Origin of the sequence: Oceanicaulis sp. MMSF_3324 (assembly GCF_030733545.1) — a bacterium.
Taxonomy (GTDB): domain Bacteria; phylum Pseudomonadota; class Alphaproteobacteria; order Caulobacterales; family Maricaulaceae; genus Oceanicaulis.
On the sequence record NZ_JASHIU010000011.1, the window covers coordinates 55,339 to 102,300 of the forward strand.

The window sequence follows — 46,962 nt, forward strand, 5'->3', positions numbered from 1 at the left end:
CCTTCAACTACATCAGCTACAATGTCACCGGTTCTCAGCTGTGCCGCGGCGAGATCGTGCGTGTGATCGACCGGAACACCAACTCGACTGTGGGCAGCTGCGGCATTGGCGAGTTTGAGGAATTGACCCCGTCGCCGACAGACGCCAGCTAAAGTCAACACACGGTTAACGCTCATCCGGCATCCTGCCCTTTCGTGAAACACGTTAGGGCAGGGTGCATGCGCCCCACACTGCGCACAATTTTGCTGGGACTAAGCGTCGCGGCGGCGGTGTCCGCTTGTGCTGCGCCTGTGCGCGCACCCGCGCCTATAGAGCGTGGCGCGTCGGGCTCTTCTCACAATCCGGCCAGCTGCGGCCGCACCGTCACGGTGCAATCAGGCGATACGCTTTATGCGATCGCCCAACGATGCGGCGTGGCGCTGTCGGAGATCGCTGCCGAAAACAGCCTTCAACAGCCCTACACCCTTCGCCGGGGACAAACCCTGCGACTGCCGGGGCCGTCCACATACACGGTGCGACGGGGCGACAATCTGTACCGCATTGCGCTTGCACACGGGATGAGCACGCATGAGCTCGCCCAGCTCAACGGTTTGCGCCAGCCCTACACCATCTACCCCGGACAGGATCTGTCCGTGCGCGGCACGGCTCGGACTGCGGTGCTTCAGGCGCAGCCGCAACAGACCAGCGCAAGCGCACAGCCCTCAGCGCCGGCACGGCGCGCCAGCCCCCCGCCCCGGGCGTCGGCTGCGAATGCGCCCAGCTTTCAATGGCCGCTTCAGGGGCAGATCATCACCGCTTATGGCGGAGCGGAGGGCGCGCGCATTGACGGCATCCGCATCGCCGCCCGTCTGGGCGATCCGGTTCGCGCTGCTGCGGATGGCGAGGTCGTTTATGCCGGGAATGAGCTTCAGGGCTATGGCGAGCTGGTGCTGGTTCGTCACGAGAACAACTGGGTCACGGCGTATGGCCTCAATTCGGTTTTGCGCGTGAATGTGGGCGATCGCGTTACGGCGGGACAACATATCGCTGACGCCGGAGCTTCTGGCTCTGAAACCCGCACAGCGCTTCATTTTGAGGTGCGGCGCGGCGTCAGCCCGGTCGATCCCATGCAGGTTCTGCCGTCCCGTTAAGGGGCTTTCTGAGCAAATCCGGTGAGCACGTACCGTCGGGCCTTGTTGCATGCGGCGCGCACCCCGATATATTCCGGCAACCCTAATCGCTCGTTCTTATCGGAGCCGCCATGTTTTCTGCGACCGACTCTGTCTTCCTCGCCACCGCCGCCGCTTCTGGCAGCCAGGGCGGGCTGGGCTACATGATCATGCAGTTCGCCCCGTTCATCCTGATCTTCGTGGTCTTTTACTTCCTGCTGATCCGGCCGCAGCAGCAAAAAGCCAAGGCCCATCGTGAAATGGTGGAAGGCCTGCGCAAGGGCGACGAAGTCGTCACCTCTGGCGGCATGCTGGGCAAGGTGACCCGCGTGGCTGACAATGAAGCCACCGTGGAACTGGCCGAAGGCGTCCGGGTGAAAGTGCTCAAGCACACCATCATGGAAGTGCGCACCCGCACCGAGCCGGCCAATGACGCTGCCGACGCCAAGTCTGCTGACTAAGGCCTGACTGACATTCCGGCGTCGGGTTACGGGCCCGGCGCCGCCGGACGCTTGAGTGCCCCATGCTGTATTTCGCTCCCTGGAAGACGACGGTTGTCACCCTCGTCATCCTGATTGGCCTGCTTTTCACACTGCCGAACTTCGTGCCCGAAAGCGTTCGACTGGACGCCAATGGGCAACCGAAAGGCGTGTTCACGGTCCTGCCGCACCAGACGATCAATCTGGGTCTGGACCTGCGAGGCGGGTCTCATCTGGTGTTCCAGGTGGATATGGACGAGGTGCGCCAGGAGCGTCTGGAAAACCTGCAGGATGACGCCCGCAGCGCGCTGCGTGAAAACCCGCCCATCCTGATTTCAGGCTCTCCGGCGGTTGTCGAAGGACAGGTCATTGTCCGCCTGTCTCGGCCGGAAGACATGGACCAGGCGATGGAGCGCCTTGAGGAGCTCAATGAGCCGATCACGACCGCGACCGGCCAGCAGGGCATGAACCAGACGCTGTCGATCACTCAGGGTGACGATGATCGCACCATCCGCCTGGGCATTACCGATGCAGCGCTTGATTCCATTCGCCAACGCACGGTGACGCAATCCATCGAGGTGATCCGTCGCCGGGTCGACGCCACCGGCACCACCGAGCCCAATATCGCCCGTCAGGGCGATGACCGCGTTCTGGTTCAGGTGCCCGGTGAAAACAATCCGCAACGGATCATCGACCTTGTCGGCACCACGGCCCGCCTGACCTTCCACATGGTGGAAGAAGGCGTGAACGTGAATCCGGACGGCACCGGCCGTACCCCGCCGGGTGTGATGATCCTGCCTTCGGAGCGTTCGAACGAACCCTATCTGGCCGTTCAGCGCCGGCCGCTGGTGACAGGCGAGCAACTGGTCAATGCGGGTCAGGCCTTTGACCAGAATGGTCAGCCCGCCGTCAGCTTCCGGTTCAATACGACCGGCGCGCGGGCTTTCGCGGACGCCACCACTCAGAACCGTGGACGTCGTTTCGCCATCGTGCTCGATGACACCATCATCTCCGCGCCCGTGATCCGGAGCCCCATCACCGGCGGTTCCGGCATCATTGAAGGCGGTTTCACCATCGAGACCGCGACCGATCTGTCCAACATGCTCAACGCCGGCGCTCTGCCGGCGCGGCTGACGCCAGTCGAGCAACGCACGGTGACGGCCTCCCTGGGCGCAGACTCTGTCGCGCGGGGCGAGACCGCGGTTCTGATCGGCTTTGGCCTTGTCATCGTTTTCATGGCGTTGGCCTACGGCTTCTTCGGCATTGTTTCGACTCTGGCCCTGCTGGCGAACATCCTGCTTTTGCTGGGCGCGCTTTCGGGGCTTCAGGCCACGCTGACACTGCCGGGCATTGCGGGCATCGTGCTCACCATCGGCATGGCGGTGGACGCCAACGTGCTCATCTTTGAAAGGGTGAGGGAGGAATACAGGCTAGGACGAACGGTCACCACCGCTTTCGAGGCGGGGTATTCGCGGGCGTTGTCCGCCATTCTCGACGCCAATATCACCACATTGATCGCCGCCTCCGTGCTGTACATGCTGGGCGCCGGACCGGTGCGGGGCTTCGCCGTGACCCTTGGACTGGGCATCATGACATCGGTGTTCACCGCTTTTGTGTTTTCACGTCTTCTGATTTCGATCTGGCTCCGCACGAGCCGGCCGAAAAAGCTGGCAATGTAAGGGGAGGCGATCATGGCGCTTGCACTCGTCCGTCTCATTCCGACCGACACCAATGTCCCCTTCATCAAGGCTCGCCTTGCGGCTTTCTTCGTCTCGGTCGCCTTGATCCTGGGATCCGTCACGGCGTTCTTCACGCTGGGCCTCAATTTCGGCATCGACTTCCGCGGCGGCACCGCGATTGAAGTTCAGACCGAAGGCCCAGCCGATCTGGGCGCGCTCCGCACTGTGCTGGAGGGGCTCGATCTGGGGGATGTCCAGGTCCAGGGCTTTGGCGCAGACAATGAAGCGCTGGTTCGTGTCGGACAGGTGTCTGCCGAACGGGCCAATGAGATCGAGGGGTACTCCGTCGAGAATGACGCGGAAGCGCAACAGGCGGTCCGTCAGTACGTCTCCGATACGCTGGAGCGTGAGTTTCCCGGGATCGTGTTCCAGAAAATCGAATCCCTGAGCCCGCAGGTGTCCGGTGAGCTGGTGGTTGCCGGCGCCACCTCGATCGGCGTCGCCTTGTTCCTGATGCTGGTCTACATCTGGTTCCGGTTCGAGTGGCAGTACTCGGTCGGCGCGGTTCTGGCGCTGATCCATGACGTGATCGCCACCATCGGCTTCTTCGCCGTCACCCAGCTGGAGTTCAACCTGTCGACCATCGCCGCGATCCTGACGATTGTGGGGTATTCGATGAACGATACCGTGATCGTCTATGACCGGATCCGCGAGGATTTCCGCAAGTTCAAGACACGCCCGACCACCGAAGTGCTGAATGGCGCCATCAACTCGACCCTGTCGCGCACCATCCTGACCTCGGGCACCACCCTGGTCGCGATTGTCGCCATGGCGGTCATCGGCGGCCCTGCACTCGAAGGATTCGCGCTGGCTCTGATCTGGGGCGTGGGCGTGGGGACCTATTCGTCCATCTTTGTCGCGGCCCCGCTTCTGACCCTCACAGGTGTCAAGCGCACGTCAGACGATGACGACGAAGGCCATGCTGTTGCCCCGTAACGCAACAGGATCCTCCCTGCCGCCGATCGACGCCTTTGGCGATGGCGGCTTCCGCATCGCCGGCGTGCGAAAGGAAGGCCCGACCCTGATCGTGGACGGGGCTGCACGTCCCTGGTCGTTGAAGGGTGAAGCGCTGGATCTTGGTGATCTGAAGCTGTTTATCGACCGGCCGGACCGGCCCGACATGCTGGTGCTGGGTATGGGGGAGCGGTTGATCCATCCTCCCGCCAGCATCCGTCAGGCCTTCCGACAGGCCGGGATCGGTCTTGAAGTCATGGATACGGCAACGGCCTGCCGGACCTACAATCTGCTTGCGGGCGAGGGGCGGAACATCGCCGCAGCCCTGCTGCCCGTTTAGAGTCTTTTAATGGCGGCAGGTGTTATCTTTCGCTCAGATTAAGTCATTGCTGTCTGGGGCTTTTTCACTATCCATTGAGCGAGTTGAAAATGCCGATGCCGGGCGAGACACTACAGATCATCGAAAAGACCCTGGACGGAGGCATCAGCTATACCGCGATCATCGGGTATACGATGAAGCCCATCCTGGAGACGGCCGTCGAAGGCTATTCGCGCAAGATCCGGGATCATGACGTCCTGATCGTGGACTACCGCAAGGGCGGCCCGATCCTGGAGCCTCAGGATTATCCCGAGTTTTTTCAACGAGTCGGCGATGTCTGGGACAAGCCCGATCACTTCATCTATCTCTACAATGACGCCAACCGCATGCGGACAGCGCATCTGAGCAAGATGATCCTGATGCGCGGCGGCAAGGCGATCGCCCTGCCCAGCTGGGAGGCTGCCGCCGAGCATCTTGGACGAGAACTCGGCGACGATCCGCTGGAAGGCCTTTAGGCCGGCTTTCAGCTTTCCCGCGTCAGGGCGTCATAGACCAGTCCATCAAACACGGCGCGCGCGCCGATTGTGTCTGATGTGGTGGGGCCGGGCTGTTCCTGGCTCATGATGACGGCGACCACGCCGGTGGACGGGCTGACGAAGAATTCGGTGTCGAAATAACCCGACCATCCGAAATCACCGATATTGCGAACCGGGTGCGCACCCGGCCCGTCATAGACGACGCCCACGCCATAGCCATACCCAAGATCGATGGCGTCCATCCGGTCGGGCATGCGGTCCGCTTGAACATGAGCGGTCACCATTTCGGCGACCATCTCGCGCGACAGCAGTCTGACGCCTTCAAACTCGCCACCATTGGCGAGCATCTGGCCGAAGCGGATGTAATCATTAGCGGTGGACAGAAGGCCGGCGCCCCCCGCTTCGATCGGGCTGCGGGGGATGGTGTCCTGGGCGTCCGGTATGCGCGTCAGCGCGCCATCCTCATCATGGGTATAGAGTGCCGCCAGCCGGTTGCGCTGGTCGTCACGCAGGAAGAAGGTCGTGTCTGACATGCCGAGCGGGCGAAAAATCCGCTGCTGGGCGAAGTCTTCCAGGCTCTGTCCTGACGCCACGCTGACCAGATGCCCCAGCACATCGCTGGCATAGGAGTAGAACCAGGCCGAACCGGGCTGGAAATAGAGCGGCAGCCCCGCCAGGCTTTCCATGCGGGCATTCATGTCGCCCTCGGCGGAATAGATGTCGCCATCGATATAGAGCGCGCCCAGATTGCTCTGATAGTCGAACACATAGCCGAGCCCGGATGTATGGGTCAGAAGGTCCTCGACCGTGACGGGGCGCTCCGGCGCCGTTGTGGGGATCTCATAGTTGTCATCACGTTGCAGGGAAGTGGCCACCCGCACTTCGGCAAAGGCGGGGATGTAATCACTGACAGGATCATTCAGCGCAATCACGCCGTCCTCCACCAGCATCAGCGCCGCCACAGCCGTAACCGGTTTGGTCATCGAGGCGATGCGCACCACCGTGTCAGCCGTCATGGGGCGCTCGGCTTCCAGGTCGGCATAACCGGCGGTGGCTGTATGAAGCACCTCGCCATTCCGCGCCAGAATGGCGACATAGCCGGCGCGTTGCTGCGCAGCGGCGAGCTCCACAAGACGGCTGTCGAGCTGGGCGAGGCCGGCTTCAGTGAAGCCCTGAGGCGCGGAAACCGTCCGGGTTTCTTCCTGGGGCGTCGCATCGGGCGCAGGCGCGGTTGGCTCACTGCACGCTGACAGGATCAGGCCAAGCGCGAGAACCGCCAGCGAGACGCGGGTGCGCCAGTGAGTGAAATCGATCTGCATGATGGCCCCCGGACATAAAAAAACGGCTGCGGTGAAGGTCACCGCAGCCGCTCTTTTCGTCAACGCTTAAAGAAATTAGGCGCTGGCCAGGTTCTGATTGACGAAGTCCCAGTTCACCAGCTCGTCCAGGAAGGTGGAGATATAGTCCGGACGACGGTTCTGGTAGTCGAGATAATAGGCGTGTTCCCAGACATCCATGGTCAGGAGCGGGGTGGCGCCGTCGGTGATCGGGTTCTCGGCGTTCAGCGTCTTGCGGACTTCGAGCTTGTCGCCGTTCTTGACGAGCCAAGCCCAGCCTGAGCCGAACTGGCCCGCGCCGGCGGCTTTGAATTCCTCGACGAACTTGTCATAGGAGCCGAAAGACGCGTCGATGGCTTCGGCGATGGCGCCGGAAGGCTTGCCGCCGCCATTGGGGGCCATGGAGTGCCAGTAGAAGGTGTGGTTCCAGATCTGGGCGGCGTTGTTGAACACGCCCATGTTTTTCTCGGACCAGCTCTTCTTGATGACCTCTTCCAGGCTCAGGCCTTCATAATCAGTGCCTTCGATGGCGGCGTTGGCCTTGTCGACATAGGCTTTATGGTGCTTGCCATGGTGGAAGCTCAGGGTTTCGCCGGAAATATGCGGCGCCAGAGCGTCTTGGGCATAGGGCAGGTCGGGAAGAGTGAACGCCATGTCGGCCTCCTTTGGGAGTGTGAGCGAGAGGGTGCTCAAAGGGTGCGGCGGCCTGTTGGAAGACCGCCATACTCAGGTATTACGCACGAGCTAGATATGGGTTCCAACCCGTATGTGTCTACTGGCGAGAGAGAAAAGCGTGACCAATTTCGACAGCTTGCTGGCCGCAAATGATCCCGAACGACGCATGGCGGCGCTGTTTGCGCCAGCTGATCTGCGCGCTCGTCTCTATGCGCTCTACGCATTTTACCACGAGATCGCCCAGATCCCGGACAAGGTGTCCGAGCCCGTGATCGGGGAGATGCGTTTGGCCTGGGCGCGTGAAGCGACGGCGGATCTGTTTGCAGACCCGCCCAAGGTGCGCCGCCATGACGTGTATGAAGCCCTGTCTGAATTGCGCGAGGCGCCGGGGGCGCCCGACGAGGCGGCGCTGATCGGACTGGTCGAGGCGCGCTCTGCGGATCTGGGCGAGGGGCCGTTCCCGACCCGCGAGGATCGCCGCGATTATGTGGACCGCACCTCCGCTGCACTGATGCGCGCCGCTGCGAAGCTGCTCAAGCCCGATCTCGACCTTGGGGGCGAGGCGGGCGCGGCGATCCAGGCGGCGGGGCGCCTATGGGGCTTTATGGGGCTTTTGCGCGCATTTGCGCCGCTGGTGCAGGCGGGGCGTCCGCCCTTCAGCGCAGACGAGCTGGCCGGCGCCGATCTGAGCGAAGCGGACCTGATGGCGGGGCGCAAGCCTGACGCCGCCAAGGCGGCGCTTGCCGGGCTGTTGGGCGAGGCGAAGGAAGCGGCGGGCATGCTGACCCGGACCCGCACCGCCTTGCCCGCCGAGGTGTTCCCTGCGATCGGTTATGTCTCGCTGGCGCGCGGTTATCTCAAGAGCGCCCAAGGGCTGGAAGACCCCTATCGCGAACAGATCACGCGCGCGCCGCTTGGGCAAAACGCGCGCCTGACCTGGGCGTCGCTGACGGGACGGATCTAAGCCTTCAGCCAGGCGTCTATATCGCTCAGGGCCCGCGCGCTCATGGCGCGTTTCTTGGCGACGGACTTTTCCTTGCCCTTGATCCGCTTGCCGTCGGCGTCCTTGGTGGGCGCCTCGATCTCGGGGAAGAGTCCGAAATTGACGTTCATCGGCTGGAAGGCGCCTTTCTTGCCCGGCACATGACCTGTGGTGATGTGGGTGAGCAAAGCGCCTAGCGCCGTGGTCGCAGGCGGCGGAGTGATTTCCCGGCCCATCTTCTCGGCGGCGGCGAACCGGCCCGCCAGAAGCCCCATGGAGGCGCTCTCCACATAGCCTTCGACGCCCGTGATCTGACCGGCGAAGCGCAGGGCGGGGCGCGCCTTGAGGCGCATCGCGCCATCCAGCAGCTTGGGCGAATGCAGGAAGGTGTTGCGGTGAATGCCGCCGAGGCGGGCGAAGCTGGCGTTCTCCAGCCCCGGGATCATCTTGAAGACATCCGTCTGCGCGCCGTATTTCATCTTGGTCTGGAAGCCGACCATGTTGAACAGCGTGCCCAGCGCATTGTCCTGACGCAGCTGAACCACGGCATAGGGTTTGGTGTCCGGGTCATGGGCGTTGGTCAGGCCGCGCGGTTTCATCGGACCGTGACGCAGCGTTTCGCGCCCGCGCTCGGCCATCACCTCGATGGGCAGGCACGCGTCGAAATAGGGCGTGTCCTTTTCCCATTCCTTGAACTCGGTCTTGTCCGCCGCCAGCAGGGCGTCCACGAACGCCTCGTACTGGTCCTTGTCCATGGGGCAGTTGATATAGGCGGCGCGGTCTTCCTCGGTGTCGCCCTTGTCATAGCGCGATTGCTTCCAGGCGACGTCCATATTGATGGACTCTGCATAGAGGATGGGCGCGATGGCGTCGAAGAAGGCCAGCTCGCCTTCACCGCTCAGCTCATGAACCGCTTCGGCCAGGGCCGGCGAGGTGAGGGGGCCGGTGGCCACGATCACGCTGTCCCAGTCCTCGGGCGGCAGGCCGGCGATTTCCTCGCGGACGATTTCGATATTGGGATGGTTTTCGATCGCGGCGGTCACGTCCGCCGAGAACGCCTCTCGATCCACCGCCAGCGCGCCGCCGGCGGGCACCTGGTGCTTGTCCCCCATCGCCATGATCAGCGAACCGGCGCGGCGCATCTCTTCATGCAGAAGGCCGACCGCATTGGTTTCCGCATCGTCAGAGCGGAAGGAGTTCGAGCAGACGAGCTCGGCCAGACCTTCGGTCTGGTGCGCAAAGGTCGGTCGCACCGGGCGCATTTCGTGAAGCACCACGCGGGCGCCCGCGTTCGCGGCTTGCCAGGCGGCTTCAGAGCCCGCCATGCCGCCGCCAATGATGTGGATCGGGGTCATATCTGTCATGGAGCGTGCATATAGTCGTGAAGCGGGCGCGGCTCAATCGCTGCGGGCTGCAGCGTACTTGACGAATAGGTGGACACCTTTCACCTTGTGCGCGAATTGGGGGGTGAAGATGAGCATAATCAGTACATTGATTGTTTCTTTCCTGTGGACCGCCACGGCCTTTGCGCAGGACGAGGCGCTGCCTGAGAGCGTGACCGCGCCTTATTTGGCGTTTCAGGCCGCAGAAGAGGCAGGGGATGTGCAAGCGGCGGCGACGGCCGCCGAGCAGGCTTGGCGAGCAGGCTTGGAGGCATCGATCAGTCCGGCAGTGCTGGGCGTGCTCGCGGAAAACGCCGGTTACTATGCGCACCATACCGGGGCGTATGATCTCGCCGAGGACGCCTTTCTGAGCGCGGTCGAGATGAACGAACAGAACAATGGCGATCCGGTGGTGCGCGCCCGCGCTCTGCGTTACGTGAGTGACGCTCAGTATCGCAAAGAAGAGTATCGCAGGGCGTTCATCACGTCTGAACGCGCTGTGGAATTGCTGGAGCCCTTGTCGCCCGCCCCTGCGGTTGATGCAGAGATGGCTCTGCTTCATGCCCTCATGTCGAGTTCGCGCTGGGTGCGAGGACAATATCGCAATGCAGGCTATCACGGAGAACGCGCTTTGCTGGCGGCTCGCCGGGCGGGTATCCAGAATGCTGCGGTCTTCGGGGTCGCGGCGTTTCAGGCCGGCGCGTATTATTCGTATGAAGATCAGCCTTTTGAATCCGCCTATTGGATGACGGTGGCGCGCACCTTGTTGTCAGAGGAGGGCTCGGGCAATGATCTGAGATTCGCTGCCGGCGCCTGGGGGGATTTGGAGCGCGCCAGACTGGACGCGGAAGAACGCGCCCGCTTGATCGAACGCTTGCGCGAAGACGACGTGTATCAACCTGAATACGAAGCTGAACAGGCTGAACAGGTATACGATCCGGAGGAGGGGCGCGTTGACGCAGTCCCGCTTGAACGTCGTCCTCCCCAGTATCCGCCCGAAGCGGCGTACGCCGGTATCGAGGGGTTTGCGCTGATGCGTTTTGATATCGATGAGGAAGGCCGCCCCATGAATGTCGAAGTGGTCTACTCCATTCCCTTTCGGGAATTCGGCGAAGAAGGCGTACGCACGGTTCGGCGGTGGACATATCAACCGGCTACTGAGAACGGTGTGCCCGTGGTCCGGCGCGGAGTGATGACGCGCCTCGATTATCAGCTTGCTGATTAAGAGGCGTCAGGATGTGGCTACTTGGCGTTTTATTGTTTGCAGTTGCGCAGGCGGCGGATGAAGCGCCGTTGGACCCCGCCCAGGAAGCCGAACTCGCTTCTGCTTGGGCGAGCGGGGATGCGCGCGTCGCTGCGCCGGTGTTCCTCAACGCCTTTGATCAGGTTTCACGCGGTGCGTGCGCAATGAGCCCGTATGCGGCTCAGCTCGCCTATAGGGCCGGGCTGCTGGATAGGTCCGGCTACCATTTCAACATGGCTATGCTGATAGATGAGCGGGTTGGCGGGCTGACGGAAAACCAACGCGCCGTTGCCGATGAAAAGCGCTCAAGCCCCGGGGATTATCAAGCCGAAGACCGTTTATACCTGTTCTCACCTTATCTCGAGGCTGATCGCGATCCCGGCGAATGCCCTGAGGTTCACATGCCTGAGCTGCCGGTCGCGCAAGCCGGTCAAGGCGATAGGGCTATCGTCATTACACGCGGCTTCTGGCAAGGCCACAGGGCCAGTCGCGAGTTGACCGAAGTGATTGTGTTGGATGGGTATCCGGCCTCTGAAGCCGCGCAACTCGCATCCAGACTGACAGGTGTGAGAGAATCCTACAGAGAGGATGAGGGGTGGAGCGTTCAGAGCTACACGTTTGCACCTTGCTATCAGTATTCGCACCGTAGACTCGTGCAAACGATCTGCCGGCCGGGGTTCGAGCGCGAAACCCCAGGCGAAGACTGATTATTCTGTGGGCCATTCTTGGCCTGATCCTCATTTCGGGCTAACTGGCGCGTTATGAAAGTGATCAGTCCCAGCGCGCTTGGCGCCGCATACCGCTTTGTCCTGGAAAACCCGATGCCGGTGCTCGCCGCAGCCGGTCTTTATGGCGTTGTCTTTGCCGTGCAATCGCTGCTGACTGCCTATGCTGGAGCCTATGCGCCCGGCGCGGCGCCGGCGGCGATCTTCTTTACGGTCCTGGCGTTCGGCGCCTTCGTGCTCGGCTGGGCCAGCCTGGGGCGGCAGGCGCTCGGCCAGCCGCAAAAGGGCTTTTACGGGCTGAGCCTGGGCGCCGATGAAGGACGTCTGGCCTGGTCGCTCTTCCTGGTCCTGGTTCTGTTGACGATCATCCTGATGACGGCGGGCGTGGCGCTGGCCTTCATGATCGCCGGGCTGGCCTTCACGGACATGGATCCGGGCATGGAACAGCCCGAAGGCTATGTGAACCTGTTTGACCTGATGGACCCGCTGGCCATGGCCGTCTCGATCGTTCTGGTCGCCGTGTTTCTGGTGTTCAGCCTCTGGCTCATTACCCGCTTGGCGCTGACCGCGCCGGCGACCCTGAAAGAGCGTGCGGTGCGTGTCCTGTCGATCTGGCCGTTGTCGCGCAGCCGCAGCGTGGAGATCGCGCTGACCAGCCTTCTGGCGCTGGCGCCGGGGGTCATTATCCTCGTCGCTTACAACGCCGTGTGCCTCTCACTCTTTGGCGCCGGGCCGGCCATCGCCCAGTCGGCGGCGGGCGAGGCGGGCGCCCTGACGGTCCATCCGGTTATGGTCCTGCTGATGAGCCTGATCTACGGCTTTGGGAAAATGGCGCTTTTGGGCGCGCCTCTGATCGCGGCCTTGTGTGCGCTCTATCAGGCTTACGACGCGGAAGGCGAAATTTCGCCGGAATAGGGCAAGACCTTTTCGCCCCTCTGAGGTATCGTGTCAGGCGAAAGTTCACCGGGACACGTGGGGGGAGCCATGTCAAAGCCCAGCTATAATTTCGTCGACGGCACCTTCTATTTCTTCAAGGTGTTCGGCCAGCGCCCCATGAGCGTGGCCTGGATCGGGCTCTGGCAGATTCTGCTGTATGCAGGATTCAGCGCGCTGATCCTCTACGGTTTCTGGCCGCTGTTCGAGCTGTTCCTCAATTATGGCGGCAAAGGCGAACCCTCTGACGCCGAGGCTTTGAGTGCGGCCTTGCAGGGCGTGGGCTTCTACTTGATTGGCATCACAGGGATGTTGATCTCGGCGTTGATGCTGCAAGGCGCCTGGCTCAGGCTGCTCACCCGCAATGAGGTGGCGGGCGGTCTGCCCTTGCGCTTCGGCGCCGACGAGCTGCGTCTCCTGCTGGTGAACATCGTGATCGGGCTGCTCTTCTTTGCGGCCTATGCGGTGACAGTCTTGCTCTACATCGTCGTGAACGCCGGTCTGATGGTCGGCGCCGAGGTGCCCAATGTGGCGCTGCAGGCGCTCGCCAACACGGTGCTGACCATTGTGGTCGTGGTGGGCTGGATCCTCTTCCTGCTGGGGCTGGCGCCGGCGCCCGGACTGACGGTTCGTCAGCGCGGCATCAAGATCTTCGAGGGCTTTTCCGCGGCAGGCGGCGTGATGGGCTGGATGTTCCTGTCCTATCTGGTGCTGATTGTGGTCAGCATCATCGCCTATGTGGTGCTCAGCGTGCTGCAGCAGGGCTTCATCATGGTGGGCAGCGCGGAGTTGATCGGCACGCTGATGCAGATCGAGCAAGGCGCTGATCCGGACGACCTGCTCAACGCCTTCACGCAAGCTTTGCAGAACCCGCTTTTCTGGGTGATGGCGGGAATCGCGATCGTCATGCAGCTGGTGTTCGACATCTTCGTTTATGGCAGCTGGCATGGCGTCGGCGCCTATGTGGCGGTGCGCCATGATGGCGGTCTGCCGCCGGAAACCCCGGTCCAGGCGCCCGCGGAATCCGTGGGACAGGCGCCGGACGAGGGCTGACCATGACGGACATCGAGACGACGCCCGCTCACCGGTTCACGGTGGGCGGAGCGCTGGGCTTCGGCTTTGAAGTGCTGAAGGCCCGCCCCCAATCGGTTCTGATCCTGCTGATCGGGCAGGCGCTGATCTATGTCGTGATGACGCTGGGGCAGCTCATCCTCATGGGCGATCTGGCGCGTCAGGGCATTCAGGCCGTCGAAATGGGCAATGCCGCGGACGCCTATGCCGTGAGCATGCAGTTCTCCTCCGCCAGCTCACTCTTCAGCCTGCTGGGGCTGCCGCTCTGGCTGTGGCTGGAGGCGGTCTGGCTGACCCTGTTCATGACAGGTCGGTTCACGCTCTGGCCCGGCTGGGCGGGGCTGGGACGCTTGACCCTGGCCGGTCTCATCCTGTTTGGCGTCTATATCGTCTCCCTGTTCGTTCTGGTCTTTGTGGTGATGATCGGCGTCGTGGTCGCCATGCTGATTGCAGAAAGCGGGACCGGAGACAGCTCCGTCGCGGCGCTTCTGACCGTGTTGGCGCTGGCGGTATTGGCGGTGTTCGCGATGATCGCGGTCCTGTCGCTGTTCTCCGCGCTTCCGGCGCACGCCCTGTCCGGACGCCCCTTCGAGATTGGGGCCGCCATCCGCACGGGGCGGCGCCATCTGATCGGCGCAACCATGTCGTGGATCGTCTTCCTGGTCCTGTACATGCTGGCGATGATCCTCAGTTATGGCGCGATCGCACTGATGGTCGGCGACCATGTGGTGAACACACTCAACACGGTGATTGAGACCCCTCAGGATCCGCTGATGTCGATGCGCCTGTACGCCCAGCTCGCGCCGGGCGCGGATCAGGCGCTCATGAGCGCACTTTTCCTGATGCCTGTCATGCTTGTGATGGGCGTCATCATGCTGATCGGACGCGGGATCAGCGCCAAGCTGGCCTTGTCCATGCCCCCTGCCGACGAGAAAGCGGACTGACATGACCCAAGCCCTTTATGCGCCCTGGCCGGAAACCGCGCGTCGCACCTGGGGGTGGGGCGCGCTGGGACTGATGGTGGCGGGCTATCTCGTCTCGTCCGTGCCGGTCGTGATCGGAACGGTGATCTACACCATCGCCCTGACGGCAGCGTCGGGCGCCGCGGATCCGATGGCGGCGCAATCGGCGCTCAGCGCCAATACGCTCACCGTGCTTCTGCCCCTGATGCTGCTGCAGTTCATCGCCTGGGGGGTGATGACGCTGCTGTGGGTGAAGCTGTTCGAGAAGCGTCCGCTGTCCACAATCGGCCTGTCCGGCCGGGATTTCGCCGGGCGCTATGCGCTGGGGCTGCCCCTGGGCCTACTCTTGGTGGTTCTGGTGTCTGTGGCTGCAGCGTTGTTGAACATGGGCGCCCCGTCCGCCGCAGACAGTCTGGGCGAGATGGATCCCGCCCGCGCGATCAGCCAGGCGGCGCTGATCGGCTATGCAGGCCTGTTCGTGGGCTTTCTCATTCAGGGGGGTGTGGAAGAGCTGGTCTTCCGTGGCTGGCTGATGAGTGCGCTGACGGCGCGCTGGGGCAAGATGCTGGGCGTCATCGTGGCGAGCTTCGCCTTTGCCGTCCTGCATCTGCACGTCTTCATTTCGGGGCTGATGTATGGCGTGCTCGCGCTTACGGGCATCGGGCTCACAGGGCTGGTCTTTTCGCTAACGGCGCTCTGGCGCCGCTCGATGATCGAAGCCGCCGCCGCCCATGGCGCCTTCAACGCCGCCGCCGTCATCGCGCCGACCTTCGCCCTGATGGCATCCGACCCGAACCAGACCATCCACACGGCGGTCGCGGAGGTGTTCAGCTCCGCCACCGGCATGGCCGGAGTGGAGAATGTCAGTCTCGGCCCGGAAACCTACGCCCAGCTCATCGCCATGGGCGGGCTGAGCGTGGTGATGATCATCGGCCTGATTATGCGGGGGCGGAAGGGGTAGACACTACCCCGCCAGCTTCGCCTGACGCGCCCGGTCCCGCTCCAGAAGCGGTTTGAGATAGCGGCCGGTCCAGCTCGCCTCCACCTCGGCCACCTCTTCGGGGGTGCCGCAGGCGACGATCTCGCCGCCGCCCGAGCCGCCTTCCGGGCCCAGATCCAGCAGCCAGTCCGCCGTCTTGATGACATCGAGATTGTGCTCGATGACGATGACGGTATTACCCTGATCGACAAGCTCGTGGAGCACTTCCAAGAGCTTGCGCACGTCCTCGAAATGAAGACCGGTGGTCGGCTCATCCAGAATGTAGAGCGTCTTGCCGGTCGAGCGCTTGGCGAGTTCCTTGGACAGCTTCACCCGCTGCGCCTCACCGCCTGACAGCTGGGTGGCGGGCTGACCCACCTTCACATAACTGAGGCCCACCTGTTTAAGGGTTTCCATCTTGTCGCGCACGGACGGGACGGCCTTGAAGAATTCGGCGGCCTCCTCGACGGTCATGTCCAGCACATCTGCGATGGACTTGCCCTTGAAGGTGACTTCCAGCGTCTCGCGGTTGAAGCGGGCGCCATGGCACACATCGCACTCCACATAGACGTCAGGCAGGAAGTGCATCTCGATCTTCACCACGCCATCGCCCTGGCACGCTTCACAGCGCCCGCCCTTCACGTTGAAGGAGAAGCGTCCCGGCTTGTAGCCGCGCGTCTGCGCTTCGGGCAGGGAGGCGAACCATTCGCGGATGGGGGTGAAGGCGCCGGTATAGGTGGCCGGGTTTGACCGCGGGGTCCGGCCGATCGGGCTCTGGTCGATATCGATGATCTTGTCGACCTGATCGAGCCCTTCCACCGTGTCATGGGGCAGGGGCACCTGGGAGGCGTTGTTGAGCCGCCGCGCCGCCGCCTTGTACAGCGTCTCGATGGTCAGGGTGGACTTGCCCCCGCCCGACACGCCGGTCACACAGGTCAGAACGCCCAGCGGATAGGCCGCATCCACATTCTGCAGATTGTTGCCCGTGGCGCCTTTGACCGTGACCGCCCGCTTGAGGTCGACCTCGCGGCGCTGTTCGGGCACGGGGATCATGCGTTTGCCGGACATGTACTGACCGGTCAGCGATTTGGGATTGGCGGCGATTTCGGCCGGCGTGCCCGCCGCGATCACCTCGCCGCCATGAACGCCGGCGGCAGGGCCCAGATCGACCACGTAATCGGCGGTCTCGATGGCCTCTTCGTCGTGTTCGACGACGAGCACGGTATTGCCAAGATCGCGCAAACCGCGCAGGGAATCGAGCAGCCGGGTATTGTCGCGCTGGTGCAGGCCGATGGAGGGCTCGTCCAGCACATAAAGAACGCCCGTCAGGCCCGAGCCGATCTGGCTGGCCAGTCGAATGCGCTGGCTTTCCCCGCCCGACAGCGTGCCCGAGGCCCGGCTGAGCGTGAGATAGTCCAGACCCACATCGACCAGGAATTTCAGACGGTCGCGGATCTCTTTGAGGATCCGGCGCGCGATCTCCTGGTCCTTGGGCGAGAGCGTGTCTTCAATGGTGGCGAACCAGTCGCGCGCCTCGCGGATGGATTTCTCGCCCGCGTCGGAGATGTCGTGTTCGGCGACCTTCACCGCCAGCGCTTCGGGCTTCAGGCGCTTGCCGTCGCACACATCACACGGCTGGCTGGATTGAAAGCGCGCCATGTCCTCGCGCACCCAGGTGGAGTCCGTTTCGCGCCAGCGTCGCTGCAGGTTGGGCATCACCCCTTCAAACGCCTTGGAGGTGGTGAACTGGCGCAGCCCGTCCTCATAGGTGAACTTGATCTTGTCCTTGGTGCCGTGAAGCACGGTCTTACGGAAGGCTTTGTCCAGATCGCGCCAAGGCGTGTACATGCTGGCGCCGTAATGGGCCGCGAGCGCCTGCAAGGTCTGCTGGTACAGCTTGGAGGTGGCCCGGCTCCACGGCGCGATGGCGCCGTCATACAGCGACTTGTCGCGATCGGGGACCACCAGATCCTCATCAAATTCGAGGCTCTGGCCCAGCCCGTCACAGGCCGGGCAGGCGCCGAAGGGATTGTTGAACGAGAACAGGCGCGGCTCGATTTCCTCAATGGTGAAGCCGCTGACCGGGCAGGCGAACTTTTCGGAAAACACGATCCGTTCGCCAGTGGCGTGCTCGCCATGATCCGAGGCGAATTCGGCCATGGCGATGCCGTCCGCCAGCCGCAGCGCGGTCTCAAGGCTGTCCGCCAGGCGCTGTTCCAGCCCCTCCTTGGTGACGACCCGGTCCACCACGACATCGATGTCGTGCTTGAATTTCTTGTCGAGCTCGGGCGCCTCTTCGAGCGGATAGAACTGGCCATCCACCTTCACCCGCTGGAAGCCCTGCTTGAGCAGCTCGGCGAACTCCTTGCGGTATTCGCCTTTCCGGCCGCGCACGATGGGCGCCAGCAGATACAGGCGCGCGCCTTCTCCGAGGGCGGTGATGCGGTCGACCATCTGCGACACGGTCTGCGCCGAGATCGGCTCGCCGGTCGCCGGGGAATAGGGCACGCCCACCCGCGCCCACAGAAGGCGCATATAGTCATAGATCTCGGTGACGGTGCCCACGGTCGAGCGTGGGTTCTTCGACGTGGTCTTTTGCTCGATGGAGATGGCGGGCGAGAGCCCCTCGATGGAATCCACATCGGGCTTGCTCATCAGCTCCAGGAACTGGCGCGCATAAGCGGACAGGCTCTCCACATAGCGGCGCTGCCCCTCGGCGTAGATGGTGTCAAAGGCGAGCGAGGACTTGCCCGAGCCCGACAGCCCCGTGAACACGATCAGCTCGTCCCGCGGCAGGTCCACGGATACGCCCTTGAGATTGTGCTCGCGCGCGCCGCGGACGGAAATGGTTTTGAGCTTGTCAGACATGAATGCGCAAAGTCCTTTGATCACGGGCCGGCGGGGCAGGCATATCGGGCGTTACTTAGGTCTCCTGAGCGCCTCTATCCACCGTATAGGCGCCGACAGCGGCGCCCGGCGATGGACTCGGGCGCCTGAATGAGCTTCGTTAACATCCGACTCGCGCCTCAATTGACGCGCGGAACAGAATGTGAACAAATACCACGCGAAAGACAAGCGGGAGACGCGGTATGGCGGGCAGTGTGAACAAGGTGATCCTGGTGGGCAATCTGGGTGCGGACCCCGAAGTGCGCCGCCTGAACTCGGGCGACCCGGTCGTCAATCTGCGGATCGCCACCTCGGAAAACTGGCGCGACAAGTCTACGGGCGAACGCCGTGAGAAAACCGAATGGCACAACGTCGTCATCTTCAACGACAATCTCGCCAAGGTCGCCGAGAACTATCTCAAGAAGGGCTCCAAGGTGTATGTCGAGGGCCAGCTGCAGACTCGCAAATGGCAGGATCGTGACGGCAATGACAAATACACCACCGAAGTGGTGCTGCAGCGCTATCGCGGCGAGCTGACCATGCTCGATGGCCGCGGTGATAGCGGCGGCGGTGATCGCATGGGCGGCGGCTATAACAACAACCAGATGGATGACCGGTCCGGCGGCGGCTATGGCGGCGGTCAGGGCGGCGGCCAACGCAACAACGCCCCGCGTGAGGATTTCACCTCCGACACGCTGGACGATGACATCCCGTTCTAGGGTCTGTCTCATCGACGACATTGAAAAGCCCGGCGCGCTGCGCCGGGCTTTTTGCGTTTCAGGGCCTGAGTTCAGATCAGGGCGTGAACCAGTCGAGCTTGGCGGTGGTCTGGCTGCCGCTGGGCTGGGCGGCGCCGCCGATCGTGGCGATCACATTACGGACCGCCACGGCGCCCAGGCCATGGCGCGGCGTCGGCATGCGGCCCATCTCGCTCCAGGCATCGGTTTGCGGATCATAGCGCCAGACCTGGGTGTAAACACCGCCGCCGGAATTATCGAACCACTCACCACCGAACACATAGAGCGCGCCTTCCACGCTGGCGCAGGCGAGCCCACCGGCGCCGCGCGGCCCGTTTTCAGGCTCGGGCAGGGGCGCGCGGATCTCCCAGCTGTCGCTTTGGGGGTCATAGGCTTCATGGGCCGGCGTGTTGCCGCCTGACACCGTGCGCCCGCCCACCACGTGCAAGCGACCGTTCAGTTCGGCGCCTGCGGCGGAATTGCGCGCCGTGGGCGCCGGGGCGGCCGTGGTCCAGATCTGCGCGGCGGGATCGAGGATGAGGTGGGCGTTGGTGTCGGCATGGTCCGACCAGGCCTTGTTCGTCAGGCCGGCAGGGCGTCGACCGGTCACCACATGCAGACGGCCATTGAGCGCCACACACACCGTTTCAGCGAACGGTTGGGGCATTTCCGGGCCGTTGCGCCAGCGATTGCGCTGGGGATCAAACACGCGCACCCCGTCGCTCATGGCCCACATCCCGCCGGTCTGGGCGGTGAAGCCGCCGACGGCGTAGACCAGCCCTTCCAGCCCGACCATATTGGGATGGTGCAGCGGCACCGGCAGGCGCGGGCGCTCACGCCAGCGCTCTGCATCGGGGCCCAGCGAGAAGACGCGGTCAGAGACGCCGATGCGGCCCCGCCCGGCGTCCGGGCTCAAACCGCCCGCCACATAGATCACTTCATCCAGTACGGCGGGATAGATCTCCTGAACCCGGATGGGCAGGTCAGGGCCGGCGCGCCAGTGCGCGTCCGCCCCGTCCTGCGCCAGCGCGCGGCCATCCAGTGACAGGGCGGCGCCGGCCGCGCCCAGCCCCGCCAGCGTCTGCCGTCGCGACAGCATTATTGCGCCGCCTCGATCACGCCGCACACATGGCGGGCGCCAGCGCCGCCAATGGGCTGGCTGGAATGGTCGTCCTGATTGTCGTGAATGACGAGCGCCGAGCCGTTCTCATCGAGAAGCGCGGGGGCGTCGTTTTCACCATGCAGGCTCACGCGGTCGGTGAAGATCTGGGCGCGCAGGGCGCCGTCCTCGTGCACATAGATATTGGGCAGGTCCGCATTGTCCGGGCCTTCGGGGTTCAGAAGGCCATGGCTGCGCTCTGACGGGTTGATGTGACCGCCCGAGCTGGTGAAGTCGTCATTGGAGCAATCGCCGATCTGGTGCAGGTGAACGCCATGCCAGCCCGTCGCGCCCTCATTGGTGGTGTCGAGCTGGATGGTGATCAGGACGCCGGTCGGGCCCTGCTGGAAGCGGGCATGGCCGATTTCATTGCGCTCGCGATCGATCAGGGCGGCGTAGGCCTCGTCAGGCTGATGGCTTTGATGGCCGTGATGGTCCGCGGCGAAGGCCGGGACGCCAAGCGAGGTCGCGCCCAGGGCGGCGGCGCAGGTCAGGGTGCGAAGGGGGCGTTTCATGATCGTCTCCTTGTTAACTCCATGACTAACGTAATCGACGCGGGAAAGGATGCGAGCCCGGGATGAGAAAAGAGCGCGAATTTTCAGCCCGATCCGGTCCTAAACGTAAAACCGCACGCAAACCGTGGATACAGCCGCCTGCGCCGTTTGCCGCATCCCGCCAGCCTTGCTAGACATTTCCTCTAACCGTGCGCAGGTGATTCACGGCGATCTTCGCCTGTCTGCGAGCGACCAACGTCTTTTTTCGCGCGCCGCATGCTTCGGCATGAGGGGCGCGCGCCAGCCAGGACGAAACGACTTTGAGCGATTTGCCCCCTGAAACGCCCATGGATGAAGACCTTCCCGCCGCGCCCAGCGGCCCGATGGTGGCCATCGAAGACGAGATGAAGCGCAGCTATCTCGATTACGCCATGAGCGTGATCGTCAGCCGCGCCATCCCTGATGCGCGAGACGGCTTGAAGCCGGTGCACCGCCGCATCCTGTGGGCCATGCATGAGGGCGGCTACACCAAGGACAAGGCGTACAAGAAGTCCGCCAACGTGGTCGGCGATGTGATGGGTCGCTATCACCCGCACGGCGATAGCGCGATCTATGATGCGCTGGCGCGTCTGGCGCAGCCTTTCTCCATGGGCCTGCCGCTTCTGGATGGCCAGGGCAATTTCGGCTCCATGGACGGCGATCCGCCCGCCGCCATGCGTTACACCGAGATCCGCATGGATCATCCGGCCGAGGCGCTGCTCGCGGACATCGATAAGGATACGGTCGAGTTCCAGGACAACTATGACGGCTCCAAACAAGAGCCGATCGTCCTGCCTGCGCGCTTCCCGAACCTTCTGGTCAACGGCGCCGGCGGCATCGCGGTGGGCATGGCCACCAACATCCCGCCCCATAACCTCAACGAGGTGGTGGACGCGACCCTGGCGCTGCTGGACCAGCCCGACATCACTGACGCCGAGCTTCTTGAGTTCGTGCCGGCGCCGGACTTCCCCACGGGCGGCGAGATCATTGGCCGGTCCGGCGCTCGCAAGGCGCTGATGGAAGGCCGCGGCTCGGTCATCCTGCGCGGCAAGACCTCCATCGAGGACATCCGCCAGGGCCGGGAAGCGATCATCGTTCACGAGATTCCCTATCAGGTGAACAAGGCCACCATGGTCGAGAAGATCGCCGAACTGGTGCGCGAGAAGCGCGTCGAGGGCATTTCCGATCTGCGCGACGAATCCGACCGCTCGGGCGTGCGCGTCGTGATCGAGCTCAAGAAGGACGCCAACGCCGAGGTGATCCTCAACCAGCTTTACCGCTGGAGCCCGCTTCAGACCTCGTTCGGCGTGAACATGCTGGCGCTGATCGGCGGTCGCCCGCAGCAGGCGGGCCTGCGCACCTTCCTGGAAACCTTCATCCATCACCGCAAGGAGGTGGTGGTCCGCCGCACCAAGTTCGATCTGCGCAAGGCGCGTGACCGCGCCCACGTCTTGATCGGTCTGGCCGTCGCGGTGGCCAATATTGATGAAATCATCGCCCTCATCCGCAAGGCGCCCGATCCGCAGACCGCGCGCCAGCAATTGCGCGACAAGGCCTGGCCCGCCAAGGACGTGTCGTCCCTGGTGGAGCTGGTCGCCGATCCGCGCTCACAGATCAAGGATGGGGAGATCCGTCTGACCGAGGAGCAGGCGAAAGCCATTCTCGACCTGCGCCTGCACCGCCTGACGGCGCTGGGCCGCGACGAGATCGGCGATGAGGCCAACAAGCTGGCCGAGACCATCGCCGACCTGCTGGACATCCTGCGCAGCCCGACCCGCATCCGCGACATCATCCGCAACGAGCTTCTGGACTCCAAGGCCAAGTTCGGCGTCGAGCGTCGCTCCGCGATCATCGAGGGTGATCTGGGCATTGAGGATGAAGATCTGATCCCGCGCGAGGACATGGTCGTCACCCTGACCCATGGCGGCTATGTGAAGCGGACCCCGCTGTCGACCTATCGCGCCCAGAACCGCGGCGGCAAGGGCCGTGCGGGCATGGCGATGAAGGACGAGGATTTCGTGGCGACGCTGTTCGTGGCCTCGACCCACGCGCCGCTGCTGTTCTTCAGCTCGGACGGCATGGTCTACAAGACCAAGACCTGGCGCCTGCCGCTGGGCGCGCCCAACACCAAGGGCAAGTATCTGACGAACCTTCTGCCCAGTCTCAATGACGGCGCCTGGATCACATCCGTGATGGCGCTGCCCGAGGATGAGGATCAGTGGAGCGAGTACGATGTCATGTTCGCCACCACGGCGGGCACGGTGCGTCGCAACAAGCTGTCTGATTTCGTTCAGGTGAACCGCAACGGCAAGATCGCCATGAAGCTGGACGAGGAGGGGTCGAAGATCCTCGATGTGCGGCTGTGCAATGAAGATCAGGACGTGCTGCTGGTTTCCGCCGGCGGTCGGGCGATCCGCTTCCCGGTGGGCGATGTGCGCGTCTTCGCGTCGCGCAATTCCACGGGCGTGCGCGGCATTCGCCTGAAGGAGAACGACCGTCTGATCTCCATGGCCATCCTCAACCATGTGGATGTCACCACGGATCAGGCCCGCGCCTACATGAAACAGGCGAACGCCATGCGCCGCGCCGCCGGGCTGGACGCCGAGGATGGCGCGCCCGAGGCCGCTGAAGAGGCCGTGTCCGAAACCGCGCTCGATGAAGAGCTCTACGCCAAGCTGGGCGCCGCCGAAGAGTTTGTGCTGACCGTGGCCCAGGATGGTCTCGGCAAGCGCTCGAGCGCTTACGATTATCGCGTCATGGGGCGCGGCAATCAGGGTGTGGCTGCGCACGATATGAGCAAGGTCAACGAGCTGGCCGCGTGCTTCCCGGTCATCGACGGCGACACCGTCATGGCGGTCACCGATGGCGGTCAGCTGATCCGCTTCCCGGTGGATACGGTGCGGATCGCAGCGCGCGCGACCAAGGGCGTGCGGTTGATCCGGCTGGCCGAGGGCGAAAAAGTCGTGTCTGTTGTCCGCATCGCGGAAAGCGAGGACGACGCCAGTGCGGAAGACGGCGGTGATGAGGGCGACGCCCCGACCCCGGACGCGCCGGAAGACGAGAACTAGACCGGGTCTTCACCACCAGGCCTGGCTTTGGGGAGTAAAGCCATGAAACGCCGCGTCGCGCTGTATCCGGGGACTTTCGACCCGGTGACCAACGGCCATCTGGATATCATCGGCCGGGCCGTGAAGCTCTATGACAAGCTGGTCATCGGCGTGGCGCGCAATGACGCCAAGGGGCCGTTGTTCAGCTTTGACGAGCGTGTGGACATGGCCCGCGAGCTGGCGGAATCCGTCGCCGGCGATACCGAGATCGAGGTGCTGCCCTTTGAAGGCCTGTTGATGCATTTCGCCGAAAAGGTGGGCGCCAGCTCCATCATTCGCGGCCTGCGCGCCGTGTCGGACTTCGAGTACGAGTTTCAGATGGTGGGCATGAACCAGCGCCTTAATGCGGACATTGAAACCGTGTTCTTGATGGCGGACCCGCGCCATCAGGCGATCGCCTCGCGTCTCGTCAAGGAAATCGCCAAGCTGGGCGGGGATATCGACCCGTTTGTGCCGCAGCTTGTCAAAGAGCGCCTGCTGGAGAAATTCGTCTGATGCGCATGACCGCCCGACTGTTCGCCACCGCCTGCCTGTCCGCCTTCATGCTGACGGCGTGCGCCGAAGCCGAAACCGACACGAGCGCGCAAGACGCCGCGCCGGCTGCCGAGGCCGAGGCGCCGGCGGACTCCGTGGCTCCGGGTGCGGACATCATTGCGGATGCGCCTGACAGCGCCTGGCGCACGGTGGACCCCGAAGACCTTATCCATCTGGTCACGGGCAAGGGTGAGGTCTGGATCGAAATCCAGGACGAATTCACGCCGATTCACGCCGCCCGCATTCGCGAGTTGGCGGAAACGGACTGGCTGGACTGGAAAGTCTTCCACCGCGTCATCGATGGCTTCATGGCCCAGGGCGGGGGCGCCGTGGACAATCCCAGCATCGAAGCGCCGTTTGACCCGATCCAGGCCGAGTTCGGCATTCGCCGCGACCCCAACGCGATTCCGGTCAACGAGATCCAGGAGCGCCGCGCCACGCCGCGCGGCGCCATGGCCCAGGCTGGCTTCTGGAACGGTTTTCCCGTTGGTACTCAACCCTCTGCACTGGCCGGCATTGTCGCCGACGGCCGTGTGGACAGCTGGCTGCTTCATTGTAATGGCGCAGCCGCAATGGCCCGCACCAATGATCCCAACTCGGCGGTGGCGCAGTTCTACATTGTGCGCGGCGATGCCGAGCATCTGAACACCCAGTACACGGTCTGGGGCATGGTGCGCGAAGGTCAGGATGTGGTCGAAAGCCTGACTGTGGGCACGCAAGGCCAGACCCTGGGCTTCCGTCCGGACATCATTGAAGAGTTCGAGCTGGCGACCCAGATGGACGATGCGCCCACCGTCCAGGTGATGGACACCAGCTCACCGAGCTTCAGCGCCTACCTTGAAGCCCTGGCTGCGAGCCGTGATAACGGCCGCCTGCCCGATATCTGCTCAATCGACGTGCCTGTGCGCGTCCTCGACTAAGAACAAATCCCCAAAGGAGGCCGTCGTGTCCGACGCCAACCAAGAACTGGTTTTCACCCTTGAAGGCGGCGATGTCGTCATTCGTCTGCGCCCTGACCTGGCGCCCAAGCACGTCGCCCGCATTTCCGAGCTGGCGGCGGACGGCTTTTATGACGGCCTGACCTTCCACCGCGTGATCGACGGTTTCGTGGCCCAGGGCGGTTGTCCGAACGGCAACGGCATGGGCGGTTCCGGGCAGAATATCGAGGCCGAGTTCAACGATGAGCCGCATGTGCGCGGCACCATGTCGATGGCCCGCGCCATGGACCCGAACTCCGCCGACAGCCAGTTCTTCATCTGCCTGGACGCCGTGCCGTATCTGGATGGTCAGTACACCGTCTGGGGCGAAGTGATTTCCGGCATGGAGCATGTGGACGCGCTGCCCAAGGGCGAGCCGCCGGCTAATCCGGGCAAGATCGTCAAGGCGTCCCTGCGCTAGGCATCTGAACCATACGATTGAAACGGGCGGTCCATCGGACCGCCCGTTTTGTTTGGGGCTTCACGCGCCGCAGCGCTGAACCAGGGTGATGACCGGGCGATGATCGGACCCGGCGTCTGGCGCGGCGCCGGTATGGGACGCGCACAAGCCGTCGCTGACCCAGATATGGTCAATGCCGATGACCGGCATCGGGGCCAGACGCTCTGACGGCCAGGTGCGCAAGCCGTGGGTGATGCGCTGAAGCGGGGCCAGCGCCGCCGCGAGGCGCCGCATCTGATGGCCGTGTTCGGCCGTGTTGAAATCGCCCGCCACAATCTGGGACTGATGCGTCTGCGCCTGGATCAACAGGCTCAACCGTTCGCGATGATAGGCATAAAGATCCGGGCGCGTCGGACGGGCAAAATGGGTGCTGGTCAGCCGCAGGGGCGCGCCCTGAAACTCGATCTGCATGAAGGCGACGGGCACGGTCTGGTACGGGTCGCAGCCTTGCTCGGTCACGGGTATGCGTGAGATCAGGGAGGCGCCCCAAGGGCAATTGACCTGATATGGGTAGAGGTCCTGAACCGTGCCCAGAACACGACGAAGCGGTCCGCCAGTCTCCTGCAGGAAAACCAGATCGAAATCGCCTTCGCGCAGGAAAGCGATGGCGGCGTCCGGGTCGCGATTGAGGTTCCACATATTGAAACTGGCCAGACGCAGGGCCTCGCCGGTCTCGCTGCGGGGCGGCAGCGCGTCGGGGCGCGGGACCAGCTGGGCGTAAGGCAGATTAACCAGTATCAGAAGAGCGCTGAGCCCTATGCCCGGCCAGCGCAGCCAGGCCCATCCCCGGGGCCGGAACAGCCAGAGCGTGATCAGCGCGCCCGCGCCGGCAATGACCGGGAGGGGCCAGACCATGTTGAACACATCGGCCTTGGAATGACCCCATCCGTAAAGGCTCAAGCCGATAACCAGAACAAGGCCGAGACTGGCCCCCAGGCACGCCAGCCGGGACAGAATTGTGTAGGCCGCCATGAGACGGTTGGGCGTGGAGGTCATGAAGCGGTCTGTCCGGATGGCTGGCGGGCGGTCGATCTGGTGCGTATATCATCGCCAGCTTGAAGGAAGGTTATGACCCAAATGCGACTGGCCGATTTTGATTTCCATCTGCCCGAAGACCGGATCGCCTTGCGGCCGGCGCGGCCGCGTGACAGCGCGCGCCTGTTGCAGGTGAAGGATGGCGGTCTGTCTGATCTGGGCGTGCTTGATCTACCGAAGCTGCTCGAACCGGGTGACCTTCTGGTGTTCAACGACACTCGCGTCATACCCGCTGCATTGACCGGTGTGCGCCCGGCGCGCGCCCATGGCGGGGGGGGTGATGTGGAGATCGAGATCAATCTTCACAAGCGCGATGATGAAGCGGTCTGGCGCGCTTTCGTGCGCCCGGCCAAGCGCTTGAAGGAAGACGATACCCTGCAGTTCAAGGGCGGGCTGACCGCAAGCGTGTCCGAAAAGCTTGAAGGCGGCGAAGTGGTTCTGACCTTTGATCGCGCGGGCGTCGAACTGGACAAGGCGATCGTGGAGGCCGGGGCGCCGCCCCTGCCGCCCTATATCGCCTCCAAGCGTGCGGCCGATGCGGCTGATCTGGAAGACTATCAGACAGTCTATGCGGCGCCGGACAAGGCGGGATCGGTCGCCGCGCCCACGGCGGGGCTGCACTTCACCGATCGCCTGTTTGAGGCCCTTGATGCGCGCGGGATCAAACGCACGCACGTCACCCTGCATGTGGGGGCGGGCACCTTCCTGCCGGTGAAGACCGAAGACCTGTCAGAGCATCAGATGCATGCTGAATGGTATTCGGTCAGCGAAGAGGCGGCGAGGATCATCAATGACACGCGCCAGGCCGGCGGGCGCATCATTGCGGTCGGCACCACCTCGATCCGGACGCTGGAAAGCGCGGCGGAAGAGGATGGCACGGTTCGCGCTGAAGCGCGGGACACCGCGATCTTCATCACGCCGGGCTATCGCTTCAAGGTGATCGACGCGCTGATGACCAATTTCCACCTGCCCAAATCCACGCTCTTCATGCTGGTGAGCGCGCTGGCGGGCTTTGAGGAAATGCACGCGGCTTATGCCCACGCCATTCGGGAGCATTACCGCTTCTTCTCCTATGGCGATTCCAGCCTGCTCTGGCGCAAGGACTAGGCGTTCAGCGCCAGCCAGCCGATATAGCCGGCGTAGGCCAGGAGAAAGACGCCGCCTTCGATACGGCTGATGCGCCAGCGGGTGATCGAGAACACCAGTAACAATGCGGTGGCGGCGCTCATCACCCAGACGTCCAGGGTCTGGATGCTGCGCGGGATTTCGATGGGGGTCACGAGCGCTGTCGCCCCCAGAATGAACAGCACGTTGAAAATGTTGCTGCCGACGATATTGCCAAAAGCGATATCGGCCTGCTTGCGCCGCGCCGCGGCCAGCGTGGTCACAAGCTCGGGCAGGGAGGTGCCCACGGCCACGACCGTCAGCCCGATCACGGCTTCGGAAACGCCCAGGAACTCCGCCACACTGATCGCGCCTGTCACGAAGAAACGGGCGCCCAGAATGGTCAGCGCTAGACCGCCGATAAAGAAGACGATGTCGCGCCAGACCGGGATGCGGGCGGTATCCTGTACGGCGTCTTCCAGCGCATCACTGGCCGCTTGCGGCGCTTTCAGTCCGCTCCAGACCGTAAAGGCGAGATAGGCCAGCAGGGCGAGAATGAAGACGGCGCCGAAGAGGGGCGTCAGCTGGCCGTAGAGGATCATCACCGCGCACAGAATTGTTGACAGGGCCAGCACCAGCCCGTCTCGGCGGAAGGCGGTTTTGTCGATCATAGTCGGCGCCAAAACCGCCGCTGCGCCGAGGATCAACAGGATGTTGGCGATATTGCTGCCAACCACATTGCCGACCGCAATGCCGGGCGAACCGAGATACGCGGCCTGAAGACTGGTCACCAGTTCCGGCGTCGAGGTGCCGAACCCGACCAGCGTCAGTCCGATCACGAGGGGCGGCAGGCCGGCGCGCCGGGCGAGATCAGACGCGCCGCGCACCAGCATGTCACCGCCGAACACCAGCCCGGCCAGCCCCAGTCCCAGAAACACCAGATCCATCAGCCCCACCTAGCGGCGAAAGAATGGCGAAACGCCATATCCATTGAACGCCACCAGATGGGAAGGCGGCCAGCCCTCTTCAATCAGGCGTCGGCGCCGCAATAGGCGCTGTTTTCCACCTCGTCATAGCCCTGGCGGGTCAGATAGACCGCGCAACCGCAGGCAAGCTCGGGGTCGGCTTTCACGGTCTCTTCGTCGTCGAGCACCATCAGGCACAGATATTCGTATTCGTCTTTCATCATGGCGGGCTCCTTTGTCCTGTGGGACAGACTGCGCCCGGTCCGTGATCACGGTCCAATCGATAGTTTGTGTGCTAGCTATTGGTCGGCTCTATGGGGCGACTTGCTCTGCATAGGCCGCTTCAGCGTGCTCGGACATGGCCTGCGCCGCTCCTTGCATCCAGTCTGACCAGGTGGTCTCCACAAACCGCCCGATAAACACCCGTCCCAGAAGGCCTCGCGGCTTGAAGGCGTAGGTCCAGGTCACCCGCGTTCGGGTGTCCCCGGTCGGGGCCATGGAGAACTCGCCCACTCCGTATTCAACAAATTGTGCGGCATCGGTCGTGTAGTTCCAGGCGATGTAGCGAAAGCTGCGCGGCAGGTCGTCAACCAGAATGTCTTCAAGCGCCGTGTCGCCGTTTTCGAGAAGGATCCGGCGTCGTGCGCCGGCGCCCGCCCAGGCCTCCGTCAGGAGCTGGGTTTGGACCACCTGGGGAATGGCGTCGGTCGCCTCGATCATATCCTGCAAGGGGACGCTGCCGAACCAGTCGGCCATGAAGGCGACGGGGACATTGACGGTGAATGAGAGCGTCGTGCTGCGCAGCTGCTCTGCCGGAGCGATCTCGGGTCGCGGGGCGTCAGTCTGAATCCGGTCACGCTCTTGCGGCGAGAGCGCGGGGTCCACTCCGATGGCCGTGGGCGGGGAGCAGGCGGTCAGTGTCGTTGCGAGGAAGCCGGATAGGACAAGAATGAATAAGCGCATCGAAAGCTCCTGTGCTCGGAACCGTGATTGGTCGACGGTTCATTGCGAGCCTAGGCTGTGCACCATAGTGCACGGTCAACAGGGTTCGTCGCATGAAGATCAAGGAATTTGAGCAAAAGACCGGTCTGAAACGATCCACGATCCGGTTTTATGAAACCCAGGGCTTGCTGACCCCTCTGGTTCGGCCCAACGGTTACCGAGAATACTCCGACAGCCAGGTTGAGGCCGTCCAATTCATCAAGCTGGCGCAAGGGCTGGGGTTTCGGTTGAGCGACATCGCCCGTGTCAGTCAGGCTTGGCGTGAAGGCGCACTCTCCCGCACACAGAAGCTGGGATTTCTGCAAGAGCGGTTGGAGGCCTGCCAGCTGCAGCAAGCCCATCTGGGCCAGCTCAAACATTATCTTGAAGCTTTGATCGGCTGGGTTGAGGGTGATGAAACGACGCCCAAACCCCGCATGGACGCGCTCTCATAGGGGCGGCGTCCTGTAAAACCATAAAGGCTGCATGATGACCGGACCCTGGACGGAATGCCTGGCTGGCAGCGGTGTGTTCCGCGCTGTGTATGACTGTCCGGCTTTTGGTCCAGTGAATGCACTGGCCATCCGTCTGGGCGAGCTGGAGCTGGCGGTTCTCAGTCCGCCGCCTGATCCCGAGGGCGCTTATCTGGATGCACTGAGCCATCTGGGGCAGGTCACGGCCCTGATCGCGCCCAATCGCGCGCATACCGCCGGATTGTCGGACTGGGCGGCGCGTTGCCCGCAAGCCGTGGTTTATGCGGCGGATGATGTGACGGATGCGGTCGCAAAGGCTTGTGGCGTGGCTGTTCAGCCGATCTCCCGGCTGGTCTGCCCGGATGGTCTGACGATCTACCCCGCCCCCGGCGTGTCGAGCGGCAGCCTCTTCATGGTTTCGAGCCGGGGCGGCACGGTCGTCGCCTATCTCGACGAGCTGGTGGTCTGGATGAGCGAGTGGCCGCGCAACTGGGTGTCGCGGATGCTCTATTTCCTGACCGGGACCCGACCGGGCCTGACCCTCAACCACCTGTTCCTGCGCTGGTTCGGCCAGGATAAGGACGCGCTGTTGAAAGAAGCGGACGCCGTGGCGCAGCAGGCGGACCAGATTGTCGGCGCGCATGGACACCGTGTTGAGACCCGGGAGGATCTCAACACGGTCCGGGCCCTGATCCGGGCCAGACGAGCACGCTAGGGTCAGGGGCGATACCGCGTGCCCGGCGCGTCTCGCGTGCGCAGCTTGGCGGTGAGATTGGCGAATTCGGTCAACAAGGGCCGGGTTTCGGCCGGGTCGATGATCTCCTCAATCCAGAACCGCTCGGCGGTCTTGAATGGATCGGAGAGGTCTTTCATTCGGGCGCGTAATTCAGCCTTGAGGGCTTCTGGATCGTCTGACTGTTCCAGCACGGATTTGAACGCCGCCTCGACCCCGCCCTCAAGCGGCAGAGAGCCCCAATCGCCCGACGGCCAGGCATAGCGGTAGCGGAAGCGGGTATGGTCCATCATCGCCGCGCCCGCCACGCCATAGGCCTTGCGGATCAGCATGGTGCACCAGGGCACGCTGGCTTGATAAATCGCCGAGAGGGCGCGGGCGCCATGGCGGATCGTGCCGGCGCGCTCGGCGCGCGCGCCAATGACAAAGCCGGGCACATCCACGAAATGCACGACGGGCAGGCGGAAGGTTTCCGCCAGATCCACAAAGCGGATGATCTTCTGCGCCGCTTCCGCGGTCCAGCCGCCGCCATAGACATTGGGATTGCTGGCGAGCACCGCGACGGGCCAGCCATCGAGCCGGGCGAGGGCGGTGATCACCGAGCTGCCGAAATGACGGCCCATCTCGAACACGCTGCCCTGATCGAGCGTGGAGTTGAGGATGGCGCGCATGTCATAGCCGAAGCGCTTGTCGCGCGGCACGATTTCCCGAAGGCTCTCATCCAGCCGGTTCGGGTCATCGCTGGGCGGGATCCGATCAGCGGCGTCTCCGGCCATGTCGGGCAGATAGGAGAGGAACCAGCGCGCCGCCTCCATGGCGTCCGCTTCGCTGGCATAGGCGTCGTCCGCCGCGCCGGCGGCGAGCTGCAGGTCGGAGCCCCCCAGCTCCTCCTTGGTGACATGCTCGCCAATGCCCGCCACTACGGGCGGGCCCGCAATGAACATTTGCGACAGGCCTTTCACCATGACGCAATAGTGCGAGGACACTGCCCGCGCGGCGCCCAGGCCCGCCACTGGCCCAAGAGCCAGCGACACAACGGGCACGCGCTCGAGATTGGCCACCACCTGATCCCAGGCCGGATTGAAAGGGACATAGCTCGCGCCCATATCCAGAATGGATTTGACCGAGCCGCCGCCGCCCGTCCCCTCGATCAGGCGGATCAGCGGCAGGCCCAGCTCGCCCGCCATCTTTTCCGCCTCGATCTGTTTTTCGACAATGGCCGCATCCGCCGCGCCGCCCCGGACCGTGAAATCATCCGCCACCACCGCGACGGGGCGTCCGCGCACCGTGCCGCGCCCGAAGATGCAATTGGCCGGAGAGAAGTCCTCAAGCCCGCCATCAGAGCCGGCGCGCGCTTTTCCCGTCAGAGATCCGATTTCCCGAAAACTGCCCGGATCGAGTAAAAGATCCAGTCTTTCCCGGACGTTGAGGCGTCCCGCCGCTTTCTGGCGGGCCAGTTTTTCGGCGCCCCCCATGTTATGGGCCAGCGCCTGACGCTTGCGCAAATGGGCGATTTCGTCTTTCCAACTCACTCAAGTCTCTCCCGCTGTCTCGCCAGGTTCTGATGCCCAGCTTCGATTTCGATCTCCACGCCACAGAAGGCGCCGCCCGCACCGGTGTGCTCAAGACCCCGCGCGGGGATATCCGCACCCCCGCTTTCATGCCCGTGGGCACGGCGGCGACGGTTAAGGCGCTCTATCCTGAACAGGTTAAGGAAGCCGGCGCGGATATCATACTGGGAAATACGTATCATCTTATGCTGCGCCCGGGCGCAGAGCGGGTGAAGCGCTTGGGCGGGCTGCATCATTTCATGCGCTGGGACGGTCCGATCCTGACCGATTCCGGCGGGTTCCAGGTCTGGTCCCTGTCCGATCTGCGCCAGATGACCGAGGAAGGCGTGGCCTTCAAAAGCCATCTTGATGGCTCCAAGCACATGCTGACGCCCGAGCGCTCCATCGAGATCCAGGCCGACCTTCTGGGCGCGGACATCTCCATGCAGCTGGATGAATGCACGCCCTATCCGTGCGAGCGCGATGCGGCGGCCAGCTCCATGCAGCTGTCCCGGCGCTGGGGTTTGCGCTCGAAAGAGGCCTTTGGCGAGCGCTCAATCCAGGCGCTGTTCGGCATTGTCCAGGGCAGCACCTATGAGGATCTGCGCCGCGAAAGCGCGGAAGGGCTGATCGAGATCGGCTTTGATGGGTACGCCATTGGCGGTCTCGCGGTGGGCGAGGGGTTCGAGATGATGTGCCAGGTGCTCGACGTCACCACGCCGCATCTGCCTCATGAACGTCCGCGCTATCTGATGGGGGTGGGCAAGCCGATCGACCTTGTGGAAGCCGTCGCGCGCGGCGTGGACATGTTCGACTGCGTCCTGCCCACCCGCTCGGGCCGTCATGGCCAGGCGTGGACCGATTGGGGGCCGGTGAACGTGAAGAACGCCCGGTTTGCCGAAGATACACGGCCCATGGATGAGACGCTCGATTGCCCGGCCAGCCGGGACTATTCACGCGCCTATCTGCACCACCTTATCCGGGCGGGCGAGTATCTGGGCTCAATGCTCTTGTCCTGGCACAACATCGCCTATTTCGAGAATCTCACCGCCCGCATGCGCGCCGCCATCGCAGCGGGTGAGTTCGAGGCGTTTAGAGCCCAGTTCCACGCCCGGATGGCGGAAGGGACGGACGCGATCTAGTCGCGCTCCGCGTCAGGCGTGCTGAGCAGATGATAGGCGTCCAGCGCCTCGATCAGCGTGTCGCGTTCGCATGCTTGCACATCAAAGGCGCCGCGCAGCCAGGCGCGGCGTTTTTGCGCCAGCGCCCGCTCCTGAGCGGCGGCCGCTTCGATTTCGCTCGCACGTCCCAGAAAGCGCACCACGGGTCGGGTTGGGTTGAGCCCGATGATGGTGTCACGCGCCGTGTCGGCGGCCAGCTCGGGCGCATCCTCGGCGATGGAGCTGGCGAACCGCGAGGAGCGATCCACCACGCTTTCGTCCTCATGCCCGGCCTCGTCGTCAGGGGCCGGCGCTTCAAGATCCGGTCCGAGAAGGCTGGTCAGACGCGCGATATCCCGAGCCACTGTCGCACAATTGAGCTCAGCGCCCGAACCACCATACGGGGTGGGGACCGTTTCGTCGCCATCATCAATCACGATCTGGCCCGGTCGGGCCTGCGGCAGGCCTATGGTGTCGGACGCGACAGACTCGGTGCGTCCCAGAGGCGTGCGGGGCAATTCCGGCAGGCTGGAACAGGCCGCCAGGGCAAGTCCGGTGCAAACGCAAATCTGTGCTTTGAGAAAGAGGCTCTTCATGGTTTTGTCCTATCACCATAACGCAACTGCAAAAGACGTGTTTTCCCGCATATAGCCGGGTTGACCGCTTTCGGAACCGGCTATAGGTTCCGCGCCTCTCGAGACGGAGAGCCGATAGCTCAGCTGGTAGAGCAACTGACTTTTAATCAGTAGGTCCAGGGTTCGAACCCCTGTCGGCTCACCACTTTCCCCCCGAAAAACTCAATAATTGGTGGATTGTGGTGCGACCCCGATAACGGGGCGATCACCCGGTCATGCTTCATCCGACCTGATCCTGCGTTGACCTGACCTCAGGACGCGCTTCACTCTATCTGTCATCAAACAACAGATGGGGTCTTCCATGATCATTGTCAGTGCGCTGGCCGCAGTCACACTTGTCCAGTCAGATGCTCAGGACGCCGCCTGCAGTGGCGTCGGCGCGGATGTGGACGCCATCTGTTCGGTTCTGATCGCCCAGCAGGACGCCTGGAATGAGGGGGATATTCCCGGTTTCATGGCGGGATACTGGCAAAGCGAGGATTTGCGGTTTGCCTCCGGCGGGTCGATCACCACCGGGTGGAGCGCCACGCTGGAGCGGTATCTGTCCCGCTATGACAGCCCTGAGGCCATGGGGTGGCTGGCCTTCACCGATCTGGATGTGACCCAGCTCTCAGACGATGCCGCTTATGTCTTTGGGCGCTGGACGCTCTATCGCGAAAGCGATGAACCCACAGGTCTGTTCACCCTGATTCTGCGCAAGGATGGGCAAGAATGGCGTGTGGTTCACGATCATACCTCGTCCGCCGGCGAGTGAGCGCTGCATCATTAATCCTGATTGGCAGTCAGTAAGTCGCTGATATCACTGTGATCATGAAAATCCCCCGTCACGTGATTTAGAGTTTGATTACAACTGGAGTCCCACCTTCTGATCGCAGTCTGAAGGGGGCCTCCATGCTCAACAAAATGCCTGTCGCCTACCTGTTCGGCCTGATCAGCCTGGGTGGGTGCCTCGTCTTAGGCGGGGTTCTGGGCGGCGCTGCGGTTCTGGAGAGTCGGGAAGCAGAGCGTCATTCAGCCATCACGCGCCTTGAAAGCGTTCAGCAGGCGCGCCTGACGGCGATCCAGCATTATCTTGAATACGTGGAAGAGGATGTTCACCTGCTGGCGCACAGCACGGCGGTGATCCACGCCATTGAACGCTTCCATGACGCCTGGATGGACATGCCGGGGGCGGACGGCCAAGACATTCGCCGTCTGTATCGCGACGACAGTCCCTATGAGAGCTCAGAACGGATCAATCTTGTGGATGCCGGAGATGGCTCGGCCTATTCGATCGTGCATGAAGAGCTGCACCCCTGGTTCCGCGACTATCATGACCAGCGCGACTATGCCGATATCTATCTCTTCGACCTTGAGGGAAACCTTCTCTACAGCGCTGAAAAGAAGGATGACTTCGGCACCAACCTGCTGAACGGGCCATACAGCGACACCCATCTGTCCCAGATCATGCGGGAGGCGCTGTCGATTGAACAGAGCGCCACGGCGCTATCCGATTACGCCCCGTATGCGCCGGGTGGCGGCGAGCCGGCCAGTTTCATGGGCACGCCCGTGTTTGATCATTACGGCAACCGTCTGGGCGCCCTTGTCGTCAAGATGCCCACCCATGAGCTGGACCGGCTGATGGCGGAAGAGGTCGGGCTGGGGGAAACCGGAGATGCTTACCTGGTTGGGGAAGACGGCATCCTGCGCACCCAGCCGCGTTTCCATAACGGCGAACCGCGACTGAGCATCACTCTGCCTGCGGACATCGTCGAGACGACCTTTCATGCAGCAGGCGCAGAGCACGTCATCGAGGCGGATGACTGGCGTGGTGTGCACGCCATGGCCATCGGCGATCATTTCGAGTTTCTGGGCGTGCATTATGGCGTCGTCGTCACCCAGTCCACCGACGAAACCTTTGCGGCGGCGCGCGCGTTGACCTGGCAAATCATCATTTCGGCCGTTGTCGTGACGGTGATCGTATCGATCGCCAGCTTCTTTCTGGCGCGGAAAATGGCCCAGCCCATCGCCCGGCTGGCGCAGACCACAGACCGGATCTCGGGCGGAGAGCTGGACGCCATCGTTCCCTATGGAGAAGCGACCAATGAAATCGGGGCGTTGTCGAAAGCCCTTGATGGCTTCCGCCTGAGCAGCATCCGGCAGCGCGAGCTCGAGCAGCGCCAGAGAGAGCTGGAAGAAGAAGCCAAGACGGCTCGACAGGCCGAGCGCCAGCGTCTGGCGAATGACTTTGAAACCAAGGTGGGCGGCGTGGTGACCATTGTCAGCTCGGCGGCGACCGAGTTGAGCGCGGCGTCCCAGAGCCTGTCTGCGGCGGCCGAGGAAACTTCGGTGCAGACCAAGCTGGTATCCACGGCCGCTCAGGAAACCACCAATAACGTCCAGAATGTCGCCAGCGCGGCGGAAGAGATGACCGCATCGATCTCCACCATGAGAACGCGCGCCCAGGCGACGGCGGATCAGGCGCGCGATGTGATGGGACAGGCGGCCGGAACGGTGGAAAAGGTGAGCCATCTCACCAGCGCCGCGAGCCGCATTGGCGAAGTGGTGGACCTGATCCAGTCCATCGCCGAGCAGACCAATCTTCTGGCGCTGAACGCCACCATTGAAGCCGCGCGCGCCGGGGAGGCGGGCAAGGGGTTTGCGATCGTGGCCCAGGAGGTCAAGCAGCTGGCCTCGCAGACCGCGTCGGCGACGAAGGATATTGCGGACCAGGTCTCCCAGATCCAATCGGCGACCGGCGAATCCTCCGCCGCAATTCAAAGCGTGGCGGATGTGATTGGCGGGTTGAGCGCGACGGCTCAGGAAATCGCCGCCGCCGTTGAGGAACAGGCGGCCGCCACGACCGAGATTGCCCGCAGCGCAGCTGGGGCGGCGGACAATACCCGTAATGTCTCGGACAATATCGATGGTGTTGTGATGGCGGCGACGGAGTCCTCCTCCGCAGCCGCTCAGGTCAATACGGCCTCAAGCGATCTGACGGTCCAGGCCGAGGCCTTGCGTGGCCAGGTGGACGAATTCCTCGCTCATATTCGCGCGTCCTGATTGATGGGAATCAATATTGAGCGAGAGATGGATTGAGTTGAGACTGAGTGTCAAACGCGCATGATTGCGCTTTAATTGCCTCAAAAACTTCCTTTGGTTGTTTTTCGACTGCCTTATGCCTGTCTGTACTCGGCGTTAACCCAAGGTAAGTGGCTTTCACTGTGTGTGGTGCACTGAAGGTCATTTGTTTGCGGGGACGTCATGCGTTTGTCTATTGCCGTGCGATTTGCACTGGTGGGATTATTGGGCTGTGTGGTGCTGGGTACTGTTCTTGGCGCAGCAGCCATGTGGCGCAGCTCGAGCGCCAACCAGCTGGCGGCGGAAAGCCGTTTGAAAGCGGTTGAGAGCGCCCGCAAAGACGCGATCGAAACCTACTTGGCGTCAATCCGCGATGATCTGACACTTGTTGCCGATAATCCGAATACCGTTCAGGCGCTGACAGATTTCGACGCAGCCTGGAGCCAGCTGGACGCTCCGCAATCGCGACTTCAGAACCTGTACGTCACAAGCAACGCCTATGAAACTGGAGAGAAAGACCGTCTGTATAATGCCGGGGACGGGTCGTCCTACAGCCAGACCCATGCACAGTTTCATCCCTGGTTCCGTTCACTACAGCTGTCGCGCGGCTATTACGATGTCTTTCTCTTCAATGACGAGGGCGATCTGGTCTATTCGGTTTTCAAGGAAGCTGATTTCGCAACGAACATGGTGTCAGGGCAATATGCCGACACCGATCTGGCCCGCGCTTACGAACAGGCCATGCAGGCCGAAGCCGGTGAGGTCGTGTTCTTTGACTTCCAGCCTTATAGCCCCAGCAACGATGCGCCTGCGAGCTTTATCGCAACCCCGGTTGTTGATGCATCAGGCCGCACCATCGGCGTGCTCAGCTTTCAGATGCCAATTGATCGGTTGAACGCCGTGATGAGCGTATCCGCCGGTCTGGGCGAGACGGGTGAGGCCTATCTTGTGGGCATGGATGGCGTTTTCAGAACAGAGCCGCGGTTTGGGACGGGGGATTCGATTCTCCAGCATGGCGTCCCGTCCGAGATGGTGACCCAACTGAGCAGTGACAGGCAGGTCGTTGAGCAGGCTGTCGACTGGCGAGGGGAGCGGGTTCTCTTTGCGAGTGAAGGCATTGAGTTCGAGGGCGTGCATTTCGGTCTGATCGTTGCGCAGACAACCCGGGAGGCGTTCCTCACCGCGCGTCAAACCGTTCGTGACCTTGTCCTGCTGGCGATTGCCGTCACTGCGGTCATTGGCGGCGCAGGCTTCCTGGCTGCAAGGTCGACAGCGCGCCCCATCAGTGTCATTGCAGGCATTCCCGCCAAAATCGCTGCGGGTGACACAAACCTCGACGTGCCCTACAGCGAGCGAACCGATGAGGTTGGAGACCTGTCGCGCGCCCTGGTCGACTTCAAGCAAGCGGCTGAACGCCAAGCCCTGCTAGAGGAGGAGCGCGCCCAGGCCGAACGCAAGGCTGCCGAAGCGCTGCGGCAGGAACGCTTGAAACTAGCGCAGAGCTTTGAAGACAGCGTCGGCGGCATTGTCCACTCGGTTTCCTCCGCGGCCGTCCAGCTGAGCGGAGCCGCGCAACAATTGTCATCGGCGTCGGAGGAAACCTCGGCGCAATCTGTTGCGGTTGCGGCCGCGGCGGAGCAGGCCACGGTCAATGTGGAGACAGTGGCCAGCGCCACGGAGGAAATGTCCGCGTCAGTTGCTGAAATTCGTCGTCAGTCGCAGGCTTCTGCAAAGAGCTCGGACGAAGCGGCGCAGCAGGCCAGCTTGTCCGTGTCAAAGGTCGAGACGCTTTCAGAGGCGGGGCGGGCGATCGGAGATGTCGTGACGCTGATTCAAAGCATTGCGGAACAGACCAACCTGCTTGCTTTGAATGCCACGATTGAAGCGGCCCGCGCAGGTGAAGCGGGGAAGGGGTTCGCAATCGTGGCTCAGGAGGTAAAGGCGCTCGCGTCTCAGACCGCGGCGGCGACGTCAGATATTTCCAAGCAAATCGAAGCCATCCAGTCGGCGACCTCTGAAACGGTAGGGGTGATCGGCTCGGTGTCCACCGTCATCAACCAGCTCAGCGAGACCTCTCGCTCGATCTGTTCTGCGGTCGAAGAGCAATCAGGTGCGACCGCCGAGATCGCCACCAATGTCCAGGAGGCGGCGACCGGGACGCGGAATGTGTCCAGCAGTATCGCCGCGGTCAACGAAGCGGCTCGGAATTCCAGCCAGTCTTCATCTCAAGTGTTGAAAGCGTCCGAGGATCTGAACCATCAGGCGAGCCTGCTTCAGGAGCAAGTCGACCAGTTCCTCGCCTCAATCCGTGCAGCCTAGAAATTCGGGTTCACCGCGAAGCTGACAATTTGAAGCCCCAAGGCGCCTGCGCCCAGGATCACGCCGAGCCAGGCAATGTCCGCAAGGCTTCCCTTGGGACGCTCTTGTGAAGGGCTCTGTATCGGAGCCGGTGTGTCCTGGGGTGTATTGTGCAGGGTCGAAAACGAGGGCGTCGTTCGCGTCATGCGGCGGCGCAACTCCCTTTCGGCGAGGCGCCGTGTCCGGGTGTTGTATTTCTGGTGCGCCACAAATAACCGCAAATCCGTATCGGTTGCGGCGGTCAGGGAGGTCTCTGGTGGCAAGCGGAATACGGGTCGCATCTTGGCGGCTCTGTCAGCTGGTTTGGAACAGGCAGACGGCCTGAAGCAGAATCCCGCTTCAGGCCGTCCCGATGTCAGGTTCGGGTCTAGAACGACTTGGCGATGGTGAAGACGGCGGTGGCGTCCGAGCCGTCCGTGTCTTCACTGGTGTCGACATAGGCCAGTGACCAGTCCACGCCGTAGGCGGCGCCGCCAATGCCGATGGTCCAGTCGATCTTGTCGTCACCATCTCCGTCGAGATCGCCGAAGGCGCCGGTTTCATAGCCGATGCCCAGGGCCAGGCTGAGACCGGAATCGCCGATGGGCGTACTGCCCGACAGGTTCAGATACAGGTTGTCGTCATCGCCCAGATTATCCTGATCGGGCGCGTAGGCGATGGTCCCTGTGGTCTCCATGGTGCCGATCATGCCGGTCAGGCTGCCATAGACCTCGCCATAGGCGACATCTTCAGCGCCGGGATAGAAGTATCCCAGAACGCCCACATCAAAGCTGAGCTCACCGATCGTACCGCCATAGCCGGCGTACAGGTCGAGCTCCAGTTCGGAATTGCCGACCGGTTCGATGCTGGAGCCCCAGGTTCCGATGTAGAAGCCGGAATCGTAGGCCACGTCGAAGCCGCCCTGAATGGCGATGGCTTCATCGCTGAGCGACACCCCGCGGAAGCGGTAGTCCGTGGTCAGGGCGACATTCGCGGACACTTCCTGGGCCTGGGCCACGCCCGTCAGGGGCGCCATGCAGGCCCCGCCGAGCAGGACCAGCGGAAGTGCATGCTTAGCGAGAGAAAATCCGGATTTCATCATAAATCTCCATCATAAGTTGCGTATTGAAGCGGGATGCGTTCGTCAGGACTGGGCGAGGCGGCGATGAAGCCGCCTCGCTCCGCGTCGTTATTCGGCGGGTTTGCCCTTTTCCGGGACGAATTCGGGGTAGGCGCTGTGGCCCAGCTCGGACAGGTCGCCCCCGACATCTTCCTCGTCCGGGTTCAGGCGGATGCCGAGCGTGACTTTCAGAACCATCCAGAGCACGAAGCTGGTCACGAAGACGAAGGCGCCAATGGCCACCACGCCGACGGCCTGGCCGACAAAGCTGGCGTCCGAATTGGTCAGCGGAACCGCCATGGTGCCCCAGATGCCCGCCATCAGGTGCACCGGGATGGCGCCGACGACATCGTCCAGGCGCATGGCTTCAAGAAGCACCGCGCCAAAGGTGGCGATCACGGCGCCCACGGCCCCGATGAGGATGGCCTCGAGAATGGTCGGGGTGAGCGGCTCGGCGGTGATGGCGACCAGCCCGGCCAGCGCGCCGTTCAGCACGGAGCCCAGATTGGCTTTGCCCTTACCGATCAGCATGGAGACGATATAGGCGGTCACGACGCCCGATGCGGCGGCCATATTGGTGTTGGCGAAGATCTGGGAGACCGCGGTCGCGTCCGCTGCGCTGCCCAGAGCCAGTTGCGAGGCGCCGTTGAAGCCGAACCAGCCGAACCACAGGATGAAGGTGCCCAGGGTCGCCAGCGGCAGGGATGAGCCATGCATGGAGACAGGCTTGCCGTCCACAAAGCGTCCGCGACGGGCGCCCAGAAGGATGACGCCGGCCAGAGCCGCCCAGCCGCCCGTGGAGTGCACCAGGGTGGACCCGGCGAAGTCCGAGAAGCCGAACTGGCTGTCGAGCCAGCCTGCGCCCCATTCCCAGGACCCCTGGATGGGATAGATCACGCCCGCCAGCACGGCGGTGAAGATGAAGAAGGCGCCGATGCGCACGCGCTCGGCCACTGCGCCAGACACAATCGACGCCGTGGTGGCGACGAACACCATCTGGAAGAACCAGTCAGAGGCGCTGGAATAGCCAGCGGCCGTGACGTCGATGGCCTCATCGGCAGCGGTTTCGGACGGCGACCACATGGACGGCGTGCCGAAGTAGCCGCCATGGGCGTCGACGCCGGAATACATGAGGTTATAGCCGATCACGAAGAACATCAGGCCTGCGACTGAGTAGAGGCCGACATTTTTCAGGCAGATCACGGCGGCGTGCTTGGTGCGCACAAAACCGGCTTCAAGCATGGCGAAGCCAGCCGCCATCCACATCACCAGGAAGCCGCCGATCAGGAAGAGCAGCGTGTTGAAGATGTAAGCGGTTTCGTCAGTCACTTGCGCGAAAGCGGCTTCGGAAGCCAAGGCCGTGAAGCTCAAGGCGGCCAGCGCCAGAGCCCCCAGGCGCATGGCGCGTACGCGCAGCGTCGGCTGCGCGCCGGTAAGATTGTTCATGATCGTGTCCTCGGTCGCACGCTGACGGGCCGGGTGCTCCCCGGTGCCGGCCAGTCTGGTCGAATGAATGCGACGAAGGACGCGGTGTGAGGGCGTACCTTTGAGCCGGTTCGAGCCGGCTGGGGTCTGTCTCATCTTTGCCTCCGTCGCGGTTTGCGGCGGCCGGCGGTGCGTCTCTATCAGCGGGCGCAGCTCGGGCTGCGTCTCTCGTTAACAAAAGCTTTGCAGAGTGTTTTTTGCGCTGCAACAAAAAAGTGAAACAATTTATTACACTAGGGTCCACTATAGCAGTGAGGCCACAGTATGCGGAATTACATGCCAGTATTTCAGGGAAAAGAAAAAAGGCGGGCCCAGCCCGCCTTTAGTTTTAGAGACGACCCCGAGGCCGCAGCAAAACGCTCTCAGCAAACGTGTGCGGCGCAAAAGAAAAACACATTCATTCGGACAAAGCCTGGCTCGATGCGCGACAATCGAGCGTATAATCTCGAATTTAGTGCATGAGGGCGCCGAAAATGCCAGATTTTGGCCTTGAGACGGTTAAAGCTCGGAGGAGATGACCGCGAGAAAGGCGTCGCCGTAGCGATCAAGTTTGCGAGCGCCGACACCGAATATACGAGACAGGGCGTCCAGATTGTTTGGTTTCTCTTGCGCCATCTCGATCAGCGTTCGGTCTGCAAATATTGTGTAAGCGGGCTTGCCAGCCTCCTTGGCCAGTTCGAGCCGCTTTTTGCGCAGTGCAGTATAAAGGGTGCGATCGGTTTCCGAGAGGAGCTGGTCTGTCGCGTCGCTGGGCCGCGCTCGGGCAGAACGCGTGCCCCGCTGTTCTTCGGGCGGGCGAAGTCGGATCGGCAGTTTGCCGAACAGGATCTCCTTGCCTTTCGCGGTGATGATCCACTCGCCATGGCCGTCAATGGGCTGGTCGATGGCGCCGGACGCAAAGAGCTGCCGGAACACGCTCATCCATTGCTCCTTTGACAAGTCCTCGCCCACGCCGAACGTGGGCAAGCCGTCATGGCCACGCGCCATAACCTTGTCGGTTTTCAGGCCGCGCAGGACGCTGATCAGGTGCTCGAGCCCGAATCGCTGACCCGTGCGGGCGATTGCGGACATGGCTTTTTGCGCCAGGACGGAGCCGTCAATCAGCTTGGGCGGATCATCACACAGATCGCAGTTGCCGCATGGTTCAATCTCATCGCCGAAATAGCCTAGCAGCGTCTGCCGACGGCATTGGGGCGCTTCACAATAGGCGATGAGCGCGGACAGGCGGCGCATCTCCATGCGTTTGCGTTCGTCGTCGGACTCGCTGTCATTGATCTGGCGTCGACGGAGCGCGGCGTCGCTCAACGACCAGAGCATCAGCGTGTCCGCCGGGTCGCCATCGCGTCCGGCCCGGCCGATTTCCTGGTAATAGGCTTCCATGGATTTGGGCAAGGCCGCATGGACCACATAGCGGACATCGGGTTTGTCCACGCCCATGCCGAAGGCGACGGTGGCGCACATCACCACGCCGTCATTCTTCACGAACTCGTCCTGGCGGAAACTCCGCGTCTGCGCATCCAGACCCGCATGGTAGGAGAGGGCGTAGACATCCTCGGCGCGCAGCTTTTCGGCCATCTCGTCACACGCCTTGCGGCTGGCGCAGTAGATGATCCCGGCCCGTTCGGGGCGCGCCTTGACGAAATTGATGACCTGGCTGGCGCCCTGACGGCGGGCGCCGACCGCCAGATGAAGATTGGGCCGGTCAAAGCCTGACACGAACTCTTCGGGGGCGCGCTCAAACAGCCGGGCGGAAATATCGCGCCGCGCCGCCGCGTCTGCGGTGGCGGTGAAGGCGGTGATCTGCGGGCGTCCCGCCGCCTGGGCGAATTCTGAAATCCGAAGATAGTCCGGCCGGAAATCATGCCCCCACTGGGAGACGCAATGGGCTTCATCGATGGCGATCATCGACAGCCCGGCGCGTCCCAGACGTTCGGCAAGGCCTGGAACCGCCATCCGCTCAGGCGCCATGTACAACAGGCGCAAAGTGCCATCTTCAAGGCCGCGCCAGGCCGCTTCGCGGTTTTCGGCGTCATCAGAGGAGGTCAGGGCGGCGGCGTTCACCCCGGCGGTCTGCAGGGCGCTCACCTGATCGCGCATGAGGGCGATCAGCGGCGAGACCACCAGAGTGAGCCCGCCGCGCACCAGCGCTGGCAGTTGGTAGCACATCGATTTGCCGCGCCCGGTAGGCATGACGGCCAGCACATCGCGTCCCTTGAGCACGCTGTCGATGATCTCGGCCTGGCCGGGGCGGAAATCGGGATATCCGAAAACCTCCGCCATCACCTGACGGGCCTTGTCGAGTTGGGAAGAATGTGTCGAATCGATATGCGCCATGTTGGGCAGGCTAGGGGGCGGAAAGCCGGGGGCAATACGCAAGCGCTGCTTGCGCTGGGACGAGGGTAAGGCTAGCCCGGAACTCTCATCACTCGCCAGCTTCAGAAAAGGAAAGCGTAATGAGCTCTGCGCCCCTCTCCCATATCCGGGTGCTCGACCTGTCTCGCGTGCTCGCCGGGCCGTGGTGCGGTCAGATCCTGGGCGATCTGGGTGCGGATGTGATCAAGGTGGAAAATCCGGCTTCGGGCGATGACACGCGAAGCTGGGGACCGCCGTTTCTGAAGGACGAGGCGGGTGAGGATGCCGACGCCGCCTATTATCTGTGCGCCAATCGCAACAAGCGTTCGATCGCCATCAACATCACTGAACCGGACGGCCAGGCGATGCTCAGGCGGCTGGCGGCGGACAGCGATGTGGTGATCGAGAACTACAAGACGGGCGGGCTCAAGAAGTATGGCCTCGATTATGAGAGCCTCCGTCGGGTCAATCCCGATCTGATCTATTGCTCGGTTACGGGATTTGGTCAGACGGGGCCGTGGTCCAGACAGCCTGGTTATGATTTCCTGATACAGGCCATGGGCGGTCTGATGAGCGTGACCGGTGAAGACGCGCCTACGAAAGTGGGGGTGCCCGCCGTGGACCTGTTCACCGGGGTCTATGCGGCCGGCGCGGTCATGGCGGCCCTGATCGCGCGGTCCAAAGGGCAGGGCGGTCAGCATATCGACATGGCGCTGTTTGATGTTCAGGCCGCCATGCTGGCCAATCAGGCCGCCAATTATTTCGTGTCCGGACGCGCGCCGGGCCGGTCGGGCAATGCCCATCCCAATATCGTGCCCTATCAGGATTTCCCCACAGCGGACGGTCGGCTGGCCGTGGCTGTGGGCAATGACGGCCAGTTCAACGCCTTCGCGCGGGCTCTGGGGCGGCCCGAATGGGCGGATGATTCGCGTTTTGCGAGAAATGCAGACCGTGTGGCGAACCGGGAAATCCTGATTGCTGAAATCACGGTCACGCTGGCCACCGAGGGGGTGGATCACTGGATCGCGGCTCTGCATGAGGCTGGCGTGCCGTGCGGCCCGATTCAGCAACTCGATCAAGTATTCAGCCATGAACAAGCGCGCGCGCGCGAGCTGGCGTTTAGCCTCCCCATGTCCGGGGTCGGGGACGCACCGATGATCGCCAATCCGATGCGTCTGTCCGAAACCGGCCCGCAATACCATCGCGCGCCGCCCCGGTTTGCAGAACACACTCAAGAGGTGTTGCACGAACGCCTCGGCATCGATGAAAACGAGTTCTTAACTCTGCGGAAACGCTCTGTCGTGCGCTGAACAGGCCGGAATTAGCGCCATATCAGTGGTGTTGTGCAATAAAATCAGTTATCGATGTGCATGACATGGAACCATCGCTCTCAAGAATGCGTTGGGCCAATGTTGTACTTAATGCTCACACGAAGGGCGTTCTCCGCCCGGAGGGGGATAGGATGAAAACAAAGCTTCTTTCGGCAGTCGCCGTTGGGGCCATCCTCGCCGCGCCGTCCATGGCGGTTGCGGATGAAGGTTGGTACGTCAGCGGTGCGCTTGGTTATGGCGCTCCGGGCGACGTGGATGTCTCCGGCAGCCTGAATGGCGAGATCCAGGGCGAAGGCGATATTCGCGAAAAACTGGCTCTTGGCTACGCATGGGCCAACAACTGGCGTCTTGAAGGTGAGCTGGCTCACCGCTTCAACGACACCGGTGCTGTCGGCCATTTCGAGAACAGCAGCTCGGACTTCCAAGTCTGGTCCGGCATGCTGAACCTCATCTATGATTTCGACACCGATTCGTTCTGGACGCCGTACATCGGCGCCGGTCTGGGTTGGGTGCAGTCTGACGTGTCCGCCATGGGCTACGACACCGGCACCTATGTCCCGACCTCGAACTTCATCGACGTTGATGATTCTGACGCTGCGCTCGGCTATCAGCTGATAGCCGGCATCGGCTGGGAACTGTCCCGCAACCTGACGCTGGACACGGAATACCGTTACTTCGGCTATGGTGACACCGATTACGCTCCGAATCTGGAGCTGGATCGCGTTGGTGGCCATGAGGCTTGGATCGGCCTGCGCTACATGTTCTCCGCTCCGGAGCCTGCTGC

General features: G+C 62.9%; 44 protein-coding genes and 1 tRNA gene (1 of these 45 only partly in view). 29 read left to right on the forward strand and 16 right to left on the reverse strand.

The window, feature by feature from the left end; all coding sequences use genetic code 11:
• From RBA95_RS11495 to RBA95_RS11525, 7 genes are all read left to right on the forward strand, one after another.
• On the forward strand, positions 1-152 hold the 3' end of the coding sequence (locus tag RBA95_RS11495; protein WP_306017006.1) for a hypothetical protein. It extends 244 nt beyond the left edge of the window; only the last 152 of its 396 coding nucleotides appear in the window; its start codon lies off the left edge, out of view; the stop codon is at positions 150-152.
• 66 nt (positions 153-218) lie between these two features.
• Entirely contained in the window at positions 219-1,130 is a 912-nt protein-coding gene (locus RBA95_RS11500) for a M23 family metallopeptidase (RefSeq protein WP_306017007.1), read from the forward strand.
• 110 nt (positions 1,131-1,240) lie between these two features.
• Entirely contained in the window at positions 1,241-1,609 is a 369-nt protein-coding gene (yajC, locus tag RBA95_RS11505) for a preprotein translocase subunit YajC (protein ID WP_306017008.1), read from the forward strand.
• Positions 1,610-1,671: 62 nt separating this feature from the next.
• A complete protein-coding gene (gene secD, locus RBA95_RS11510) occupies positions 1,672-3,306 on the forward strand; it encodes a protein translocase subunit SecD (RefSeq protein WP_306017009.1) in 1,635 nt (544 codons plus the stop codon).
• Between the two features lie 12 nt (positions 3,307-3,318).
• Positions 3,319-4,302 carry a protein translocase subunit SecF gene (secF, locus tag RBA95_RS11515; RefSeq protein WP_306017010.1) on the forward strand — a complete coding sequence of 328 codons (984 nt, stop codon included), beginning with the start codon at positions 3,319-3,321 and terminating at the stop codon, positions 4,300-4,302.
• Positions 4,286-4,660: an Mth938-like domain-containing protein gene (locus tag RBA95_RS11520; protein ID WP_306017011.1), complete on the forward strand. Its 375-nt coding sequence runs from the start codon at positions 4,286-4,288 to the stop codon at positions 4,658-4,660. The genes secF and RBA95_RS11520 overlap by 17 nt, the downstream gene beginning before the upstream one ends.
• A gap of 89 nt (positions 4,661-4,749) precedes the next feature.
• Positions 4,750-5,154 carry a hypothetical protein gene (locus RBA95_RS11525; RefSeq protein WP_306017012.1) on the forward strand — a complete coding sequence of 135 codons (405 nt, stop codon included), beginning with the start codon at positions 4,750-4,752 and terminating at the stop codon, positions 5,152-5,154.
• A gap of 8 nt (positions 5,155-5,162) precedes the next feature.
• On the opposite strand, the gene RBA95_RS11530 is transcribed toward RBA95_RS11525, so the two are convergent.
• Both RBA95_RS11530 and RBA95_RS11535 read right to left on the reverse strand, forming a co-directional pair.
• Entirely contained in the window at positions 5,163-6,494 is a 1,332-nt protein-coding gene (locus RBA95_RS11530) for a serine hydrolase (RefSeq protein ID WP_306017013.1), read from the reverse strand.
• Positions 6,495-6,569: 75 nt separating this feature from the next.
• Positions 6,570-7,166, reverse strand: a complete 597-nt coding sequence (locus tag RBA95_RS11535; protein WP_306017014.1) for a superoxide dismutase — start codon at positions 7,164-7,166, stop codon at positions 6,570-6,572.
• Between the two features lie 139 nt (positions 7,167-7,305).
• Between RBA95_RS11535 and RBA95_RS11540 the strand changes: the two genes are divergently transcribed.
• Positions 7,306-8,151 (forward strand): squalene/phytoene synthase family protein, encoded by an 846-nt coding sequence (locus RBA95_RS11540; protein ID WP_306017015.1) that lies wholly within the window; start codon positions 7,306-7,308, stop codon positions 8,149-8,151.
• Here the strand turns inward: RBA95_RS11540 and trmFO are convergent.
• Positions 8,148-9,533: a methylenetetrahydrofolate--tRNA-(uracil(54)-C(5))-methyltransferase (FADH(2)-oxidizing) TrmFO gene (trmFO, locus tag RBA95_RS11545; protein WP_306017016.1), complete on the reverse strand. Its 1,386-nt coding sequence runs from the start codon at positions 9,531-9,533 to the stop codon at positions 8,148-8,150. The two genes, RBA95_RS11540 and trmFO, sit on opposite strands and share 4 nt — an antisense overlap.
• Before the next feature lie 109 nt (positions 9,534-9,642).
• On the opposite strand from trmFO, the gene RBA95_RS11550 reads away from it, so the two are divergent.
• The 6 genes from RBA95_RS11550 (at position 9,643) to RBA95_RS11575 (ending at position 15,446) form a co-directional block, all read left to right on the forward strand.
• Positions 9,643-10,776: an energy transducer TonB gene (locus RBA95_RS11550; protein WP_306017017.1), complete on the forward strand. Its 1,134-nt coding sequence runs from the start codon at positions 9,643-9,645 to the stop codon at positions 10,774-10,776.
• An 11-nt stretch (positions 10,777-10,787) separates the two neighbouring features.
• On the forward strand, positions 10,788-11,501 hold the full coding sequence (locus tag RBA95_RS11555) for a hypothetical protein (protein WP_306017018.1): 714 nt from the start codon (positions 10,788-10,790) through the stop codon (positions 11,499-11,501).
• A gap of 54 nt (positions 11,502-11,555) precedes the next feature.
• Positions 11,556-12,434, forward strand: coding sequence for a hypothetical protein (locus tag RBA95_RS11560; RefSeq protein ID WP_306017019.1), 879 nt, complete (start codon positions 11,556-11,558; stop codon positions 12,432-12,434).
• Between the two features lie 69 nt (positions 12,435-12,503).
• Positions 12,504-13,505: a hypothetical protein gene (locus tag RBA95_RS11565; RefSeq protein ID WP_306017020.1), complete on the forward strand. Its 1,002-nt coding sequence runs from the start codon at positions 12,504-12,506 to the stop codon at positions 13,503-13,505.
• Positions 13,506-13,507: 2 nt separating this feature from the next.
• Positions 13,508-14,467: a hypothetical protein gene (locus tag RBA95_RS11570; RefSeq protein WP_306017021.1), complete on the forward strand. Its 960-nt coding sequence runs from the start codon at positions 13,508-13,510 to the stop codon at positions 14,465-14,467.
• 1 nt (position 14,468) lies between these two features.
• The gene (locus RBA95_RS11575) at positions 14,469-15,446 is read left to right on the forward strand and encodes a CPBP family intramembrane glutamic endopeptidase (protein ID WP_306017022.1); all 978 of its coding nucleotides are present in this window, start codon (positions 14,469-14,471) and stop codon (positions 15,444-15,446) included.
• Positions 15,447-15,449: 3 nt separating this feature from the next.
• On the opposite strand, the gene uvrA is transcribed toward RBA95_RS11575, so the two are convergent.
• Positions 15,450-18,332 carry an excinuclease ABC subunit UvrA gene (gene uvrA / locus RBA95_RS11580; RefSeq protein ID WP_306017023.1) on the reverse strand — a complete coding sequence of 961 codons (2,883 nt, stop codon included), beginning with the start codon at positions 18,330-18,332 and terminating at the stop codon, positions 15,450-15,452.
• Positions 18,333-18,553: 221 nt separating this feature from the next.
• On the opposite strand from uvrA, the gene ssb reads away from it, so the two are divergent.
• The gene (ssb, locus tag RBA95_RS11585; RefSeq protein WP_306017024.1) at positions 18,554-19,069 is read left to right on the forward strand and encodes a single-stranded DNA-binding protein; all 516 of its coding nucleotides are present in this window, start codon (positions 18,554-18,556) and stop codon (positions 19,067-19,069) included.
• 76 nt (positions 19,070-19,145) lie between these two features.
• Here the strand turns inward: ssb and RBA95_RS11590 are convergent, their stop codons facing one another.
• Both RBA95_RS11590 and RBA95_RS11595 read right to left on the reverse strand, forming a co-directional pair.
• Entirely contained in the window at positions 19,146-20,186 is a 1,041-nt protein-coding gene (locus RBA95_RS11590) for a kelch repeat-containing protein (protein ID WP_306017025.1), read from the reverse strand.
• Complete coding sequence (locus tag RBA95_RS11595; RefSeq protein ID WP_306017026.1) at positions 20,186-20,761, reverse strand: superoxide dismutase family protein; 576 nt, start codon at positions 20,759-20,761, stop codon at positions 20,186-20,188. Before RBA95_RS11595 ends, RBA95_RS11590 begins: the two co-directional genes overlap by 1 nt.
• A gap of 299 nt (positions 20,762-21,060) precedes the next feature.
• Here RBA95_RS11595 and gyrA point away from each other — a divergent pair, with 299 nt between their 5' ends.
• From gyrA to RBA95_RS11615, 4 genes are read left to right on the forward strand one after another with little or no spacing between them, the layout of a single operon-like run.
• A complete protein-coding gene (gene gyrA / locus RBA95_RS11600) occupies positions 21,061-23,847 on the forward strand; it encodes a DNA gyrase subunit A (RefSeq protein ID WP_306017027.1) in 2,787 nt (928 codons plus the stop codon).
• A 42-nt stretch (positions 23,848-23,889) separates the two neighbouring features.
• A complete protein-coding gene (coaD, locus tag RBA95_RS11605) occupies positions 23,890-24,381 on the forward strand; it encodes a pantetheine-phosphate adenylyltransferase (RefSeq protein WP_306017028.1) in 492 nt (163 codons plus the stop codon).
• On the forward strand, positions 24,381-25,340 hold the full coding sequence (locus RBA95_RS11610) for a peptidylprolyl isomerase (RefSeq protein ID WP_306017029.1): 960 nt from the start codon (positions 24,381-24,383) through the stop codon (positions 25,338-25,340). The genes coaD and RBA95_RS11610 overlap by 1 nt, the downstream gene beginning before the upstream one ends.
• Positions 25,341-25,365: 25 nt before the next feature.
• A complete protein-coding gene (locus RBA95_RS11615; RefSeq protein WP_306017030.1) occupies positions 25,366-25,818 on the forward strand; it encodes a peptidylprolyl isomerase in 453 nt (150 codons plus the stop codon).
• A gap of 60 nt (positions 25,819-25,878) precedes the next feature.
• On the opposite strand, the gene RBA95_RS11620 is transcribed toward RBA95_RS11615, so the two are convergent.
• On the reverse strand, positions 25,879-26,853 hold the full coding sequence (locus RBA95_RS11620; protein ID WP_306017031.1) for an endonuclease/exonuclease/phosphatase family protein: 975 nt from the start codon (positions 26,851-26,853) through the stop codon (positions 25,879-25,881).
• Positions 26,854-26,934: 81 nt separating this feature from the next.
• On the opposite strand from RBA95_RS11620, the gene queA reads away from it, so the two are divergent.
• Positions 26,935-27,999: a tRNA preQ1(34) S-adenosylmethionine ribosyltransferase-isomerase QueA gene (queA, locus tag RBA95_RS11625; RefSeq protein ID WP_371933608.1), complete on the forward strand. Its 1,065-nt coding sequence runs from the start codon at positions 26,935-26,937 to the stop codon at positions 27,997-27,999.
• On the opposite strand, the gene RBA95_RS11630 is transcribed toward queA, so the two are convergent.
• The 3 genes from RBA95_RS11630 to RBA95_RS11640 form a co-directional block, all read right to left on the reverse strand.
• Positions 27,996-28,943 carry a calcium/sodium antiporter gene (locus RBA95_RS11630; protein ID WP_306017033.1) on the reverse strand — a complete coding sequence of 316 codons (948 nt, stop codon included), beginning with the start codon at positions 28,941-28,943 and terminating at the stop codon, positions 27,996-27,998. The two genes, queA and RBA95_RS11630, sit on opposite strands and share 4 nt — an antisense overlap.
• 83 nt (positions 28,944-29,026) lie before the next feature.
• A complete protein-coding gene (locus RBA95_RS11635; RefSeq protein WP_306017034.1) occupies positions 29,027-29,185 on the reverse strand; it encodes a hypothetical protein in 159 nt (52 codons plus the stop codon).
• Between the two features lie 88 nt (positions 29,186-29,273).
• Complete coding sequence (locus RBA95_RS11640; protein ID WP_306017035.1) at positions 29,274-29,924, reverse strand: SRPBCC family protein; 651 nt, start codon at positions 29,922-29,924, stop codon at positions 29,274-29,276.
• Between the two features lie 92 nt (positions 29,925-30,016).
• Between RBA95_RS11640 and RBA95_RS11645 the strand changes: the two genes are divergently transcribed.
• Positions 30,017-30,397 carry a MerR family transcriptional regulator gene (locus RBA95_RS11645; RefSeq protein ID WP_306017036.1) on the forward strand — a complete coding sequence of 127 codons (381 nt, stop codon included), beginning with the start codon at positions 30,017-30,019 and terminating at the stop codon, positions 30,395-30,397.
• Between the two features lie 34 nt (positions 30,398-30,431).
• Positions 30,432-31,130, forward strand: a complete 699-nt coding sequence (locus RBA95_RS11650; RefSeq protein ID WP_306017037.1) for a hypothetical protein — start codon at positions 30,432-30,434, stop codon at positions 31,128-31,130.
• 2 nt (positions 31,131-31,132) lie between these two features.
• On the opposite strand, the gene RBA95_RS11655 is transcribed toward RBA95_RS11650, so the two are convergent.
• Complete coding sequence (locus tag RBA95_RS11655) at positions 31,133-32,680, reverse strand: acyl-CoA carboxylase subunit beta (protein ID WP_306017038.1); 1,548 nt, start codon at positions 32,678-32,680, stop codon at positions 31,133-31,135.
• A 32-nt stretch (positions 32,681-32,712) separates the two neighbouring features.
• Between RBA95_RS11655 and tgt the strand changes: the two genes are divergently transcribed.
• Positions 32,713-33,840 (forward strand): tRNA guanosine(34) transglycosylase Tgt, encoded by a 1,128-nt coding sequence (tgt, locus tag RBA95_RS11660; RefSeq protein ID WP_306017039.1) that lies wholly within the window; start codon positions 32,713-32,715, stop codon positions 33,838-33,840.
• Here the strand turns inward: tgt and RBA95_RS11665 are convergent.
• The gene (locus RBA95_RS11665) at positions 33,837-34,454 is read right to left on the reverse strand and encodes a hypothetical protein (RefSeq protein WP_306017040.1); all 618 of its coding nucleotides are present in this window, start codon (positions 34,452-34,454) and stop codon (positions 33,837-33,839) included. The two genes, tgt and RBA95_RS11665, sit on opposite strands and share 4 nt — an antisense overlap.
• A gap of 108 nt (positions 34,455-34,562) precedes the next feature.
• On the opposite strand from RBA95_RS11665, the gene RBA95_RS11670 reads away from it, so the two are divergent.
• The 4 genes from RBA95_RS11670 to RBA95_RS11685 all read left to right on the forward strand — a co-directional run bounded on the left by RBA95_RS11670 (position 34,563) and on the right by RBA95_RS11685 (position 39,872).
• Positions 34,563-34,638: transfer RNA gene (locus RBA95_RS11670), tRNA-Lys, on the forward strand.
• Between the two features lie 156 nt (positions 34,639-34,794).
• Positions 34,795-35,247 (forward strand): nuclear transport factor 2 family protein, encoded by a 453-nt coding sequence (locus RBA95_RS11675; RefSeq protein WP_306017041.1) that lies wholly within the window; start codon positions 34,795-34,797, stop codon positions 35,245-35,247.
• Between the two features lie 137 nt (positions 35,248-35,384).
• On the forward strand, positions 35,385-37,535 hold the full coding sequence (locus tag RBA95_RS11680; protein ID WP_306017042.1) for a methyl-accepting chemotaxis protein: 2,151 nt from the start codon (positions 35,385-35,387) through the stop codon (positions 37,533-37,535).
• Between the two features lie 201 nt (positions 37,536-37,736).
• On the forward strand, positions 37,737-39,872 hold the full coding sequence (locus tag RBA95_RS11685; RefSeq protein WP_306017043.1) for a methyl-accepting chemotaxis protein: 2,136 nt from the start codon (positions 37,737-37,739) through the stop codon (positions 39,870-39,872).
• Here RBA95_RS11685 and RBA95_RS11690 read toward each other — a convergent pair.
• From RBA95_RS11690 to recQ, 4 genes are all read right to left on the reverse strand, one after another.
• Positions 39,869-40,192, reverse strand: a complete 324-nt coding sequence (locus tag RBA95_RS11690; RefSeq protein ID WP_306017044.1) for a hypothetical protein — start codon at positions 40,190-40,192, stop codon at positions 39,869-39,871. The two genes, RBA95_RS11685 and RBA95_RS11690, sit on opposite strands and share 4 nt — an antisense overlap.
• Before the next feature lie 86 nt (positions 40,193-40,278).
• A complete protein-coding gene (locus RBA95_RS11695; RefSeq protein ID WP_306017045.1) occupies positions 40,279-40,989 on the reverse strand; it encodes a TorF family putative porin in 711 nt (236 codons plus the stop codon).
• 90 nt (positions 40,990-41,079) lie between these two features.
• A complete protein-coding gene (locus RBA95_RS11700) occupies positions 41,080-42,411 on the reverse strand; it encodes an ammonium transporter (protein ID WP_371933609.1) in 1,332 nt (443 codons plus the stop codon).
• A 582-nt stretch (positions 42,412-42,993) separates the two neighbouring features.
• Positions 42,994-44,829 carry a DNA helicase RecQ gene (gene recQ, locus RBA95_RS11705; RefSeq protein WP_306017047.1) on the reverse strand — a complete coding sequence of 612 codons (1,836 nt, stop codon included), beginning with the start codon at positions 44,827-44,829 and terminating at the stop codon, positions 42,994-42,996.
• A 119-nt stretch (positions 44,830-44,948) separates the two neighbouring features.
• Here recQ and RBA95_RS11710 point away from each other — a divergent pair, with 119 nt between their 5' ends.
• Positions 44,949-46,157: a CaiB/BaiF CoA-transferase family protein gene (locus RBA95_RS11710; protein WP_306017048.1), complete on the forward strand. Its 1,209-nt coding sequence runs from the start codon at positions 44,949-44,951 to the stop codon at positions 46,155-46,157.
• A gap of 152 nt (positions 46,158-46,309) precedes the next feature.
• On the forward strand, positions 46,310-46,962 hold a 653-nt coding region (locus RBA95_RS11715), incomplete at its 3' end, for an outer membrane protein (RefSeq protein WP_306017049.1).

Bases quoted from the DNA above. Each gene is read 5' to 3' on its own strand.
- RBA95_RS11500 (WP_306017007.1), top strand. From the start codon at position 219: ATGCGCCCCACACTGCGCACAATTTTGCTGGGACTAAGCGTCGCGGCG.
- yajC (WP_306017008.1), top strand. From the start codon at position 1,241: ATGTTTTCTGCGACCGACTCTGTCTTCCTCGCCACCGCCGCCGCTTCT.
- secD (WP_306017009.1), top strand. From the start codon at position 1,672: ATGCTGTATTTCGCTCCCTGGAAGACGACGGTTGTCACCCTCGTCATC.
- secF (WP_306017010.1), top strand. From the start codon at position 3,319: ATGGCGCTTGCACTCGTCCGTCTCATTCCGACCGACACCAATGTCCCC.
- RBA95_RS11520 (WP_306017011.1), top strand. From the start codon at position 4,286: ATGCTGTTGCCCCGTAACGCAACAGGATCCTCCCTGCCGCCGATCGAC.
- RBA95_RS11525 (WP_306017012.1), top strand. From the start codon at position 4,750: ATGCCGATGCCGGGCGAGACACTACAGATCATCGAAAAGACCCTGGAC.
- RBA95_RS11530 (WP_306017013.1), bottom strand. From the start codon at position 6,494: ATGCAGATCGATTTCACTCACTGGCGCACCCGCGTCTCGCTGGCGGTT.
- RBA95_RS11535 (WP_306017014.1), bottom strand. From the start codon at position 7,166: ATGGCGTTCACTCTTCCCGACCTGCCCTATGCCCAAGACGCTCTGGCG.
- trmFO (WP_306017016.1), bottom strand. From the start codon at position 9,533: ATGACAGATATGACCCCGATCCACATCATTGGCGGCGGCATGGCGGGC.
- RBA95_RS11550 (WP_306017017.1), top strand. From the start codon at position 9,643: ATGAGCATAATCAGTACATTGATTGTTTCTTTCCTGTGGACCGCCACG.
- RBA95_RS11555 (WP_306017018.1), top strand. From the start codon at position 10,788: ATGTGGCTACTTGGCGTTTTATTGTTTGCAGTTGCGCAGGCGGCGGAT.
- RBA95_RS11560 (WP_306017019.1), top strand. From the start codon at position 11,556: ATGAAAGTGATCAGTCCCAGCGCGCTTGGCGCCGCATACCGCTTTGTC.
- RBA95_RS11565 (WP_306017020.1), top strand. From the start codon at position 12,504: ATGTCAAAGCCCAGCTATAATTTCGTCGACGGCACCTTCTATTTCTTC.
- RBA95_RS11570 (WP_306017021.1), top strand. From the start codon at position 13,508: ATGACGGACATCGAGACGACGCCCGCTCACCGGTTCACGGTGGGCGGA.
- RBA95_RS11575 (WP_306017022.1), top strand. From the start codon at position 14,469: ATGACCCAAGCCCTTTATGCGCCCTGGCCGGAAACCGCGCGTCGCACC.
- uvrA (WP_306017023.1), bottom strand. From the start codon at position 18,332: ATGTCTGACAAGCTCAAAACCATTTCCGTCCGCGGCGCGCGCGAGCAC.
- ssb (WP_306017024.1), top strand. From the start codon at position 18,554: ATGGCGGGCAGTGTGAACAAGGTGATCCTGGTGGGCAATCTGGGTGCG.
- RBA95_RS11590 (WP_306017025.1), bottom strand. From the start codon at position 20,186: ATGCTGTCGCGACGGCAGACGCTGGCGGGGCTGGGCGCGGCCGGCGCC.
- RBA95_RS11595 (WP_306017026.1), bottom strand. From the start codon at position 20,761: ATGAAACGCCCCCTTCGCACCCTGACCTGCGCCGCCGCCCTGGGCGCG.
- coaD (WP_306017028.1), top strand. From the start codon at position 23,890: ATGAAACGCCGCGTCGCGCTGTATCCGGGGACTTTCGACCCGGTGACC.
- RBA95_RS11610 (WP_306017029.1), top strand. From the start codon at position 24,381: ATGCGCATGACCGCCCGACTGTTCGCCACCGCCTGCCTGTCCGCCTTC.
- RBA95_RS11620 (WP_306017031.1), bottom strand. From the start codon at position 26,853: ATGACCTCCACGCCCAACCGTCTCATGGCGGCCTACACAATTCTGTCC.
- queA (WP_371933608.1), top strand. From the start codon at position 26,935: ATGCGACTGGCCGATTTTGATTTCCATCTGCCCGAAGACCGGATCGCC.
- RBA95_RS11630 (WP_306017033.1), bottom strand. From the start codon at position 28,943: ATGGATCTGGTGTTTCTGGGACTGGGGCTGGCCGGGCTGGTGTTCGGC.
- RBA95_RS11635 (WP_306017034.1), bottom strand. From the start codon at position 29,185: ATGATGAAAGACGAATACGAATATCTGTGCCTGATGGTGCTCGACGAC.
- RBA95_RS11640 (WP_306017035.1), bottom strand. From the start codon at position 29,924: ATGCGCTTATTCATTCTTGTCCTATCCGGCTTCCTCGCAACGACACTG.
- RBA95_RS11645 (WP_306017036.1), top strand. From the start codon at position 30,017: ATGAAGATCAAGGAATTTGAGCAAAAGACCGGTCTGAAACGATCCACG.
- RBA95_RS11650 (WP_306017037.1), top strand. From the start codon at position 30,432: ATGACCGGACCCTGGACGGAATGCCTGGCTGGCAGCGGTGTGTTCCGC.
- tgt (WP_306017039.1), top strand. From the start codon at position 32,713: ATGCCCAGCTTCGATTTCGATCTCCACGCCACAGAAGGCGCCGCCCGC.
- RBA95_RS11665 (WP_306017040.1), bottom strand. From the start codon at position 34,454: ATGAAGAGCCTCTTTCTCAAAGCACAGATTTGCGTTTGCACCGGACTT.
- RBA95_RS11675 (WP_306017041.1), top strand. From the start codon at position 34,795: ATGATCATTGTCAGTGCGCTGGCCGCAGTCACACTTGTCCAGTCAGAT.
- RBA95_RS11680 (WP_306017042.1), top strand. From the start codon at position 35,385: ATGCTCAACAAAATGCCTGTCGCCTACCTGTTCGGCCTGATCAGCCTG.
- RBA95_RS11685 (WP_306017043.1), top strand. From the start codon at position 37,737: ATGCGTTTGTCTATTGCCGTGCGATTTGCACTGGTGGGATTATTGGGC.
- RBA95_RS11690 (WP_306017044.1), bottom strand. From the start codon at position 40,192: ATGCGACCCGTATTCCGCTTGCCACCAGAGACCTCCCTGACCGCCGCA.
- RBA95_RS11695 (WP_306017045.1), bottom strand. From the start codon at position 40,989: ATGAAATCCGGATTTTCTCTCGCTAAGCATGCACTTCCGCTGGTCCTG.
- RBA95_RS11700 (WP_371933609.1), bottom strand. From the start codon at position 42,411: ATGCGCCTGGGGGCTCTGGCGCTGGCCGCCTTGAGCTTCACGGCCTTG.
- recQ (WP_306017047.1), bottom strand. From the start codon at position 44,829: ATGGCGCATATCGATTCGACACATTCTTCCCAACTCGACAAGGCCCGT.
- RBA95_RS11710 (WP_306017048.1), top strand. From the start codon at position 44,949: ATGAGCTCTGCGCCCCTCTCCCATATCCGGGTGCTCGACCTGTCTCGC.